38 protein-coding genes and 1 tRNA gene are annotated in these 45,513 nt (G+C 57.0%); 9 read left to right on the top strand and 30 right to left on the bottom strand.

Translation table 11 applies throughout. The features are described 5' to 3' along the window. Positions 1-550 precede the first annotated feature (550 nt). From Q0K10_RS10430 to Q0K10_RS10395, 8 genes are all read right to left on the bottom strand, one after another. The gene (locus Q0K10_RS10430; protein WP_294506686.1) at positions 551-931 is read right to left on the bottom strand and encodes a hypothetical protein; all 381 of its coding nucleotides are present in this window, start codon (positions 929-931) and stop codon (positions 551-553) included. Then, positions 928-1,998: a hypothetical protein gene (locus Q0K10_RS10425; RefSeq protein ID WP_294506684.1), complete on the bottom strand. Its 1,071-nt coding sequence runs from the start codon at positions 1,996-1,998 to the stop codon at positions 928-930. The genes Q0K10_RS10430 and Q0K10_RS10425 overlap by 4 nt, the downstream gene beginning before the upstream one ends. Beyond that, positions 1,995-5,459, bottom strand: a complete 3,465-nt coding sequence (locus Q0K10_RS10420) for a serine/threonine-protein kinase (protein ID WP_294506682.1) — start codon at positions 5,457-5,459, stop codon at positions 1,995-1,997. The genes Q0K10_RS10425 and Q0K10_RS10420 overlap by 4 nt, the downstream gene beginning before the upstream one ends. A gap of 1 nt (position 5,460) precedes the next feature. Further along, complete coding sequence (locus Q0K10_RS10415; protein ID WP_294506688.1) at positions 5,461-7,830, bottom strand: ATP-binding cassette domain-containing protein; 2,370 nt, start codon at positions 7,828-7,830, stop codon at positions 5,461-5,463. Positions 7,831-7,962: 132 nt separating this feature from the next. After that, the gene (locus tag Q0K10_RS10410) at positions 7,963-9,204 is read right to left on the bottom strand and encodes a hypothetical protein (protein WP_294506680.1); all 1,242 of its coding nucleotides are present in this window, start codon (positions 9,202-9,204) and stop codon (positions 7,963-7,965) included. Between the two features lie 42 nt (positions 9,205-9,246). Then, entirely contained in the window at positions 9,247-10,203 is a 957-nt protein-coding gene (locus Q0K10_RS10405) for a M48 family metallopeptidase (protein WP_294506678.1), read from the bottom strand. 179 nt (positions 10,204-10,382) lie between these two features. After that, entirely contained in the window at positions 10,383-12,350 is a 1,968-nt protein-coding gene (locus Q0K10_RS10400; protein WP_294506676.1) for a S16 family serine protease, read from the bottom strand. Between the two features lie 482 nt (positions 12,351-12,832). Then, positions 12,833-13,612 (bottom strand): DeoR/GlpR family DNA-binding transcription regulator, encoded by a 780-nt coding sequence (locus tag Q0K10_RS10395; protein WP_294506674.1) that lies wholly within the window; start codon positions 13,610-13,612, stop codon positions 12,833-12,835. A 184-nt stretch (positions 13,613-13,796) separates the two neighbouring features. Here Q0K10_RS10395 and Q0K10_RS10390 point away from each other — a divergent pair, with 184 nt between their 5' ends. Then, complete coding sequence (locus tag Q0K10_RS10390) at positions 13,797-16,190, top strand: glycerophosphodiester phosphodiesterase family protein (RefSeq protein ID WP_294506672.1); 2,394 nt, start codon at positions 13,797-13,799, stop codon at positions 16,188-16,190. Beyond that, the gene (locus tag Q0K10_RS10385; RefSeq protein ID WP_294506670.1) at positions 16,187-17,125 is read left to right on the top strand and encodes a PfkB family carbohydrate kinase; all 939 of its coding nucleotides are present in this window, start codon (positions 16,187-16,189) and stop codon (positions 17,123-17,125) included. The genes Q0K10_RS10390 and Q0K10_RS10385 overlap by 4 nt, the downstream gene beginning before the upstream one ends. Positions 17,126-17,205: 80 nt before the next feature. On the opposite strand, the gene Q0K10_RS10380 is transcribed toward Q0K10_RS10385, so the two are convergent. Next, positions 17,206-18,186, bottom strand: coding sequence for a class II fructose-bisphosphate aldolase (locus tag Q0K10_RS10380; protein WP_294478816.1), 981 nt, complete (start codon positions 18,184-18,186; stop codon positions 17,206-17,208). 225 nt (positions 18,187-18,411) lie between these two features. Between Q0K10_RS10380 and Q0K10_RS10375 the strand changes: the two genes are divergently transcribed. From Q0K10_RS10375 to xseB, 3 genes are all read left to right on the top strand, one after another. Further along, positions 18,412-20,613 carry a sialate O-acetylesterase gene (locus Q0K10_RS10375; RefSeq protein ID WP_294506668.1) on the top strand — a complete coding sequence of 734 codons (2,202 nt, stop codon included), beginning with the start codon at positions 18,412-18,414 and terminating at the stop codon, positions 20,611-20,613. A 66-nt stretch (positions 20,614-20,679) separates the two neighbouring features. After that, positions 20,680-21,648, top strand: coding sequence for an acetylxylan esterase (locus Q0K10_RS10370; RefSeq protein WP_366942995.1), 969 nt, complete (start codon positions 20,680-20,682; stop codon positions 21,646-21,648). Between the two features lie 19 nt (positions 21,649-21,667). Continuing rightward, the gene (gene xseB / locus Q0K10_RS10365; RefSeq protein ID WP_294506663.1) at positions 21,668-21,997 is read left to right on the top strand and encodes an exodeoxyribonuclease VII small subunit; all 330 of its coding nucleotides are present in this window, start codon (positions 21,668-21,670) and stop codon (positions 21,995-21,997) included. On the opposite strand, the gene trpA is transcribed toward xseB, so the two are convergent. From trpA to Q0K10_RS10325, 8 genes are all read right to left on the bottom strand, one after another. Next, on the bottom strand, positions 21,994-22,779 hold the full coding sequence (trpA, locus tag Q0K10_RS10360) for a tryptophan synthase subunit alpha (RefSeq protein ID WP_294506661.1): 786 nt from the start codon (positions 22,777-22,779) through the stop codon (positions 21,994-21,996). The two genes, xseB and trpA, sit on opposite strands and share 4 nt — an antisense overlap. Before the next feature lie 3 nt (positions 22,780-22,782). Beyond that, the gene (gene trpB / locus Q0K10_RS10355) at positions 22,783-23,961 is read right to left on the bottom strand and encodes a tryptophan synthase subunit beta (RefSeq protein ID WP_294506659.1); all 1,179 of its coding nucleotides are present in this window, start codon (positions 23,959-23,961) and stop codon (positions 22,783-22,785) included. Further along, positions 23,958-24,545 carry a phosphoribosylanthranilate isomerase gene (locus Q0K10_RS10350; RefSeq protein ID WP_294506657.1) on the bottom strand — a complete coding sequence of 196 codons (588 nt, stop codon included), beginning with the start codon at positions 24,543-24,545 and terminating at the stop codon, positions 23,958-23,960. The genes trpB and Q0K10_RS10350 overlap by 4 nt, the downstream gene beginning before the upstream one ends. Continuing rightward, entirely contained in the window at positions 24,524-25,303 is a 780-nt protein-coding gene (gene trpC, locus Q0K10_RS10345) for an indole-3-glycerol phosphate synthase TrpC (protein ID WP_294506655.1), read from the bottom strand. Before trpC ends, Q0K10_RS10350 begins: the two co-directional genes overlap by 22 nt. Next, positions 25,287-26,309, bottom strand: a complete 1,023-nt coding sequence (gene trpD, locus Q0K10_RS10340) for an anthranilate phosphoribosyltransferase (RefSeq protein WP_294506653.1) — start codon at positions 26,307-26,309, stop codon at positions 25,287-25,289. Before trpD ends, trpC begins: the two co-directional genes overlap by 17 nt. 3 nt (positions 26,310-26,312) lie before the next feature. Further along, positions 26,313-26,906, bottom strand: a complete 594-nt coding sequence (locus tag Q0K10_RS10335) for an aminodeoxychorismate/anthranilate synthase component II (RefSeq protein WP_294506651.1) — start codon at positions 26,904-26,906, stop codon at positions 26,313-26,315. 17 nt (positions 26,907-26,923) lie between these two features. After that, positions 26,924-28,393 (bottom strand): anthranilate synthase component I, encoded by a 1,470-nt coding sequence (gene trpE / locus Q0K10_RS10330; protein ID WP_294506649.1) that lies wholly within the window; start codon positions 28,391-28,393, stop codon positions 26,924-26,926. 159 nt (positions 28,394-28,552) lie between these two features. Beyond that, on the bottom strand, positions 28,553-28,798 hold the full coding sequence (locus Q0K10_RS10325) for a hypothetical protein (protein WP_294506647.1): 246 nt from the start codon (positions 28,796-28,798) through the stop codon (positions 28,553-28,555). Between the two features lie 65 nt (positions 28,799-28,863). Here Q0K10_RS10325 and Q0K10_RS10320 point away from each other — a divergent pair, with 65 nt between their 5' ends. Further along, positions 28,864-29,985: a sialidase family protein gene (locus Q0K10_RS10320; RefSeq protein ID WP_294506645.1), complete on the top strand. Its 1,122-nt coding sequence runs from the start codon at positions 28,864-28,866 to the stop codon at positions 29,983-29,985. Positions 29,986-30,093: 108 nt separating this feature from the next. Next, complete coding sequence (locus tag Q0K10_RS10315) at positions 30,094-31,476, top strand: MATE family efflux transporter (RefSeq protein ID WP_294506643.1); 1,383 nt, start codon at positions 30,094-30,096, stop codon at positions 31,474-31,476. 67 nt (positions 31,477-31,543) lie between these two features. On the opposite strand, the gene Q0K10_RS10310 is transcribed toward Q0K10_RS10315, so the two are convergent. The 12 genes from Q0K10_RS10310 to Q0K10_RS10255 all read right to left on the bottom strand — a co-directional run bounded on the left by Q0K10_RS10310 (position 31,544) and on the right by Q0K10_RS10255 (position 43,578). After that, the gene (locus tag Q0K10_RS10310) at positions 31,544-32,395 is read right to left on the bottom strand and encodes a class I SAM-dependent methyltransferase (RefSeq protein ID WP_294506641.1); all 852 of its coding nucleotides are present in this window, start codon (positions 32,393-32,395) and stop codon (positions 31,544-31,546) included. Continuing rightward, a complete protein-coding gene (nagA, locus tag Q0K10_RS10305; protein WP_294506639.1) occupies positions 32,392-33,579 on the bottom strand; it encodes an N-acetylglucosamine-6-phosphate deacetylase in 1,188 nt (395 codons plus the stop codon). The genes Q0K10_RS10310 and nagA overlap by 4 nt, the downstream gene beginning before the upstream one ends. A gap of 34 nt (positions 33,580-33,613) precedes the next feature. Then, positions 33,614-34,945, bottom strand: a complete 1,332-nt coding sequence (locus tag Q0K10_RS10300) for an HlyD family type I secretion periplasmic adaptor subunit (protein ID WP_294506637.1) — start codon at positions 34,943-34,945, stop codon at positions 33,614-33,616. After that, positions 34,942-37,509 carry a peptidase domain-containing ABC transporter gene (locus tag Q0K10_RS10295; protein ID WP_294506635.1) on the bottom strand — a complete coding sequence of 856 codons (2,568 nt, stop codon included), beginning with the start codon at positions 37,507-37,509 and terminating at the stop codon, positions 34,942-34,944. Before Q0K10_RS10295 ends, Q0K10_RS10300 begins: the two co-directional genes overlap by 4 nt. Before the next feature lie 65 nt (positions 37,510-37,574). After that, positions 37,575-37,931, bottom strand: coding sequence for an STAS domain-containing protein (locus tag Q0K10_RS10290; protein ID WP_294506632.1), 357 nt, complete (start codon positions 37,929-37,931; stop codon positions 37,575-37,577). Positions 37,932-37,936: 5 nt separating this feature from the next. Next, positions 37,937-38,353: an ATP-binding protein gene (locus Q0K10_RS10285; protein WP_294506630.1), complete on the bottom strand. Its 417-nt coding sequence runs from the start codon at positions 38,351-38,353 to the stop codon at positions 37,937-37,939. Between the two features lie 60 nt (positions 38,354-38,413). Continuing rightward, complete coding sequence (locus Q0K10_RS10280; RefSeq protein WP_294506628.1) at positions 38,414-39,022, bottom strand: MarC family protein; 609 nt, start codon at positions 39,020-39,022, stop codon at positions 38,414-38,416. Positions 39,023-39,041: 19 nt separating this feature from the next. Beyond that, the gene (purE, locus tag Q0K10_RS10275; protein ID WP_294506626.1) at positions 39,042-39,551 is read right to left on the bottom strand and encodes a 5-(carboxyamino)imidazole ribonucleotide mutase; all 510 of its coding nucleotides are present in this window, start codon (positions 39,549-39,551) and stop codon (positions 39,042-39,044) included. 11 nt (positions 39,552-39,562) lie between these two features. Continuing rightward, entirely contained in the window at positions 39,563-39,829 is a 267-nt protein-coding gene (locus tag Q0K10_RS10270) for a DNA-directed RNA polymerase subunit omega (protein ID WP_294506624.1), read from the bottom strand. Between the two features lie 88 nt (positions 39,830-39,917). Continuing rightward, complete coding sequence (locus Q0K10_RS10265; RefSeq protein WP_294506622.1) at positions 39,918-41,633, bottom strand: acyl-CoA dehydrogenase family protein; 1,716 nt, start codon at positions 41,631-41,633, stop codon at positions 39,918-39,920. Positions 41,634-41,651: 18 nt separating this feature from the next. Further along, positions 41,652-42,662: an electron transfer flavoprotein subunit alpha/FixB family protein gene (locus Q0K10_RS10260; protein ID WP_366942994.1), complete on the bottom strand. Its 1,011-nt coding sequence runs from the start codon at positions 42,660-42,662 to the stop codon at positions 41,652-41,654. Between the two features lie 19 nt (positions 42,663-42,681). Further along, a complete protein-coding gene (locus Q0K10_RS10255; protein ID WP_294506618.1) occupies positions 42,682-43,578 on the bottom strand; it encodes an electron transfer flavoprotein subunit beta/FixA family protein in 897 nt (298 codons plus the stop codon). A 171-nt stretch (positions 43,579-43,749) separates the two neighbouring features. Here Q0K10_RS10255 and Q0K10_RS10250 point away from each other — a divergent pair, with 171 nt between their 5' ends. After that, complete coding sequence (locus Q0K10_RS10250; protein WP_294506616.1) at positions 43,750-44,697, top strand: hypothetical protein; 948 nt, start codon at positions 43,750-43,752, stop codon at positions 44,695-44,697. A gap of 131 nt (positions 44,698-44,828) precedes the next feature. Further along, positions 44,829-44,903 (top strand) — tRNA-Met (locus Q0K10_RS10245). Between the two features lie 284 nt (positions 44,904-45,187). Here the strand turns inward: Q0K10_RS10245 and Q0K10_RS10240 are convergent. Further along, positions 45,188-45,513, bottom strand: a 326-nt coding sequence (locus tag Q0K10_RS10240; RefSeq protein WP_294506614.1) for a hypothetical protein, incomplete at its 5' end; no start/stop codon positions are given.

The raw sequence follows: 45,513 nt of genomic DNA, 5'->3' as shown, positions 1-45,513 counted from the left end.
CAATTGGCGAATTTTTTCAGAGCCCGTGTCGGGCTGCCGGCAATATCGCCTTGAAGGCGTGGTGCATACCACCGGCTAAGCCGGTGGTTTTGATTTTGCTCTGTTTTCGCGTTTGAGCTCAAGTTTCCTCATGATTCTCAAAATAACCGGATAAAAACCGGATATAAATTTTGGGTCTGCTGCAAGTCTGCTTCACCTCAAAATACAAGGAAAACCGTTTCTCTCATCGTTACAAAAACCGGAATAACCGGATAAAAAACATAAAAGAACGGTTTTCCCACCTCTGTTTTTTATGTTGAAATATGTATGATTTCTGATGGGTCTGGTTGTAAAAAAGGGCGAAGATATATTAACACCGGTTGTTTGAGAATTGGAAACCGTGTTTGGTAACGAATGGTACCATGTCCAGAGATAGGAGTCAGACAATTTCCTCGTTGCCGTTTCTAACCATAATTTGGATCGGGATTCCTGTTTTTTTTACCATTTAAAGGAGGTTGGATTGCGGTTGGGCAAGGGCAGTGTCCGATATTTTTCCTGTTTCATGGCAACCTCACGGAAGTAGGATGACCCTGTGACCTTTGAGTTTTTTGATATAGTCATCATACGTGCGAATCCTCTGCATGAGCTCCGGTTCATCGGAAACGAGGTTTGACAGCAACTCCAGTTCCTGACTGGAAAAGGTTGACCCGTAATAGTCTTCGGAATTATCGAGTTTAATCCGGATTGCGGAAATCAGCCCCAGAGCGCTCAAGGTGTTACACTGCGACTCCGGAATGCCGCAGCGCCTGGCGAGCGAACGCAGTTCCGCCTTTTCCTGTTCAAAATCCGGCGGCGTCGGAGAGTTTTGCCGCTGCTCCAGACAGCAGCCGAGAAACAATCCGGAAAATCCAATACACACAATCACGGCAAACAACAGAAAACAGGTTTTCATTTTTCCTTCTCCACATTTTCTTCAAAAATAAATTCATGAACAAAACGGATGTAATTTTCCGCTTGCAGGATAATCTCTTTTCCTTTCCATTTCCCTTTCTCCTTCTCTGTCGCATATTCGTATTGCTCTTTTAAAGCATTATTATTCATCATCTTCTTCTCAAATTCTTCACTGGATTTCAGCCTTTCATATCCCTGCCGCTCAAACTCATCGCGCAACTCGCGAAGCACTTCGGCGCGGGTGGTTCCGGCCGGGGTGTTCGACTCCTTCACCTCTTCCGAATGGGATGACAATGCCTTGTCTGATTTCTGAAAAAGCAGTACGCACAAAAGCAGGCAGTTGAGCAGCAGCGACCCGGCAAGAAGGATCGGCAGAACAGTTTTCCATTTCGGGGAACGGACTGCGTGGGGGGCGCCTTCCGAAAGGGAAACGGGTTCCTGCGTCCGTGGAGTCATTTCCCGGATGAGTTCGCCGGAAGTGGAGACACAGTTGCGGTCGCGCGGCAACGGAACGAATTCGGAGATCACATAGAGCTGCAGCTCATCGATCGGACGAAACGAAAACGAGGCCCACGAAGTCGAATCTATCGCGTTTTTCAATAACCCGGTCAGAAGCGGAAGCTCCGGTTTGCGGCTGCGGACAGCGAGTTTTTCGTGATTCCAGTTCCAGGAGGTCTCTCCCCAGGGCAGCGTGTAGCAGCTTTCCTCGAACGTCGCGGAAAACACCGGGCCGGGTTCGTATTTCGTCCGGAACGCCTTCTCTTGAATCAGAACGCCGATTCCGAATCCCGCACGTTCCAGCTCGAACTGACCGCCGATGAATGCGTGGAAGAACAGCGTCATCCTCCCCTCCCCGTCCGGAGTACCCGCACAGCCGGAAATCATATACCGGAAGCCGTTTTCAATATGATGGATGTAAAACGGTTCCACAACGGGACTTCCGTCCGGAGTACCCGCCGCATCGCAGAGCCGAGTCACCACCGCGTCGTGTCGAGGATCACTTGATCCGAGCAGCTGATATCCTTTTTCGGGATCCCGCCCGTAAAATGCCTGTTCCAGTGTAATCATTTGCCGAACACCTCACTTTCCATCTCCGGCAACGACTTTCCGGAAATGGTGTAGTAAATTCGAAGCGTGATCAGGTCAAACGTTATCTGAGCACAACCATTGCTCTTCTCAACCCATTTCTGGCCAAAATATATACGATTCCCTTTGGCTGGGTGAATTTCTAAAGTCCGGTATTCCAATTTCCAATCTTTTCCCAATCGTTTCCATGATTCATTATTCGCATATGGCCGAAATCCCCAATTAAACCATTCCCAGGGGCAACACGTTATTGAGAAATCACGGTAAATTGTTTTCCAGTCTCCATAAAAAATATCCGTATTGTCTTTCCAAATATTGCGATCCCAAGATGTTTTCAACTTTTTTCCAAATTTTTCAATTGCATAATCGCTGTTATAGATATACGCACCGTCCTTGTATGCACTCCAACCTTCTACTCTCTCGATCTGGATCGTGTACTTCGGATCATTCTGCATCCACTTGGAATACCTGGATGCGAACTTATAAAGTTTGCTCTCCTGAATCAACTTACTTGGGGTTGCCTTAACTTTGTTGCAAAATTCATTGAGACGAATGAACGCCAACTCCGTATAATCGAATTGATTCCACTTCTCCCAGAATTCCTTCTCCGCCATTTCCGCAACCTTTTTTTCCACCTGGTCGAGATAGGGGTTGCTGCGGTTTTCCAAATAAAATCCTTTCAATTCATCAAGAGCATCAGCCCCGGAACAATGTTGGATTCGAGTGATGAATGCGGTGATCTTTGCAAGTTGCATCTGCTCCCATTCCCGTTTTCCGGAGCTGACCAGCTGATCGATTTGAACTTCAAACCGTTTCCGGAGTTCCGGAGGAAAAAGAACCACGAGCTGCTCTTTCACCGGCCGCACCCAGTCAGGAGCCGTATATACTTCTTGCGTCATCAACTTTTTCTGAGCCTTAGCAGCTTCACTCGCGATGAAATTCGTGACGGTTTGAACGAGAGCGGTCCACAGCTCCGCTTTTTTCGTTTTCACGTCCTGTTCATCAACACCGGGAACGTCAATGTCCTGAAATTGTTTGACTTCATTCACGAGATTCACCAGAGCATCGATATCGTCTCTGAAACCGGTGACCTTTTTCTGCAAAGAATCAAAACGACGCAGGAAAACCATGTTCCGGGCCGATTTCTCCAATTTCCGCAACCGTTCCTCCATTTCCCGACGCTCCTCCACGGGCAGAACACTTTTCCGTTCCGACCACTCACGGTACAACTCGGCTACGTCAGAAGGATACGAAACGATCGTCGTCGATTCAATCAGTCCCCGGAACCTTCGCTCAAGTTCGTTCGCATCAAAACGCTCCACAGCCGGCGGCACCTCCCGGTCATATTTCCCTTTGAGCTCTCCCCGGACCGTTTCCGCCTCCGGCTGCAACGGCTTCCACACAGTGAGACCTGCGGCGATTTTCCGATTGTCCTGATCGGGTCTGCGCAGGGCCCGCTCCAGTACACGCCGGAAGTAATCACCGTTGACGGAATCGATTTCGCGCTCCAGCGCACGTATCTCATTCCGGAACTTCTTCTGGAAGAAATTCATCAGGAACCACGGCTCGCAGGCCGCCGAACACACCTCCCGCCGAAACAGCGGATCGATGTGATTCTGCCGACAGGCGGAGTTCCGCAACTCGAGAAGAGCGTTGCGGTAATCGAGCAAATCGTCCAGAGATCTGGTTCCTTTCCGGTTGAACTCCTCCTGCAAGGCGAGGAAGGAATTCCGGAAGCCGTTCACTTTGAAATATTCCCGTGCACAGTTTCCGCTCCATGCCAGCCCCAGAATCACCGCGACGACGGCGGCGGCAATCGCGATTTTCCTCGCCGCGGTTCTGTGCGACCGGGAGGAAAATCTCTGAAGCAGCCAGATGAAAGGATCTTTGATCCCCTGCGGATTGAGATGCGGATGCTCCTGATTTTCCAGTACGCCGGAAACCGAAACATAGAAAATCTTATAGACGCATTTTTTCTGGATCAGATAGTTCTCCAATTCGCTGACATAACTCTGAAACCGGAGAGCAAACTCCCGCAGGTCGCTCTGAAGCCGGTCAGATGCGGTGACCACCAGGGCGATCGGCGGATTGTTCATCTTTTGGCTGAGCAGTTCGATGTAATGCTTCATGTCCGACATCAAGCTGTTTTTTCTGCGGACGTCATGCCACTGCCTGCCGCCGGGATTCAGCAGAATCAACGCGCCGTCCGGATTCTTGAGAATGGCCTGGTCGAAATTTTCCATCTCCAGGCGTTCTCCGGCGTACTCGTCAAATGCAATGGACTCCTCCCGGCCTTTGTAGTTGAGCTTGAACCTCAGCCGGGTGATGTCGCCCACACTCGTCGCCGCGGGCCAGTGCCCCTCCTCCAGAATCGTCTTCGTGTTGATCGCATGGATTCCGGTCTGCGTTTTGCTGCCGGGATCCTCCACCGAAAAATCTTTGTCCTGCGTGGCGTACAACCCGGCCGCCAGAACCGTTTTCCCCGAACCCGTGTGGCCGATGAGAACGAGTTTATACTCCCTGCCCCTGCCCTTCGCCGCGGCGGAAGCGGCCGGAGCGGACGACTGTTCCACGGGAACGGCGGCGGTTGTCGCCGAGGAGATTTTCCCGACCGCCTCCAGGCGCTGGATGAGAATCGCCACGGACAATATCCGCTGGTTCAGGTCGTTTTTCAACGACTCTTCGATGATTTTCCCAAGATCGGCCGGAATTCCGAGCGACGGAAATTTAACGAGAATACTTTCGGGTTCGTGGTTCTGCTTGTAAATCGCCATCTGGGTCGGCGTTTTTCCACAGTCGCGATCGAACGGCGTCTCCCCCGTGAGAATCTGATAGAGGATGACTCCGAGCGCGTAAACGTCATTCTGAGCGGTGATCTTCCGCCCCTGAAACTGTTCGACCGGCATGTACTGCGGCGTACCGTGCACCTGATCGATGGTGACGTCCTGCCCGATAAGTTCGGTCCGGACGCCGTCGCTGATGCTCATGGTATCCCAGTCGATGATGGCGATCCCGCCGGTCTTTCCGACGATGATGTTGGCGGGTTTCAAATCGCCGTGAAACACATTGTGCTCATGCGCGACCAGAACGGCACGCGCGATTTTCAGAATCAAATCCACCGCATCCTGTACCGATCCACGCCGGGCCGCGAGCCATTTATCCAGAGGATAACCGTCGCGGTATTTCCGCAGAAAAGCCACGTAATCAGGTGTTTCCACCATCTCCTCAAAGAGGGCGATCCGCTTCTGCTCCTCCTCGTTGAGAATTGCGCTGAAACGCACCTGCCGCCTCAGCCGTTTCACCAGGGCTTGCAGTTTTTCCGCATTGCCGGTTTCAATTCGCTTGGCGATATAATCGACGCCGTCGACCTCCACGTGCCAGGTGGATTGATACTGCTGGTTCTCCGCGATCCGGGTCTTCCAGACGATTGACTTCTCATTCAACTTACCGGCCCTCCCACTCCTTCTCATTCCTTATCTGAAACAAAATCATCAAAGCCAGCGAAAGCGCCAGATATGCCCCCAGAATCAGAATCGTTTCACACCAGGCTTCCCTGAGTTTCTCCGGTGTAACCTTCCGATTTCCGAGCCGCAGGCCGTTCAGCCGATCCATCAGAACCTCCGGCGCGTGGCACGGCATGATTCTCTGAACCGCCACGGCAACCGGGGCATAATTGCCGGAGTCATCCCCGCTTTTTCCGGAACCGGGCGCAAGAAGTCCGTCGGAATAGTTGTCGTTCCGGATGATCGGCTGGCTGAAGAACAGCACCGGAATCAGGATGACCGGAAGCAGTCCGACAGCCGCGTTCTCCTTCTTGAAGATCGCCGAGATGGCCAGTCCGATCCAGGCTCCCGTGACACTGACCAGAAACAAGACCCCAAAGAGCTCACCGGTCAGCAGCAATTCACTCCCCGGATCCGTGTTCGGATTGGCGAGCGGAAACTGCGGCAGAATCCCGAAGAAAAACAGCGCGAAAATCGAACTCTGCAACAGACACATCAGCGTCGCCCACGAGAGTTTCCCCACCAGATACGAGGAAACGAAAATCCGTTCCAGCCGTTCCAGACATCTCCACGGAATGCGTTCCCGAACCAGTTCCCGCACGGAGTTGTTGATCCCGAGCCAGAACACCGCCACCGAAGCGAAAAACAGAACCTCCTTTGCGCCGTCCGATGAGACCAGATCGTAGGCGCAGGCCATCTTCAGCACCAGCGCCACCAGAAACGGCTGCAGAATCATCTGAATGAAACAGCCTGAAGTCCAGAATGTTTTCCACCACACCCCGCCGTTTTTGAAACTCAGCAGCTCAAAGAACATCCGCTTCCAGTAACCGTAAATCTGCTTGAACGCATCCGGCCGGCCGTTCGCAGTCAACGGCCGGCTCGATGCCGCCTGCCGGTATTTGGACGCCAGAGAAGAGTCGGCATACTGACCGGCAAATTTCCGTGCGGTTTCCCGCTGTTCCTCACAGCTGCCCGAAGCGAAAATCCGGTAGAGTTCCGTGGGCCGGTCGATCCGGAAGAAGTTCAGCAGTTCGCCCGGCGTCCCGCAGAACACCAGCATCCCCCGCGAAAGAACGATGATCTTGTCGAACAAATCGATGTTTTCAATGATATGTGTCGAACAGATCACGCTCTTATTCTGGTTTGAAATCCGCTTCAGATATGCCATCACCTCGGTTTCGGTCGCCGGATCGAGTCCGGAGGTGGGCTCGTCGAGCACGAGCAGCTGCGGTTTACGCAGCAGCGCCAGCGCGATTCCGGCGCGTCGCTGCTGGCCGCCGCTGAGCTGGGAAGTGCGTTTGCGCAACTCGCTTTCGAGTCCGAGCAGCCGCAGGGCGTCAAACGCATCTTTCCGGCTGATTCTGCGACCGCGCAGCGCATGCAGCGAACGATAGGCGGCGAACTCCTCGCGCAGCGTCAAGTCCGGATGAAGCGTGTTTTGCTGGGGTTGGTAAGCGACCGCGTCAAGGTAGGCTGCCGGAAACGGCTGACTGCATCTTTCCCCGTTGACCTCCATCGTTCCGCCGGTAAACTTCGCAAGGCCGACGATGCGTTGAATCAGACTGCTTTTGCCGCAGCCGCTCGGGCCGAGAACCCCGACGAACTCCCCTGGCTCAATGCTGAAATTCAGATCCCGGAGGATCGAAAATCCATTTGCCGCCTCTGCTGCGGCATTGCGGAACGTCAAAGCGATTCCCGCGGAGTCGTCGTGTCCGAAGGTGAGACTGTCCCCCTGAAACACAAAATCGAGCCCGGCAATCGAGATCTCATCGCCGGGATAGAGTTTTTTGTTTCTCACACGTTCGTTGTTGATTTTAACTCCACTGGTCGAAGCACAGTCCACCAGCCACCACGCCTGATCTTCGTCCCGGCGATATAAAAGCGCATGACAGGAATCCGCACCGGAAATCAGAATTCGGCATCGGGTCGGATCGTCGCCGATGTAAATCCGCGTTCCCTCCAGTCCGATTTCATTTGGAGAGCAGAGCGTCCCCTCAGGAAGCGCAGTCACCCGGTTCTGTTCATAGGTGATCATGACCTTCAGCAGAAACACACCGATCGTAATGATCGAACCGTTCTCCAGTGGAGCGCTTTCGACGGAACGGCCGTCGACCAGAAGCTCATGCGCACCGAGTTTCTCAATCCGCCAGCTGTCGCCGGTACGGGACACCCGCGCATGGTTCTTCGATACGCCGACGCCGTTCCCCAACGCCAGTCCCGCCCCGTCCGGCATGCGGCCGATCGAAAAATCATCGGAGTTCGGCTCAAAGATCTCGCCGTTCCCCCAGACGATTTTCAACCGGGGGCGCATTCCTTTCAAGGAGTATGCCTCCTCGGGCCACTGCGCCGGATCGAACAGGAGACCGCATCCGGAACAAGTCTCGGACACCCTGTGCAATCCCCGACTGCAGACGGGACAGACGTAAACCATGACGCCGCGACCTCACTTCTCGACCGTGACCACTCGCCCCTGGAAATCACACTCTCCGCTGATCCGCGCCGTGAACAGCCAGTGATGGCGGGAGAGCTTCTGCAGATTGGCCTTGCCCTCCACAAATAGGTCTTTGACGATCAGCAGCTTCGGGTTGACCAGCGCATGGCCGTTTTCCAGATTCAGATGGCCGGTCGTATTGCCGTTGTCGTTGACGACGTCGATGGTGCTCGGAGAAAGTGCGATCCGCCAGTCACCGTTCTCCTCATTGGATTTCCGGGTGGCACGCACAACGCCGGAGTAACTGCCTTCCACATAAGGATCGAATGCCTCCTGTATATCCCTTGCCTGAATGTTCCAACTGTGTCCGGGTTCACAATCCTCGTTCGGAACCATGTTGTAATCGATGAAGGCGTTCACGCGTTTGAGAACCATGATTTCCTCTTCGTCGGTCACTTCCGAACCATTTGCGTAGGTGGCTTTGACGAGCATCGGTTCCCCGGAGGCTTTCTGATAGTAGACGATCTTATAACTCTTTCCGGAAATTCCCCGAATGCCGCCAAGCGCTCGCCGAAGTCCCGTATTGGCGAACTCATTGAGGAAAGCCTCCGCCTCCCGGGTGGGCTGCAGTCCGATGGTACCAAGCAGAGAACGTGCATCCGTGCCGTCGATGCTTTTCAACTTTTCCACCACATAATTTTTTGTGGTGAGAACCGGTTGCCCGGAAGCAACGTCTCCGGTCAACAACGCCCATGCGCCGACAGCTTTATCGATCGCGCTGGAAAAGAAATCGATCGGCAATGTATCAAGGGCCAGTCTCATATTCACATCGGAAACGACCAGGGAATCCTGAACGGTTTCAAACGTCCGGATTTCGGTCACTTTGATCTCGCCGCCCTCAAGCGCCTTTTTTTCCTGAATCTCGGAATCGGCCTTCACGATGACAGTGTATTTAAAATTAGCCTCGCCCTGGACTCCCCACTTCGCATCCTCACCGCGTCCGGTGAGACCGAATTCCGCTTTCATGACCCGCGGGACAACCCGGTCGATCGCGGGAACCGGAACCGGATCTTTTACGATTACCGGCATCGGTTCCGGTGGAGCAGGAGGTTCCGGTGGGCTCGGAGGTTCCGGGTTCTCTATTATTACCTCGTTTTCGCCTCCTTTGATCCATGAATAGCCCGCGATGGCCAGAATCACGACGGCGACTCCGATGACACAGCCGATGAGACCCGATTTCAGAGAACTTGACATATTGAATTCCTTTCCGTTTTACTTTGGAGAAGTCTGCTGTTCTTACCGGCCCTTGCCGGTCGTTTCGCCCGCCGCGCCGGAGAGTTCGGCGAGAACCGCCTCGGCCGCCGCGATCCGTTTTTTGTTGAGCGGATGAGTGGAGAAGTAATTCCAGAACGGATCCTCTGGATCCGGGGTGAGTTGTTCGAATGTCCGGAAAAGCGTCACCATCGCCCCGGGATCGTATCCCGCTTTCGCGAGAAAGATCATTCCGAGTCTGTCGGCCTCCTCTTCCATCGTGCGGCTGTACGGCAGCAGAAATCCGAGGTTGCTGCCGATGCCGTATCCGACTTTCAGCAGAAATCCCTGGATCTTTTTGCCGTTGCGTTTGTTCTGTTCTGCGATTTCGGCGACATAGACCTCACCGGCCGACCTCATCATGAGCTTGGTCAGATTTTCCGCGCCGTGGCGCGCAGCCGCGTGTCCGTATTCGTGCGCGAGAACAGCGGCGATCTGATTGTCATCCTTCACGGTATTCAGGAGTCCGGTGTTGACCAGAAGCGTCCCGCCGATCAGGCAGAACGCATTGACGGAATCATCCTTGAGCAGAAAGAGTTTTACTTCGGTCTTTTCCGGAAGAACCGCGGCGATTTTTTCCGCGATCGCGCGGACGCGGGCCTCGGCCGCCGCATCCTGACAGATCAATCCCTGCTGTCTGATCTCTTCCAGGCAGGAGTCCGCAATGGTCTGTTCCTGTTCCGGAGTAAAGATAATCAGGCGTTTCCGGGTGTGTTCGGGTACGACGACGCGGAATTGTGCGGGATTCTTTTTTACTTCGGCAAGAATATCTCTGCTGTTGATTCCAAGTGCTTTGAGTTCCGAATTCAACTGCATTGCGATCTTTGCAGCCACAACGGCCCCGCCTTTGAACCGGTCGCCCCAGGAACGTTTTTCCGTTTCTGCGCCTGCGGTCGTCAGCACCAGAAATCCCGTCAGAAGAAAAAGAAGAAATCGTTTCATAATCCACTCAATATATTTCGTGATAAATTGTGTTTGTTTTCCTGCCTGAATGGCGAATTGTCCCGGCAAGCCGGTCTTACAATTTTCTGTCCGTCACACGTTCCTTCTCCTTCTCCGAGTTTTCATTTGCGCTCCTCCGGTGCTCCTTGCCGGGAATCAGATGTCTTCTCCCTCGTGGATCACTCCTTCCGGAAGCTCATCAGCAGCGCTTTGGAATAGAGCGAAGCGCGCCAGTAGGGAATCAGAACGTCGGTCGGGGGGCCGTCGGTTGCTTCGGCGATTTCAAAGTCACAGATGGCAGGCAAACACGGGATACCGGCGTTGACGCATTCGTTGATGTTGCGGATCGCCGCCTCGCGCGCGTTCCGCCGGAGGTGGGGAATGAAGTCATTGCTCTCATCCGCTCCGTAAGTCATCAACACCGCTGAGGCCATCGCCAGTGTTTCGACCTGCGACTTCAATGACGCCTGCAGATGGTAATCCGGAAAAGACGGCTTTTCATCGGCGGCAGGAGAGAGCATGCCGTGAAAATCATCAGAATGTTGCAGTTGTATCTGAAACGGCAGCAGCAACGGATCCTCCTTGAGCACATCCAACTCGGAAACCTCTTCCCCCTGTGCACTCAACATGGCCAACAAGGCCTGCAGATTTCCCCAGGCCGCGGCCCCCACCGCATGCGCGCCCGAATAAAAAAGACGTTCCACCTCGGACGCACGCCGGTTCGGCCGCAGCCGCGGCAGCGTATCGCCCAGCTCTCCCAGAAAATCATCGTAAAGGCTGGTATCCATCAGCGAAAGATGCAGGAACATCAACATGTCTATCTCATGGTTCATGTAACCGCTTAACTCCTCCTCATCAGCCTGAGACAACACCGATTCATCGACTCGACGCAAATCCAGGTACAGCCAGCATCCCTGCAGATGGACTTGCGTACCAACCGGTTCCAGCTGGGCGGCGATCTCCGTCTGCCCTTTTCGAAACGGGAAATAACCAATGAGAGGATACTCTTCCGGATATTGTTTCCTTATGGATTCCGCATTGAGATGACACTGCTCCTCGCTGCAGACCTGAGCATATCCGGGGAGCGCTTTGCGAAAAGCCGGAATCCATTTCCGAATCCTGGCTTTATCAGAAGATACAAGCTGCCCCCAAAACGACTCATTGTCTTTCTGGAACTGTTGAAGATACGCGGCAGTTTTCCCCCACGCGATCCAGGTCTGCCAGGTACGGAACATCTGTTCGGTCGCGGGAAGCAGTTTCCCCTCCTGATAATACGTTTCCGCCATCGCCGGAGAAAGCCGATAGGAGTGCGCCCAGCTGAAATCCGCACAATCCGGATTCTCCGCAAGTTGCTTCTCGACCACGTCCCGCAGCGCCTTGTAATACTCAATCAAAACATCCTCGGTCGCGGCGGAAAGTTTTGTCATCTCCCGCACGTTCACGTATTCGCTTCCGGAGTAAGGCAGATTGTGGAGAATGGCATACGCCTCGGAGATATTCGTCACCCGGTACAGTTCAACCTTGAGCTCTTCCGCAAGCCGGCTCAAGTCAACATCTTCTCCCTGTGGATCTTTCACGATGCGCAGAAAGGCGGGGATGAAGATTCTCCGGACGCCGGAACGGGCCGCCGCGCGCATTTTTTCAGGGATTCCGCCGACGACGCCGATCGTCCCGTCCGGCAGGATCGTGCCGGTCATTGCAAAGTCGTCCGGCAGGGTGCGACCGTCCAGTGCCGAAAGAATCGCGAGGCAGGTTACGCCTCCGGCGCTCGGCCCGTCGATGTTACCGGAAAATTCCAGCGTGATGGTCACGCCGTGCATCGTATCGTTGCGCAGCATCGCGGCCGTGATCGCCGCCAGCCAGACACTGTTGCGGATCGTCTCGCCGCTGCCGCCGGGGGTGTCGTCGCCGATCAGAATCCGCAGCGGCTTGTCGTCGCCGGTTCGGGAAAATTTCAACGGCAGCCGGGAAATTTGCCCATGGCTTTCATCGCCATAAACGGTCAGACAGGGAAGCCGGTATTCGATCAATTGCGATGACGGGGAAGCGGACGCCGATGACTCCCGTGCCGCGGCACCATACGAAACAAGCATACAGCAGACAACCATCGCCGTAAACAAAAACAACCTGCTCAATCTGCCGCCCATACCGATCTCCTCTGTTTTCGTTTGTTCTGAAGCCGACAAACGTCCCCGCTGACACCAACGCGCACGATTTTATTCTATCATGAGGAGAGGCGGCCGGACAGGTTGTTTCCGCCGAGTGAGTGGTACTTGCAAGTTTCTTCGTGCGGACGGAAATCTGCTCCCGGCCGGAACGCCTCTCTATGGACTCTTACTGACTTGTCGACAGGCCGATCTTACACGGAAAACCAAAATTCACCGCAAAATTCCATGCAATCCTCCTCCGGCACGAACGATTTTCAGATTCAGAAAAGCTGACAAAGGTTGCAGATTTTATCGTACAAGTCGATCATTTTCATCAGCACAACCGGAAAATCCGGCATCTCAGGAATATATCCCTCCCGGCCGGTTTTGTCAAAGCAAAATCTGATATTTTTTCCATGATTCACGACCTGACATCGAAAAACAAGGTACTTTTACAGGAAAGGAAATCAGGATGTTTTTTTTCAGTTCGTCGGCATGGAGAGAACGAGCACTCGAACCCCGCGTTTTCTCAACGCCGCGACCACGGGGTGTTTTTCCGGATCGAAGTCGGTAATGAGAAGCGAAATTCGGTCTGCCTCCAGGCTCCGGCACAACGCCTTGCCGCCCAGTTTTCCCGAATCGGCGATCACAATCAGTTGCTCGGAGTTCTCCATCATTTTCCGCTGGAGTTCCGCCGCATCTTCGCGGTTGTCATAGAGAAAATCCCCGTCGAGCGCGGTCCCGGAAATGACTGCGGCATCAGCATGAAAATGCTCCACCGTACGAACCGCTTCCGGGCCGACCAGAATCTCCGACTTCCGGTTGTAAACGCCACCGGTAAGCTGCAGCAGCGGCATCGGCTCCCCAGCCTCCGCACAACTCCGCAGCAGAGCCAGGGAATTCGTGATGACCCGCAAGTCAGGACGGGCGAGAAAATGACCGAGTTGTGCGGTAGTGGTTCCTCCGTCGACAAATATGCATCCCTGCAACGGCAGCTCCGCCGCGGCCGCCCCGGCAAGCCTGCGCTTGACTTCACGCCGCCACTCCCGACGGAGACCGATCGGGAGAGCCGGGTCTCCACGGAAGTCAGCGGCCCGGATTCCTCCATGAAACCGGCACGCTTCGCCGTTCGCCGTCAGAAATTCAAAATCCCGGCGGATCGTCACTTCACTGACCCCGAATCGATCGGCGGCTCCGGCGCTGGTCAGAATCTCCCCCCGGCGCAGCAGCCGGATCAATTGTTGAATCCGTTCTCGTTTCATGGAAATACTGTACTCAAAAAAAAGACATTTTGCAAGCGGAAGAATGATCGAACATTCATTTTTTTTGAATGTTTGAAAGTTTTCTGACGGATTCCGGCCAATTCCGATTGTTTTCCGCGCCAATACGATTACACTAAATGGCAAAAGGTCGAAACAATCCATCCTTCAACCGAAAGGGAAAACGATGCCGAGATTCTTCAAAGTGGTAGGTCACCGCGGGATGCCTTCCCGTTATCCGGAAAACACGTTGCCTTCGTTCCGTGCCGCCATCGAAGCGGGAGTGGATGCCATCGAGTTCGATGTGCACCCGACCCGCGACGGGCGGCTGGTCGTGACGCATGATGACACACTCGAACGATGCAGCAACGGCACCGGTCCGGTTCGCGACCGGACGTTCGAGGAACTGCGGATTCTGGATTTCGGCTCGTGGAAAGAGAGCAAATTTGCAGGCACGCAGATTCCATCCCTGGAAGAAGTGATCGATCTTGCCTGTGGAATGAGCGGCACCGTCGAACTGCTGATTGAACTCAAGGAGGACGATCCGGCCTGTGCATTGGCCGTGCTTGAGGAGATTACGAAACGCGAACTGCTTCACCGGGTCGTCGTCCTTTCGTTTTACGCGAATCTGCTGAAACTGCTGCATGAGCGCGAACCCCGGCTGCGGGTGCAGGGATTCCCGATCGAAACGTTCGCGAGGTCCGAACCGGATGCCTACGAGTGGCTTTTCCGGCTCTGCCTCTGGCGCGACGGAATCACCCGGGAAAAGATCGACTTCTTTCATGCGCGCGGAATCGAAGTGGACGTCTGTCCTGTGGACTCCCGGGAAGAACTCGAAGCCATCCGGAATCTGGAAGTCGACACCGTGACCACCAACGCCGCCGATGTGCTGATGCCGCTGCTGCAGGATCTTGAACTGCGTCCGGCTCCGCTGCCGCGGACATTCGCAGCCTGGCGACTCCATGGGAAAGGGATGGAGCAACTGATCTGCGAGGAACTGCTTCTCCCGGAGCCGGGACCGGAGGAGATGCTTGTCCGCATCGACGCGGTCGGGCTCTGCTTTTCCGACATCAAGATCATCCGGGCGGGCGGCGATCATCCGAAGCTCTATGGAAGAGACCTGGCCGCCAGCCCGCTCACGCCGGGCCATGAAGCGGTGATGACCATCGTCAAAACCGGCGATGCCGTTCCGCTGCATTATGCCCCCGGGCAACGATTTCTGATTCAGTGCGACATCTACGTCAACTCCCGCAGCTGCGCCTACGGTTATGCGATGGATGGAGCATACGCGCAGTACGGTCTCATTGATGCGCGGGTCTGGAGAGGCGAAGGACGCAGTTATCTGCTCGATTTTCCGGAGAGGCTCTCCTGTGTGGCCACCGCCCTCATCGAACCCTGGAGCTGTGTGCGCGGATCGTATGGCATCCGGCATCGGGACACCCCAATGCCGGGCGGCCGTACGCTCATCGGATCGGGAAAGGGAGAAAGCGGGAGTCTCCGGGCGGGGGAACTTTTCCGCACCTTCGCTCCCGGCGAAATCGCCGCATTTCAACTTTCGGAGACAGCCGTCCGAAATCTGGAAGAGGAACTCGGTCGGCCGGTTGTGCGGTTGACCGACCTTCCCGCCGGGGAACGGTTCGACGATATCGTCTGCTGGAATGTGACCGATCGCGGACAGGCCGAGGCGCTCGCGGAGCTCGCCGGGCAGCATGGCATCGTCAGTTTTCTGGGGAAAACACCTGACGTTCCCAGTCGGATCGACGTCGGCGCCCTGCACTATCAGAACCGTTATTATCAGGGGGCGACCGGCGGGGATATCTCCGCTCTTTACCGCAGGGAACGGCGAACCGGACTGCGTCCCGGCGGCAACGCCTGGTTCGTCGGTGGCGCGGGAGCGATGGGACAGATGCACGTGGAACTGGCCATTTCCGCCCCGGACAGCCCTTCCCGAATCCTCGTCACGGACCTCGATACGCAGCGGCTGGAACACCTGAAACGGCAACTCTCCCAGCGGGCCGCGGCAAAAGGAATCGAATTGAAATTCCTGAATCCCGGCGCCGTCGACCGGGAACGGTTTTCTGAGGAGCTCCGCCACTTTGCGCCGGAAGGATTCGACGATGCGGTCATTCTCGTTCCGAGCGCGGCACTTGTGGAGGAAGCGGCTCGGTTCCTCCGCGATGGAGCGCTGGTCAATGTTTTTGCCGGAATCCCTGCGGGGGAGAGCGCAGCTCTCGATCTCGGGGCGATCACCCGCCGGGCAGTCCGCTACACCGGTTCCAGCGGCAGCAGTTTCGACGATATGGCCGAAACCCTGCGTCTCGCCGCGACGGGGATACTCCACCCGGAGCGCGCCCTCGCCGCCATCGGCGGCATGAACGCACTGAAAAAAGGTTTGGAAGCCGTAGCGGCAGGAAGTTTCCCCGGAAAAACCGCGATTCTGCCACACTGTCCCGACCTTCCCTTAACCGCGATTTCCGATCTCGGCAAACTGGATCCGGAACTCGCCGCCACCCTCGATGAAAACGGCTGCTACACGCTCGCGACCGAAAAAGCATTGATCCGGAAGTGGGGGAAAGCATGAATCGCCCCTCCCCAGAAATCCTCGTATTCGGCGCGAATCCGGCCTGGCAGAAGACCCTCACATTCCCCCGGCTCACGCTGGGCGAAGTCAATCGTGCGACCGCGCGGGACGCCTATGCCGCCGGAAAAGGCGTCAACTTCTGCCGAGCAGCGGCCTGCCACGGACGCTGCCGGACCCGGCTCTTCCAATTCAGTGGCGGCGGGAACGGCGAGCGCCATGAGGCGGAACTCCGAACCGGGGGAATCCTTTTTCACCGGATTCTCACCACAGCGGAAACCCGTTGCTGCCTGACCTGTCTGGATCAGGCGACAGGAGAAATGACCGAACTGATCGAACCCTCCTCCCCCGTGACCCCGGAAGAAGCCTCGGCGATGGCCGCTCTTTTCGCGGAACATCTTCCCGCCGCCGCAGGCGCCGCCATCGTCGGGAGCCTGCCGGACGGGACGGATCCGGAACTCTATTGCCGCATCACGCAACTTGCGAAGGAACAGGGAGTTCCCATCCTCTTCGATACGGTTTCCGGAATCGCTCCGGCGCTCGATCTAGCGGAAAGGTTCGTTTTGAAAATCAATCGTCGAGAACTTCAGAAGCTGACCGGAGAAGAGGTTGCGGAAACGGCGCTGACAGTCGCGCGCAGACGCTGGCCGGAAGCGGTTTTCGTCATCACCGGCGGACCGGAAGCCGCATGGCTCGCCGTCGAAAACGAGACGTATCGCTGCAAACAGCCGCCGCTGTCGATTCTCTCCCCGCTCGGAGCTGGCGACACCTGTTCCGCGGTTCTGTTCTCGGAACTGCTCTGCGGAACCCCGGTGAAAGAAGCGTTCCGACTCGCACTTGCAGCGGCCAATGCCAACTGTCTGATTCCGCGAGCCGGGAACTTCGAACCGGAAACACGCGACGCAATCGCTTCACGTCTCTTCGTCGAACCTTTCTGAAATACAAAACAGAAAAAAGAAAAACGGTCCTCCCCGCATGAGGAAGACCGAATTTTTCTGATCGTCAAGCGATCAAGCGCTTATTTGTCGTAAGCGTGGCCGGCAGAACCGAGCACTTCGATGTTCTTGCGCTTGTAGAGCTCTTTCAGCGCGGTACGGGCCGGGCCGAGATACTTGCGCGGATCGAATTCCTCCGGCTTCTCGTTGAAGACCTTGCGGATCGCGGCGGTCATCGCGAGACGGCCGTCGGAGTCGATGTTGATCTTGCAGACCGCGGATTTCGCAGCGGCGCGGAGCTGATCTTCGCCGATGCCGATCGCATCCTTGAGTTTTCCGCCGTTCTCGTTGATGATCTTGACCAGATCCTGCGGAACGCTCGAGGAGCCGTGAAGCACGATCGGGAATCCCGGAATGCGCTTTTCAATCTCGGCGAGGATGTCGAGACGGATCTTCGGATCGTCGCCCGGCTTGAACTTGTAGGCGCCGTGGCTGGTGCCGATCGCGATCGCGAGGGAGTCGACGCCGGTGCGCTTGACGAAGTCTTCGACCTCTTCCGGACGGGTGTAGGTGTGCTTTTCTGCCTTGACATCATCCTCGATGCCGGCCAGAACGCCGAGCTCACCCTCGACGGTGACGTCGAACTTGTGCGCGTATTCGACGACCTTGCGGGTCTCGATGATGTTCTGTTCATACGGCAGATGGGATCCGTCGATCATGACCGAGGAGAATCCCATGTCGATGCAGCTCTTGCAGGTCTCGAAGTCCGGACCGTGATCGAGGTGCAGGCAGATCGGAATGCCCTTGCCGCCGGAAATCTCCTTGGCATATTCGACCGCGCCCTGCGCGAGGTAGCGCAGCAGCGTCTGGTTCGCGTACTCGCGGGCGCCCTTGGAAACCTGCAGAATCACCGGGGACTCGGTTTCGACACAGGCCTGGATGATCGCCTGGAGCTGTTCCATGTTGTTGAAGTTGTACGCCGGAATCGCGTAGTGGCCCTTCATCGCCTTGGCGAACATTTCCTTCGTGTTCACCAGGCCGAGATCTTTGTAGCTGACCGCCATAAAAAGACTCCTTAACTGGTTGTGAATTTCACCGAACAATTTCGGTATTCAATGAGATATAACTTAACTTGGTTTGCTCGAAAATGCAAGCCGGATACGCCGAAAAAACGATGTAAAATCAAAATCCGGCCCGAATTTTCTCATGAACGATTGAAAAAAAACCAATCGGGTATTATAATATGGGAAAATCGGTCGATTCCAATTCAACAAACAAGGAGTGGGAAGATGGGGAGAAAAGTTCCTCTGACGATGGCGTTCGCCGCGGCGATCCTTCTTGCCGGCTGCACAACCCGAACATATGATTGCGGGACGGAAGAAGTTCCGGTCGTTCCGGAACCGGAGGTCGTGATTCCGGCCAGGGCGGAAACGCAGAACTCTTTCCAGTCCATCCCGATGGCGCAGAAATTTTCGGTCCGCAAGGTATACGGAGATCACATGGTGCTTCAGCGCAACTGCCCGATCCGGATCTGCGGAACCGCCGATCCCGGCAAAGTGGTTCTTGTCGGTGTCGGCTCGAACAGCGTGCTCGCGACAGCCGGTGAAAACGGTCTCTGGGAAGCGGTTCTTCCCGCGATGGAGGCGGGCGGCCCCTATATGGTCAGCGTCACCGGCGCTCCCGGCAGCGAACCGATCGTGTTCAAGGACGTTCTGATCGGAGACGTGTGGCTCGCGACCGGCCAGTCCAACATGGAGATGCCCGTTTACAGCAAGGGTCGCTTCTGGTCCTCCAGAAACGGCAAGGAAGAGGCCGCGCAGGCCAACTATCCGAAGATCCGCCTTTACAACGCCACGTCGAAAAAATATGTCTCTCCCGGCATCGTTCAGAGCGAAGTCGTGGGACCGGGCTGGAAACTCTGCACTCCGGAAACCGTCGCGCCGTTCAGCGCCGTTGCGTTCTATTTCGGACGCCAGCTTCAGAAAGACCTCGACGTTCCGATCGGCCTCATCAGCGCAAGCTGGGGCGGAACCGCGATCCAGCCGTGGATCAGTTACGACGCGTATGCACGTGCCGGACGAACGAAGGAGATGTATCAGATCGACCGGATCAGCCGGAACTCGAAGGAGCTTCAGGAAAAATACGAAGCCGCCGTCGCCGAGGCGAAGAAGAAGTTCCTCGACTGGCAGAAGCGGTTCTATGAAACGTACAGCAGGGAGACCGCGGCGGCAGCCTCCTGGAAAAATTCTGATTTCAACGATTCCGACTGGGAAACGGTCTCATGCCAGGAGGCGTTCTTCCCGGGAGATGTAGACGGAGTTGCCTGGTTTCGCAAAACAATCGATCTGCCCGCAAACTGGGCGGGGAAACCGCTCAAACTCTCCCTCGGCGCGATCGACGACTGCGACGAGACATACTTCAACGGCGTCAAAGTCGGAGCGACGGGAACCGACGTCGACAATTACTGGTCGGTCGACCGGAACTATCAGATCCCCGGCAATCTCGTAAAAGCCGGCCGCAACGTCATCGCCATCCGCGTGAGCGATCAGTATGGGACCGGCGGCCTCATGGGCAACACCGACGAAATGTTCCTGCAAAACGGGAATCAGAAGATTTCCATCGCCGGAGACTGGCGCTTCAAACTCGAATTCGCCGCCGACCTGAAACGCATCGGGCTCCGTCCTGATCCGCAGGGATACATGACCTCGGATGAACGTCATCCGAGTTTTCCGGCGACACTCTACAACTCCATGCTCGCTCCGTGGACCGTCTATCCGATCTGCGGCGTGCTCTGGTACCAGGGGGAAAGCAACGCCGGAGATCCGGCGGATTACATCAATCTTCAGAAGTTGCTGATCTCCGATCTCCGGACGAACTGGCACAATCCGAAACTGCCGTTTCTCTTCGTGCAGCTCTCCGGATTTGAAAAGCATTCGCCGGATAAACGGCTTCCGGATGATTACTGGGTCGACCGTGCGCCAGGCAACCCGGCCTGGGCCGCATTCCGTGAAGCGCAGACCGCAACTCTGAGCGAACCCTACACCGGCATGGCCGTCTGCATCGACGCGGGCGACCACTCCGACATCCACCCGGCCAACAAGCAGGTTGTCGGCTACCGGCTCGCGAAGGAGGCTGAACGAATTCATTACGGAAAGAACATCATCTCGGCCGGTCCCAGTTTCCGTTCGATGAAGATTGAGGGGGACAAGGCGATTCTCTCGTTCGACAACGTCGGCGGCGGCCTCGTCGCCTCCGGCAGCAGGGAGGGGAAGCTGAACTGCTTCGCCATCGCCGGGAAGGACGGGAAATTTGTCTGGGCCGACGCCGTCATCGATGGTGACAAGGTCGTAGTCAGCTCTCCGTCGGTCAAGGAACCTGCCGCCGTCCGCTACGGCTGGGTCAGCTATGCGGGCAACTTGAACTTCTATAACAAAGACGGGTTCCCGGCGTGTCCGTTCCGGACAGATAAACCCGATTACATCACGAAATAAGCGGGAAACACATCATGAGGAACGGTCGGATTCCGTTCCCCTGTTTCAACAACGAAAAGGAATTGCATCATGTTGATCGATATGCCGTTGGCCGAAATGAAAACTTATCTCGGCAGCTCTCCCCTTCCAAAGGATTTCGACCGCTACTGGGCGGAATCGCTTGCGGAGCTTGATGCAACGCCGCCGGAACTGGAGCTGACTCCGGCGAAATTTCAGTCGCCGAACGCCGAATGTTTCGACCTCTGGTTCACCGGGACCGGCGGAGCACGGGTTTACGCCAAGCTGCTGCGGCCGGCGAAGGCATCCGGCAAACATCCGGCGGTCGTGCAGTTCCACGGCTACTCCGCCAACTCGGGCGACTGGAGTGACAAACTCAATTTTGTCAGCGCGGGCTTCACGGTTGCCGCTCTTGACGTGCGCGGCCAAGGCGGTCTTTCGCAGGACATGACCCCGATCAAAGGAACGACGCTGCGCGGGCACATCATCCGCGGTGTGGATGATCCCGATCCGAAGAAGCTGCTGTTCCGCAACATCTATCTCGACACGGTGCGGCTGACCCGTCTCGTCATGGCGATGGACGATGTCGATGAAACCCGGGTCGGCGCGATGGGCGGCTCGCAGGGCGGCGGCTTGACGCTCGCCTGTGCCGGGCTCGTTCCGGAACTGAACCGGGCGTGTGCGGTGTTTCCGTTTCTCTCGGACTACCGGCGGGTCTGGAACATGGATCTGGCCAAGGCCGCTTATGAGGAATTGCAATATTATTTCCGCCAGTTCGATCCGACCCATGCCCGCGAGGAGGAGTTTTTCGAGCGTCTCGGGTATATCGACGTGCAGAATCTCGCGCCGCGCATCCGCTGCCAAATTCTGATGGTGACCGGTCTCATGGACACGGTCTGCCCGCCGTCGACTCAGTTCGCGGCGTACAACAAGATCACTTCCAGGAAAGAACATGTGTTCTACCCGGACTTCGGCCATGAGTGGCTGCCCGGCAACGGCGATCTCATATTCCAGTACATGTTGGAGATGCTGCAGTAGAATGGCGGAATCAGACTGCATGGAAAAATTTTCGAGCGAAGAACTCGCGGCAATGCCGTTCGAGCAGGCGCTGGAGAAACTCGAAACCCTCGTTGCCAGAATGGAGACGGGACGCCTGCCGCTCGAGGAACTCATGAAGAACTTCGAAGCGGGAAGCGAACTTGCTCGCGCCTGCCGTGCGAAGCTCGATAAACTCGAACGTAAGATCGAACTTCTGACCCGCGACGACGGCGGACAGGGGCAGTGGACCGACTTCGAGTCGGACGTCCCCTCCCCCGTCCGCAATGCGCCGGAGCCGCCCCCCTCCTCCGCGCCGGACACTCCGGCGGGAGAAGAGCTGCCGTTCTAACGCATTCCGCCTGCGATGGAACCGATGAGCGAAACGGCTGCATCGGCGCCGTGGTCGAGCAATGTCCCGACCATGGCGCTCCCGACAACGACGGCATCTGCGTGCGCGGAAACCTCCCTTGCCATTTCGGGGGTTGAGATTCCGAATCCGGCCGCCACCGGGAGACGGCACGCCTGTTTCGCGGCTTCCAGTTCCAGGGCGAGTTCCGGCGGCAGTGAACTGCGCACTCCGGTGACGCCGCGGACCGTGATGCAGTAGACAAAACCGCTGCATCCTTCCGCGATTTTCGCGGCGCGTTCCGGTGAAGTTGCCGGTGAAACCAGAGGAATGAGTTCGATTCCGTATTTATCACACATCGGAATGATTTCGCCCCGCTCCTCCAGCGGAAGGTCGACAACGAGCACCCCATCGACGCCGGCGGCTTTCAGATCCGCGCCGAGACGATCCAGCCCGTGATTCAGCAACACATTGTAATAGGAGAAGAGCACGAGCGGCGTCTCCGGATGGGCCGCACGGATTCGCCCGGCGATTCTGAGAATTTCCGGAAGAGTGGTACCGGCCTTCAGCGCGACCTGTCCGGCTCGTTGAATCACCGGGCCGTCGGCCATCGGGTCGGAAAACGGAACGCCGAGCTCGATCATATCCGCACCTGCATCGATCAGGCGGTGGATGAGGATTTCGCTCTCCTCCGGCGTGGGACAGCCGACGGTGGCGTAAACGACAAGTGCGCTGCGTTGTTCAGCGCGGCAACGGTTCAAACAGCGGTTGATGCGTGATTCCATGATTTATTTCTCCCGGCTTTTCTTGTATTTTGCAATATTGTCCATATCCTTGTCGCCACGGCCCGAGAGACAGACGATGATCGACTCATCAGGCGAATAGTTTTTCGCGACCTTGATCGCCTGAGCGAGCGCGTGACTCGATTCGAGCGCGGGGATGATTCCTTCAAGACGTGAAAGTGTATCGAAAGCGGCGACGGCTTCGTCGTCGTTGATCGCGACATATTTTACGCGTCCGGAATCTGCAAGGTAGCTGTGTTCCGGGCCGACGCCGGGATAATCGAGCCCGGCAGACACCGAGTACGCTTCGACGATCTGACCATCGGGCGTCTGGAGCAGATAGGTTTTGCAGCCGTGCAGAACGCCGACGCGGCCACCGCCGATGCTGGCGGCATGCTTCCCGGTTTCGATCCCCTCCCCTCCGGCCTCGACGCCGGTGAGTTTGACCTCAGGATCGTTGAGAAAAGCGGAGAACATGCCGATCGCATTGCTGCCGCCGCCGACGCAGGCGAGGACTTCCGCCGGAAGTTTCCCGCGTTTTTCGAGGATCTGGCGACGGCTCTCCGTTCCGATCACGGACTGAAAATCACGAACGATCGCCGGATACGGGTGCGGTCCGGCCACCGTGCCGATCACGTAAAAGGTGTTTTCTGCGGTGGCGACCCAGTTGCGGATCGCCTCGTTCATCGCATCCTTCAGCGTGGCGGAACCGGATTCGACGGAGATGACCCGGGCTCCGAGCGTTTTCATCCGTTCGACATTCGGCGCCTGACGGGCGACGTCGACAGCGCCCATGAAGACGTCGCACTCCATTCCGAAGAGCGCCGCGACGGTCGCGGTTCCGACGCCGTGCATTCCGGCACCGGTCTCGGCGATGAGCCGTGTCTTGCCCATGCGCCGGGCGAGCAATGCCTGCCCGATCGTATTGTTGATCTTGTGCGCTCCGGTATGGTTCAAGTCTTCCCGTTTCAGATAGATACGGGCTCCTCCGAGCGACTCGGAGAGCCGTTTTGCGTAATAGAGCGGCGACTCGCGCCCGACGTAATCGGCGAGGAGTTCGCGATATTCGGCCTGAAACGCGGGATCGTCTTTCGCCTTCAGGTACTCTTTCTCAAGCTCGATCAGGGTCGGCATGAGGGTTTCGGCGATGTACTGGCCGCCGTAAATTCCGTAATGTGAGTTCATGATTTTGCTTCCTCGATAAAATGTTGTATTTTTTCTCTTGATTTGATTCCCGGGGAGAGTTCGACGCCACCGGAGACATCGACCCCCCAGGGTTTTACCTGCCTGATTGCGTCGGCGACGTTCTCCGGAGAAAGCCCTCCGGCGAGCAGGATCTCATATCGCTCCGCCGCGAGCGCCGCGCGATGCCAGTCGCAGCAGCGCCCCGAGCCGCCGCAGTCGGAGTCGACGACGAAATGCTCAACACGGTACTCGAAAAACCGCTCAGGCGCCGTCGACGCCGGAAGAGCTTTCCAACTGTGCGTCCCGTCCGCGACGGAGGGCGGCTCATGACCATGAAACTGAATGATGTCGAACAACTTCCGAATTTCTGAAACTTCCTGTTCCGTCGGATCGGCGACCACAGCAACGCTCCGAACACTTGCGGGAAGATCCGCAATGAGTTCGCGCCGCCGTTCCGGCGGGACAAATCGTTTCGAACTCGGAACGAGTACGAATCCGACATAGTCCGCGCCTGCGGCAACCGCACACTCGACATCACAACGCCGGGTCAAGCCGCAGATCTTCACTTTGACAGAAGTTCGCACAGTGTTTCTCCCGGATGTTCGGAACGCATCAGCGTCTCTCCAATCAGAAACGCTTTGGCTCCAAGTTGTTGAAGAGTCATCAAATCCTCACGGCTCCGAATCGCACTCTCGGCGACGGCGAGTTTTTCCGCCGGAATCCTCCGGATCAGCGAACCCGAAAGTTCAAGGCTCGTCTCGAAGGTCGAGAGGTTGCGGGCATTCACGCCAACGATGACAGCACCGTTTTCGAGCAGCATCGAAAGTTCTTCCGCCGTATGGGCTTCGCAGAGAACGTCGAGCCCGAGCGAACGCGCAAACGCGTACAGGCGCCGGAATTCCGCAACGGTCAGCATCGCCGCGATCAGCAGAATCGCATCCGCCCCGTATACACGCGCCTCGAGAATCTGGTACTCATCATAGATGAAGTCCTTGCGCAGCAATGGAATATGAACACATCTCCGCGCCCGTTCCAGATTTTCGAGCGATCCGGCGAAATAGTTGCGCTCCGTCAGCACGGAGAGGGCCGCCGCTCCGGCGTCTTCGAGTTCCGGCGCGAGCATCTCGATATCGAGATGCGGCCGGATCACTCCCTTCGATGGAGAGGCGCTTTTGAGTTCCGCAATCACCCGTGCACCGGGCCGCCTGAGGGCGGATTCAAATCCGAGCGGCTCAGGGAGCGTACCGAGCCGCGTTTCGAGCCGGGAGGCGGGAATGCGCTTCTTCTTCTCTTCGAGTTCGATTCGGCTCTTCGCCACGATCGTATCAAGCACCTTTTCCATGACTCGCCTCAATGAGTTGGTCCAGTTTACGCAATGCCGCGCCGGAGTCGAGAGAACGTTCAGCCAGTGCAATGCCTTCTTTCAGGGTCGGAGCCGCACCGGCGACGTAGATGGCCGCACCGGCGTTCAACAGCACGGAAGCGCGCGGTCCGCCATGGTTTGTACCGTCCAGCACCGAGCGGAGGATCCCGGCATTCTCCTCCGGAGTACCGCCGACAATCTCGGCGGGGTCGTAACTTTCGCCGATCAACAGTTCCGGAAGAAGTTCGCGCGTGCGGATCTCGCCATCCCGCAGCTCAGAGACTCTGGTCGGACCGCAACAGCTGATCTCGTCAATGCCCTCCATGCCGTGCACGACCAGCGCATGCCGGACACCGAGTTCGAGCAGCGCCGAAGCGAAAAGCTCGGTCAGCTCCGGTGCGTAAACGCCGAGCACCATCGCCTTCGCGCCGGCGGGGTTGCACAACGGCCCGAGCATATTGAACACGGTGCGGATTCGCAGTTCGCGCCGGATCACCGCCACATTCGCGAGCACCGGATGCAGTTTCGCCGCGTAAAGGAAACCGATTCCGTTTTCGACGATCTCCTGTTCAATGACCGGAACCGGCGCATCGAGATTGTATCCGAGCGCCGCAAGCACGTCGGCCGAACCGCAGCGGCTCGATGCGGCGCGATTGCCGTGTTTGGCGACCGTCACCCCCGCGCCGGCGGCCACAAATGCGCTTGTAGTCGAGATGTTGAAACTGTTGGAGCCGTCGCCGCCGGTTCCAACCACATCGACGACTTCACGCTGTCCACAGTCGATGAACGCCGCCGCGCGCCGCAGCATGCGGGCCGCCCCGACCAGTTCGGAGCAGGAAACGCCTTTCATCCGCAGTGCGGCCAGAAAAGCACCGATCTGCGAATGCGGCACTTCCCCGCCCGTCACGATCCGCAGCGCCTCCTCCATCTCCGCCGGAGCAAGGTCTCTCCTGCGAAATAGTTTATCAAGATAACGCGTCAGCATTTTTCACCTCCTGCCGCGCCGATATTCCGCGACCAGATCAAGAAAATTCGCGAGCTGCCGTTTCCCGGTCGTGGTCAGAATGGACTCGGGGTGATACTGAATCCCCTCAACGGGAAGCGTTTTGTGGCGGATTCCCATGACCTCCCCGTCCTCGCTGCGCGCGGTGATCTCCAGCTCCGGCGGCAGCGTATCTTCCGCAAGCGCCAGGGAATGGTAACGAACCACTTTGACTTTCTGTGGAAGTCCCCGGAACAAACCTTTGCCGTCATGCGTGATTTCGGAAACCTTTCCGTGCATAATGCGTCCGGCATTCACCAGCTTCATGCCGAATGCCTCGCCGATCGCCTGATGACCGAGGCAGACTCCGAGCAGCGGGATTCCGGCCTCGACCGCCCGGTGAATCAACTCCGGCATGATCCCGGCCTCGGCGGGACGACCGGGACCGGGTGAAAGAACAATCGATTCCGGGCGCATCGCGAGCGCCGCCTCCGGCGTGATCGCATTGTTGCGACGGACTTCGACTTCGGCACCAAGCTGCTGGAGATACTGCACAAGATTGTATGTGAACGAATCAAAATTATCAAGCATCAGAATCATGATCTCACCTCTCTCAATCAAAGTTCAAGATTCGCGGCGGCAAGCCGGATCGATTTCAACATGGCGGCGGCTTTGTTGCAGGTTTCCTGGTATTCCGCGGCGGGATCGGAATCGTAGACAATTCCGGCTCCGGCCTGGATCTCCATCTTCCTGCCGTCGAGGATGATTGTGCGGATCGTGATCGCCAGATCCATGTTCCCGGTGTAGCTGAAGTAACCAACCGCGCCACCGTACAATCCGCGCGGAGCCGGTTCAAGGTCGCGGATGATCTCCATCGCCCGGATCTTCGGCGCACCGGAGAGCGTCCCGGCGGGAAACGCCGACCGCACGAGATCGAACGCATCACACCCCTCCCGCAGCAACGCCTCAACCGTCGTAACCAGGTGCATCACATGGGAATAACGTTCCACCGTCATGAAGTCTTTGACCTGAACGCTGCCGGGAAGCGCGACCCTGCCGAGGTCGTTGCGGGCGAGATCGACCAGCATCAGGTGTTCAGCGCGTTCCTTCTCGTCACGCAGAAGTTCGTCTGAGAGCGCCATGTCCTCCTCCCGATTCTTCCCGCGCGGCCGGGTTCCGGCGATCGGGCGCAGAATCGCATTGCCGTTGTCGAGCTTGCAGAGCGTCTCCGGCGAGGAGCCGATCAGGATTCTGCCGCCGATCTTCAGATAAAACGTGTACGGTGACGGATTCACCATGCGCAGCGCCCGGTACAACTGGAGCGGAGGAATGGAATTCTCCGCCGTAAACTTCTGGGAAAGAACAACCTGAATGATATCTCCATCATAGATGTGCTTCCGCGCCTTCCGGACCATTTCCATGTATGTCTCACGACCGCAGTTCGAGATGAGTTCCGGAGCTTCCGGACGGTCGGAGAGCCGGATGACCGGCGGGCGGCGCAACCGTTCCGCGAGTGCGGCGATCCGGGTCACCGCATGGTCATACGCGGCCTTGAGCGTTTCGAACTCCGCCGGGCGCACGCAGACGCAGAGCATCATCGTATGTTTCACGTTGTCGAAGATGATCGTCTCGTCCGTGATGAGCATCGCGCTGGTCGGCCCTTCAAGGCCCGGTTTCGGTTCAGGCAGCGTCTCGAACTCCCGAACCGTCTCGTAATCGAGATACCCGACCGCGCCGCCGAAGAGCGGAGGAAGTCCCTCCACCGTCGCGGCCTGAATTCCCTGCAACACTCCGCGGAGCGCCATGAACGGTCCGTCCGGCATCGGCAGCTCCCGGCGCCCTGCGGCATCCGTCAGATACGCCCGGCCGTTCTCGACCGTGAATACCCCGTGCGGATTCACTCCGAGGAACGAATATCGACCGAACCGCTCCCCCGCCTCGACGCTTTCGAGCAGAAAGACGTTGTCATCATCCGCCAGGCGCGCAAGCACCGAAACCGGCGTCTCCAGATCAGCGATCAGCGTCTCCACCACCGGAATGAGGTTCGCGCCTTTCGCCAGCTCCCTGAATTCTTCAAAACTCTGCATTTCGATTTCTCCTTTTATCCGTGATTCTCTGAAATTTCGACACAAAAAAAGCGGGCCCGCAATCATACATGATCGGACCCGCCATAACCGGCACTGTTCGTCAAACCGCCGGAATCTATGTTATCTTTTATCCCTGATACAATCTCTCTTGCTCCGGCTTCAACGCACGCAAAAAACAGCCATGGCGGGCTTTCGCCACTGCCATCGCCAACCCTTGACAAGCTTGTATGCCGGACGTTTCAAAATAAAAACCTCAATCCATAATGAAAAACTATTTTTAAATATGGCACAAAAAAATGAAATTGCAAGTCTGATTTCAAAAAAAATCAATATTTCCGGTACATATCCAATTTCCGATGAAACCTGACAAACCGTAAAGAAATTCCACTTTTCGTTTCTTGACATCCTCTCTTTCTCCTGTATAATATGAGAGAACCCGACATATGCAACCCCACAGGAAAGGTCTGAAAATGAAGAAATATTCGCTGGCCGGATTCCGCCCCGCGCCGATCACGGAAAAAGAGGCCGTTGCGACCCGGCGCCATCAGGGAATCCCGGGGATCGAGCGTCTCGATTCGGGACGACTCTTCGCGACCTGGTACGGCGGCGAACTCAACGGAGAAGGACCCGGCAATTATCTGGTTCTCGCAACCAGCCGGGACAACGGACTCTCCTGGAGGGAGATCCAGATCGTCGCGCCGGACGGTGCGGAAGAACGGGCTTTCGATCCGACCCTGTGGCTCGATCCGGACGGCCGTCTCTGGTGGAGCTGGAGCCAGTGCGTCACCACCGGCATCTGGGATATCTTTGACGGGCGATCCGGCGTCTGGGTCGCCGTCTGCGACGATCCCGACACCGACTCCCCCGTCTGGAGCGCCCCCCGCCGCATCGCAGAAGGGGTCATGATGAACAAACCAACCGCCCTCTCCGACGGCTCCTGGGCGTTTCCGACCGCGCTCTGGGGAATTTATCCTGATAAACTCGATCCGCAATACACCGCCATCGCCCGTTCAAACATTTCCGTCACTCGCGACAAAGGGCAAACCTTTGAACTCATAGTCGGACCCGACATCCCCAACCGCGGTTTCGACGAACACATCCTTCTTGAACAACGCGACGGAGTCTGGCGCATTCTCGTGCGCACCCACTACGGAATCGGCCAGGCGTTCAGCGACGACTGCGGCAGAACCTGGCGCGATATCGGCGACTCCCGACTCGGCGGCCCGGACTCCCGCTTCGCCCTCCGCCGCCTCAAATCTGGAAAGCTCCTGCTCATAAACCATCAGACCCCGCTCCCGCTTCCCGGCGAGACTCCCGCCTTCCAGCGCGAAAAACTCACCGCCTGGCTCTCCTCCGATGACGGTGCAAGCTGGCACGGCCGGCTCCTGCTCGACGAACGTCCCGGCGTCTCCTACCCCGACTTCACCGAAGGCAACGACGGATTCCTCTACTGCGTCTACGATCGCAACCGCTGCGGACGGGGCGAAATTCTGCTCGCCAGATTCACGGAACAGGATGTTGAAGCAGGCGAATTCATCACTCCCGGCGGATTTCAACGCGGCCTCATCAGCGCTTTCCCCATAAAAAAATAGCAGAAAAAACGATCTCCCGCAGGAAATCCGAACAATTCGGGGTTATATTGTATACAATCACACGGGAGCGGTCTCCCGCGTGGTTGTATTTTTTTTCAGGAGATTTTCATGCGTTCACAAACAGAGAAACTCGGCACGGATCCAGTCATGCCGCTGCTGCTTCGCCTCGCGCTTCCCTCCATGGCGGGGCTCATCATCGGAAACTTGTACGTCATTGTCGACCGCATGTTCGTCGGGAACTACGTCGGCGCCACCGGACTGGCTGCGATGAACGCAGCCATGCCGATTTCGATGATCATCTTTGCGATTTCGATCCTGATCGGACGGGGGACCGCGGTTCTCTACTCGATCGAACTCGGCAAGAAAAACTATGAGGAGGCACAGAAGTTCTTCGGAATGTCGATGCTGATCTACCTCATCGCCGCCGCGGTCATCACATCCGCCGGCCTGATTTTTCTCGATCCTCTGCTGCATTTGTTCGGAATTCCGCCGGAAGCGCTGCCTTATGGGCGCAGCTATCTCTCGGTCTCGCTTTACGGCACGATCTTTGTGATGCTCGGATTCCAGAACAATCTGATCCGGGGAGAAGGTTACTCGGGGCTCGCGATGTGGACGCAGGTGATCGGCGCAGTGATGAACGTCGGACTCGACTGGCTCTTCGTCGCCTGCTTTGAATGGGGGATGGCCGGAGCGGCGTGGGCGACCGTCATCGCCCAGGGAGCGTCGGCACTCTGGGTCATGTGTTTTTTCCGGTCTCACCGAAGCATTTCGAAACTGGATGTACGCACCTTCCGCTTCTACGGGAAGGAGTATCTGTGGCGAATCCTCTACAACGGCTGCTCACCGTTCGCGATCAATGTCGCAGGAAGCGTGATCTGGACTGTCCAGAACCACATGCTGCTCAAGCACGGCAGCCTGCTGGCCATGTCTGCTTTCGGCGTGATCCTGACCGTCAACCAGCTGCTCATGGGTCTCGTCTTCGGCGTCTGTATGGGCATGCAGCCGCTGGTCGGGTACAACACGGGTGCGCGGAAATATCACCGCGTGCTGAAGAGCTTCTACTGTTCGATCGCACTGGCGGCCCTCTTCGCCCTGATACCATATTTCTGCGTGCAGGTGTTCGCACACCCGATCTTCACGCTCTTCGTCGGCGCGGACGAGACCGAACTGATCCGAATCGGCGTCTATTCCATGCGCCGGTTCCTGCTGCTGCTGCCGATCGGATGCGGCAGCATCCTCATCTCGCAGTATTTCCAGAGCATCGGCAAAGCGCCGGTCGCGCTTTTCATCGCGATGACCCGGCAGCTGGTTTTCCAGATTCCGCTGATCCTGCTGCTGCCGCTCATCTGGGGATATGACGGCGTGCTCTTCTCGGGGCCGCTCGGAGATGCGATCGCTTTCGTCCTCGCGTTTTTCATCATGAGACGGGAAATTGTGAAGCTGAGGAAACAGGAGCGCTCAGAAGACGCCGCGGAGAAAGCCGCCGCCTGAAAACCGGAGAGAGGGGCGTTTCAGCTCGAACGTTCCCCTCCGACTCCCGCCGGCAGCAGAACCGACGTCATCCACGATTGTGCGCGACCGTGTAGCGGACCGAGATTCCGGCAGGCAGTTCACGTCCGGTCGATTCGGGGATCGTCATCTCAAATGATTCGAACTCCCCTCCCCGGCCGCACGCCTCCACGAGCAGCCGCTCAAGCACACGACAGGAGAATCCCGGCGAGTGGCACGAAAGAATCACCGTGAACGGACGCCCCGGCTCGCGCAGCTGGTTGCAGACATTCAACAGTTTCGGAAGATCCTCCTCGATCTTCCAGAGCTGCCCGCTCGAACCGCGCCCGAAAGTAGGCGGATCAAGCGCAATGAGATTGTAACTGTTGCCGCGCCGCAGTTCGCGCTGAGTGAACTTGTTCACATCGTCCGCAATCCAGCGGATCGTCGAAGGGACTTGCGGATTGAGCGTCAGATTCTCCTTCCCCCATTCGATCATGCCGCGCGATGCGTCAAGATGGCAGACCGACGCTCCCGTCGCCGCCATCGCCATCGATCCAACGCCGGAGTAGCCGAAAAGATTCAACGCCCTGACCCCCTCTTTCAGTCCGGAATCCGCCGAACGGAAGAAATCCCAGTTGCGATACTGCTCGGCGAAAAAGCCGAGGTGACCGAACCCGGTCGGTTTGATCTTCAAAGTGAAACCGCCCCACTCCGCCATCCATGATTCCGGCAGTTTTCGCCGGAAGCTCCAGTGTCCGCCGCCGGAACTGTCGCGGGTGAACACCGCATCGGCGGCTTCCCACTCTACGCGCGGAAGCCCCGGCCGCCAGAACGCGTTCAACGCGGGACGAACCAGCCGGAACTCGCCGACCTGTTCGAGTTTCTGCAGATTCCCGCTGTCAAGAAGTTCGTATTTCATCTCTCCTCCGCACGGTAGACAATCTGCCCGTTGCACACCGTTAGCAGCGGCCGGTTGGTTCTGCGCTCGTAAATCGCCAGATCAGCGCGGTGTGTCGGCATCAGAGTCCCGCGATCATTCAGATGGAACGCATTCGCCGGATTGCAGGTGACCGCCGAAGCGGCCTGAAGTTCCGTCAGATGCCCTCCGTTCATGAGAGAGTGCCAGCCCGTATCGAGCATCGTGGTCGTCCCGGCCAGGATTCCCTGCTCCGTCTGGGAATATCCGTCCCGAACCCGGATCATGGAAGGACCGATCCGATATTCGCCGTTCGGCATCCCCGCCGCCATCGTGCAGTCGCTGATGCCGACGAGTTTCGACGACGTCTTGCAACGGCACGCCAGATCCACCATGCGTGGATTGATATGCCGCCCGTCGATGATCAGCTCAACCGTAACCCGGTCGTCCGTCAAAGCGATTCCCGGTAACCCCATCGCCCGCTGATGCAGCGGCGGCATGCCGTTGAAGAGGTGCGTACAATAGGACGCCCCCGCGTCGATCGCACGCAACGTCTGCTCCTCGTTCGCGATGCTGTGTCCCATCGACGGTTTGACGCCGTATTCGAGCAGCAGCTCCACAAGCTCGGTTGAATGCTCCAGCTCCGGAGCGAAGGTCATGACCTTTACCAGCCCGTTCCCCGCTTCAATAAGTTCGCGTGCAAAGCCGAGGTCGATCGGAACAATCGACTCCTCCTCCTGCGCACCGCGTTTGGCCGGATTGATGAAAGGCCCCTCCAGATTGATCCCGGCGGCATCGGCGCCCGGCAGCACGGGCTCCATCACTTCGGCCAGTCGCCGGAGGTTGGCGATCATCGTCTCACGCGGCGCGGCAACCACCGTCGGAAAAAACGACGTAACTCCACGCTCCGCAAGCAGCCGGCTCATCGATTCGATCGACTTCGGGGAGAGATCCACCGACGACGCGTCGAACCCGCCGGCTCCGTGAATGTGCGTATCGATGAATCCCGGCGTCAGATAGGCGTCCATGAACTCATGCACTTCAAGTCCCGGCTCCATCGAAAACGCGGAAATGCCGCCGACCGCCAGAATCCGGTCGTTTTCGCAGAGAACGGCGCCGTTGTCGATCCGCCGCTCCGGTGTGATCAGATAATCGGCGTGAAACAATCTGCGCACCCGATTTTTCATTTCATCCCTTCTCCCATATTCTGCCGGCGAACGATCACGGCTCGCGCATCGATTCGTCAAGCGATTTGATCAGCGGATGGATCAGATATTCGATGATCCGGCGTTCGCCGACCTTGATCTCCGCCTGACACTCCATTCCGGGAATCAGGCGGAAATCATCTTTTACATTCCGCAGATGTCCGGAAAGCGTGATGCGCGTCCGGTAATATGTCCGGGCACTGCCCGGTTCCCCCTGCTGTTTTTCGAAGGAATCTTCCGAGATTGTCCGAACCACCCCGTCAAGAGTCCCGTGTTTCTGGAACGGAAACGAATTGAGCTTCACCCGAACCTCGGAGCCGATGTGCACCCTGCCGATATCCTGCGGACGCACTTCAGCCTCCAGCTCGATTTCGCTGTCGAGCGGCACAAGCGTAATGAGCGCCTCCGCCTCCCGCACAGCCGAGCCGACCGGGAAACTCGCAATTTCATGCACCATCGCATTGCACGGTGCCCGCAGAACGTCATACGTCAGCTGTGCCTGGCTTTTGTCGTACTGCTTCTGGGTGCTGGTCAGTTCGCGCTGCACGCTCACAAGTTCCGTCGAAATGCTGTTGCGCCACTCCTCAATGTAGGAGTTCTTGCTTGCAATCGCGGTCTGCTCCTGGTGCTGCTGTTCAACAAGAGTATTGCGCAGATTGATCACCGACGCCTCCAGCTCCATGCGCTGAATCTGAATTTCAAGCGTCTCCTTCAGCGAAACGGTATTTTTCTCCTGCAGCTCCGTGAACATAAGTTCAATCCGCTTAATCGCCTCAAGCTGCTCTTCCTGTTTGGCAAGACTCTCGCTGGTCGTATGTTGCGACGCCTGAATCTGCTTGATGCTCTGATCGTAATAACGGATCTTCTCCTCGTAGAACTTCTGGCGCTGATCATAAATGGCCTTCTGCCAGACCTGATCCTCATTCTGCGGATCGGAGACTTCGTACTTCAGATGTTTGAACTCCGCGAGCAGCCGATCGACCTGCGCCCCGAGCGTGGAGAGCTCCGAGGCGAGCCGTTCCGCTTCCGCGACATTCATGACCGGATCGAAGGTAAAAAGAATCTGATCCTTCTTCACCACCTCGCCGACCTTCACATTGATGCTCTTGATGACGGTCCGCTCCAACGGTTTCATCACGATGTTCGGGCTGTCCGTCACAAGTTTACCCTCCGCGGTGACAACCATGTCGACCTTGCCGAACGTCGCCCAGACGACCGCCCCGGCCATGAAGAGAAACGCGCTCCAGATGCCGTAGCGCGCCCACCACGGAAGACGCTCGTGCTTGATCTCCAGAGCATCCGGCTGAAATTCAATCGCCTTGCGGCAGAGTTTTTCGTTTTCGCTCATTTGCTCAGGTTCCTTTCCATCTGCTGATGCCAGAAGTCACGATAGATGCCGTCATGCGTGAGAAGTTCGCGATGCGGCGCAAAATCGGTCTTGACTCCCTTGTCCATCACCAGGATCCGGTCGGCACCGCTGACGATGCTGAGCCGGTGTGAAATAATCAGGACCGTCCGTCCCTTCGCAATCGCCGAAAGATTTTCCTGAATCACGTTCTCGCTCTCCGGGTCGAGCGCGCTGGTCGCTTCATCGAAAATCAGAATCGACGGATTCGTCAGCAGCGCCCGCGCGATCGCCAGACGCTGTTTCTGTCCGCCGGAGAGATTCGACGCATTCTCCTCGAGCATGGTGTCATATCCCTTCGGCAGATTCGAAACGAATTCGTGCGCACCGGCGAGACGGGCGGCGAAAATAATCTCCTCGAGTGTCGCATTGCGCTTGGTCAGACAGATGTTGTCGCGAACCGTCCCGTTGAAGAAGTAGTTCTCCTGCAACACCACGCCGATGCTCGAACGCAGATGCGCCTTGTCGATCTCCCGCAGGTCGATTCCGTCGATCTTGATGAGGCCGGATTGAACCGGGTAGAGTCCCTGAAGCAGTTTCGTAAGCGTCGTTTTGCCCGATCCGGAACGTCCGACGATGCCGATCGTCGAGCCGCTCGGAACCTCCAGATCAAAATTTTTGATGACCTGCGGCGTATCCGGCCGGTATTGGAACGTCACGTTCTCAAACGAGATATTTCCCCGGAGCGGATTCCGAACCCCGCCGCCGGCCGGTTCGACCGGCGTATTCATGACCACGCCGAGCATCCGCACCGACAGAGCCACCTGCTGATATTCGTGAATCAACCCCACGAGCCGCACGAGCGGCCCGGTGACCCGGCCGGCAAGCATCTGGAACGCGATGAGTGCGCCGATGCTGATCTCATGCCGGAACACCAGCAGTGCCCCGAGCCAGATCACCGAAACCGTCATAAGCATCTCCAGCGCCTGGCTGATCGTCCGCGCCGTCATCGAAATTTTTCCGACCCGGAAATAGGATTTGATCGCATAGGCGGTCGAGTCATTCCACGCCTTCTCCTCAACCGGTTCGATCGCCAGCGACTTCACCGTGCGGATTCCGTGGATCGATTCGACCAGCATGCTCTGGCGCTTTCCCTCCGCCTGATAAAGCTCGTTCAAACGGCTCTGGAACGGTTTGATCAGAAGCGCAATAACCAGCGCCATCAGCACCGAATAGCCGATCACCACAAGCGTGAGCTCCACACTGTAAAGAAGCAGGAACGGGATGAACACCACGAGGCTGAAGAGTTCCAGCACGGTGAAGAAGAGATTTCCCGAAAGAAATCCGCGAATCTTCTCCGTCTGCTGCATGTGCTTGAGCAGCACGCCGGAAGGCACCCGCTCAAAGAATTCGATCGGCAGCCGCATGAGGTGTTTGAAGGTCTTCGTCGCAGTCGAAATATCGATCTTGTTCGTCGCGAACAAGAGCAGATAGTTGCGCAGATATTCGAGACACGCATTGAAGAGAATTGCCGCGACGATGCCCACCCCGAGCACGTTCAAAGTCTGATAGGTGTTGTTGACCAGCACCTTGTCGACGACGATCTGGAAGAACAGCGGCGTGATGAGCGCGATCGCGTTGATCATCAGAACCGCCATCGCAATCTGGCCGAAAAGCCCCTTGAGTTTCAGGAATTCCGGAATGAACCAGCGCAAGCCGAACGGCTGCTCCTCATCGGCGAGCCGGTAAACCCGCTTGACCAGCAGAGCTTTCCCCGCGGATATCTCCTCGAACTCCTCCCGCTTCAGAAACTGGAACTGCTGCCCCGGGTGATCGGCCTGAAACGCCGGGTCGACCAGCACAACCTGGTCGTACGCCCCGTCCTCCGCCTCCACATGCCGCAATCCGCAGATCACGTGATAGGAGCCGTCCTTTTTCATGCCGAGGAATGGAAACGCCTTCCCCATGCGGGCGAGATCTTTCCATTTCAACTTGATCCGCTTCGTCTTGAGGTTGTTTTCGGAAGCGATCTCCACAAGTTGCCGAACGGAAACCTCCCCTTCCCCGACCGCGTAATCGTGCAGCAGCCGCCGGATGTCCATCGGAATGTTGTGATGCCTTCCGATCGCCGTGAGTCCGAAAAGCGAACTGTGTTTGCGGTTGTCGACCGCCTGAAGCTGCCGGAAAATCAGAACCGGCCCCTTGAGCTTCTCCTTCAACTGTGAAACCGGGACGCTGATCAGCGGACTTTTCCCCTTGACCAGCGGATCGTAAAGAGTGACGGCTTCTCCTTTGATCTGCTTCAGATTCACCGCGCAGACCCAGTTTCCATTTTCCAGTTCAAGAAGCGCCGGCCCCTGATAGGTATCCACCAGTTCCGCAACGTCCTTGTGTATTTCCGGCTCGAGCTGAAGTCCCGCTGCAAGCGCCTGAAGCCCCCGGGCCGGACTCTCCTCAAATTGAGCCTTCAGCTCCGGAGTGAGCAGCGCATCGAAATTGATGTCGCGCTTCAGGTTTGCAGCCAGATTGCGCAGACACGCGATCCCGCTGGTAACAGATGCTTCCACGAAAGAAATCCCTTTCCTGCAAAGGTTTTAATAGATTCTGAATCAAAATTCCAGGAACAACCCGCCTACTCAGCCGACTCAGGCCCCGATTCAGAAAGCGCCTGAACTCCGGCTTCCGGCCCGGGAAAAAGAGCGAACAACGTTGAAAAACCGCTGATCTCAAACACGTCAGCCACCTCTTTGCGAAGCGAACAAAGCCCCAGAGCCCTGGAGGAGGCTCTCGCCTGCTTGGCCAGGACAAGAAACACCCGCAACCCGGCGCTGCTCACGTATTCCACCTCTTCGAGATCCATCAAGAATCCCCTGCTCCGGGCCAGTTCGGCCGCAAGTTCCCGTTCCGCCGCGGGTGAGGTTGCGGAATCGAGCCTCCCGGACAGCCGGGCAACCGTCACCCCGTTTTCGTTCTGAAACACGATTTTCATTCCGGTTACTCCCCTCTGCCGATCCGGAGCGTCAGAACATTCCGCCCCTGTTCCCGGCGATATTCCATCGATCGCACCATACTGCGAACCAGGTAAACTCCGACTCCGCCGATGTCACGCTCCTCAACGTCACCCGACGGTGGCGGCTCAGCCGCAAGCGGATTGAACGGTTTCCCGTCGTCACGCAGCGTAAGCACCACTTCCGAAGCGCCGAATTCGATTCCGATCTCAATCACCCGTTCGCCCGGAACGTCGTAGCCGTACAGGATGATGTTTCCCGCCATCTCCTCAAGCGCCAGATCGAGCGTGTAGCGGGACTTCTTATCGAGCTGCAGATACTCCGGCAGCCTGCGGATCTCCTCCGCAAGCAGCATCAGCTTATCAATCTCATTCGGCAGTTTGAACAGAAAATTCCGCCCCATGTCCTCCGCTCCCGCGATCGTTGATTCACCATCCGAAATGATGCCGCTCCTTGCGCGCCATCAACTTTCAAGAATATTCTTCACGCCCTCGAAAATAATCTGAGAAGCAAGCGCAGCCAGAAACAATCCGGTCAGTTTGCTCAGAATATTCAACCCCTTTCGTTTCAGAAGCCTTTCGAGTCTGTCCGAAAAAAACAAGAGCGCTCCCAATGCGAAAACCGCAAAGATGATTCCGAGAATTTCAGCAATGCGCACTTCCGTGGAGGGAACCCCTGCTCCCATCACGAGCAGTGTACCGACCGTGCCCGGCCCGACCGTGTACGGAATTGCCAGCGGAACCACGGAGATGTCACCATCGTCATCGGCCTGCCGCACTCCGGTCGGGACTCCGCCCCCCCGGACAACCTCGATTCCACTGAGCAGCAGCACAATTCCGGAGCCGATCCGGAAGGCATCGAGCGTAATGCCCAGATAGCGGAAAATCTGCTCCCCGAAGAGATACAGCACCATCGCAATCACCAGCACGGCAACCGTCGTCCGAACCGCCAGTCTGCGCCGCGAAATTTCAGGCTCGCCACGCGTCAACGTCACGTAGACGGACAAGACGAAAAACGGCGTCAAGAGAAAGAATATCTTGACGAAAACTCCGATGATCGCACTGACCGTCATTTCCGCCTCCCGTTTCCGCTTACCGGTTCTTCAATTCGTCCTGAAGTTCACGGTCCGCCTTCAGCACCTGTTCGGTCTGGCGCCGGCGGAATTCCTTGAGTTTCTCAGCCAGAGCCGCATCGGAAAGGGCAAGAATCGACACGGCATAGAGAGCCGCGTTCTTTCCTCCGGCCTTGCCGGCCGTCACGGCAGCGACCGGAATTCCCGGCGGCATCTGCACGATCGAGAAAAGCGCATCGAGCCCGTTGAACGGCTCCGATGCAATCGGAATCCCGATCACCGGAAGCGTCGTATGGGCAGCGACCACCCCGCCGAGATGAGCGGCCATTCCGGCGGCACAGATCACAACCTTGAATCCGTTCGCCTCCGCTCCGGCGGCAAATTCGGCCGCTTCCGTCGGCGTCCGGTGGGCGGACAGGGCATGCGCCTCATATCCGATCCCGAATTCGTCAAAAATCTTGAACGCTCCCTCCACCACGGGCAGGTCGCTCTTGCTGCCCATCAGGACAGCCACAACCGGCTTGCTCATTCCTCTCCCCCTTACGCTTCGTTTTCAGGAGCGTCATTTTCCGCTCCCAGCGTCGGCAGGGCGGAAGAAGACTCACCCGGCGTACCGAATTCGTAGGTCAGAAGTCCCTCGGCAATTTCCAGCAGCGCCCAGTCGAGATAATTCTCGGAGTCGCATTTGATCATCGGACGGGCTCCGAGAGCGAGCTGCTTCGCACGCTTCGCAGTGACGACCGACAGAATCTGCGGATCCGGAATCATCTTCTTCGCACGCGCCAGATAGGCATTATTCATACTCATAATTTGTGCTTCCTCTTTAAATATCGCAAGCGAAACGCCCGTTTTCCGGGGCGTTCCGCCGCGATGGTTACACTATTTTCCGCAACTCTCAGTAATCGATGATGTCGCGATTGTTGTCGATCAGCGTCACATCGCCGGACATGACGCGCATAAAGCGCTTCTCGAACTCCGGAACCGCGTCGAGGACCCAGCGCTCCGCGATCGCGGCACGCTCTTCGCACTTCATTGCGTCACGCAGCAGCAGCAGTCCGACGAAAATATAGGTCTCCATCTCCACAAGGCTGCGCGCCATGAGGTCGTGGTAAGCCTGATCCTTCTTCTCGGCGACAAACGCAACCGCCTTGAGCTGGCGCTCATGCAACTCCATGACCTTGTCGCGCAGACGAGCCAGTTTGCCCTGGAAGTCCAGCGAGGCGAGCTCTTTGATCCGCACGTCGTTGTCACGCTGGATCACTCCGCCGATCGCCGCGACAACCTGAAGCTGCGTCGTGCCTTCATAGATGTTCGTGATGCGCGCATCGCGGTAGAAGCGTTCGACATTGAAATCCTTCATGTAGCCGGTGCCGCCGTGGATCTGAATCGCATCGTAGGTCACCTGGTTCGCCATCTCGGTCGCGAGAGCCTTGCACATCGGCGTCAGAACGGCGGCGACCTTGTTGTAGTACTTCTGCTTCGCACGATCGTCCGCAGTGGCTTCTCCGCGCTCGACCAGATCATTGTAGCCGTTGCGCAGGTCGACCGTGCGGGTCGTCTCGTACAGCAGCGCACGAGCAGCAGTGAGCTTGACCTTCATGTTCGAAAGCATATCGTAGATCGCCGGGAACTGATCGATCGACTTCTTGAACTGCATACGTTCAGAGGCGTACTTGCGCGCCTCACGGTAAGCGGCTTCCGCGATGCCGACCGCCTGACCGCTGATCGCGACGCGAGCCCCGTTCATCAGGCTCATCACATACTTGATGAGGCCGAAACGGCGCTTGCCGCAGAGCTGCGCCGGAACGTCGTTGTACTGCAGTTCGCAGGTCGCGACGCCATGGATTCCGAGCTTGTGCTCAATGCGGCGGACGACGAGCTGCGGGCATTTTTCGGCGATGAACATCGACAAACCGCGGCCGTCGGTCGTCCCCTCCTCCGAACGGGCCAGCACGAGGTGAACCTGCGCGCAGCCGTTCGTGATGAACCGCTTCATGCCGTTCAGATACCACTGCCCGGTCTTTTCATCCTGCCAGGCGCGCAGCCGGACCGACTGAAGATCGGAACCGAAATCAGGCTCCGTCAGGTCCATCGAACCGTCGAATTCTCCGGAGGCGAATCCGGGCAGATACTTCTGCTTCTGCTCTTCCGAGCCGAAGAAGCTGATCGTCTCGGCGATGTCCTGCAGCCCGAAGATATTCTGAAGCGAACCGTCGGCGCGCGAAACCATCTCGGTCATCATCGTGTAGACCGAAACCGGGAAGTTCAGTCCGCCGAAGCGGTGTTCCAGCATCACACCCATCACGCCGGCCTGCTCCAGATCCTTCAGGTTCTGAACCGTCAGCGGATGATAAGTGACTTTGCCGTTCTCGAAGTGCGGGCCTTCCTCATCGACCGTGCGGCTGCGCGGCTCGATGCGGTCGCCGCAGATTTCGCCGACGATTTCGAGCACGCGGTTGTAGTTGTCGAGCGCATCCTCGAACGAGGTCGGCGCATTGTCAAACTCCTGCGCAAACTTGTAGTTCTGCTCGCGCAGGGAAGCCACTTCGGTCAGGTCGAGATTATTCAGCGTGAAGACCAGATCGCTGTTGTCTTTGAAAAAGTTAGCCATGATTGGAATCCACCCCTCTTACGCTTTGGCCTTGAAGGCTTTGATCATTTGCGGAATCACGGTATTCAGGTCGCCCACAATCGCGTAATGGGCGGTGCTGAAGATCGGCGCGCCGGGATCGGTGTTGATCGCGATGATCTTCTTCGACTCCTTCATACCGGCAACGTGCTGAATCGAACCGGAGATGCCGCAGGCGATGTAAAGACGCGGACGCACGGTCACGCCGGTCTGCCCGACCTGGTGATCGTGGTCGATCCACCCTGCGTCGACAGCGGCGCGCGAAGCCCCGACTTCCCCGCCGAGCGCTTCCGCCAGCTTGTAGATCAGCGAGAAGTTCTCCTTGCTGCCGACCCCGTAACCGCCGGCGACGATGATCTGAGCTCCTTTGAGATCGACTTCCTTGTCGGCACGGACGCGCTCAAGCACCTTCACGACGGTTTCGACGTCGGAGAGAGCGGGCTTGACCTTCACAACCTTCCCCTTGCGGGTCGGATCCGGATTGTCCATCTTCATGACGCCCTCGCGCACGGTCACCATCTGCGGATCGTCCCAGGTGTTCACGATCGTCGCGATGATGTTGCCGCCGAAGGCGGGACGGATCTGCATGAGCTTGTTTGTGTAGCTCTTGTTGTTCTTCTTGTCCTCGAAGTCGTCGATCTTGAGATCCGTGCAGTCGGCGGTGAGGCCGCCGAGCTTTTCGGAGGCGACGCGCGGCGCAAGTTCGCGCCCCTTCAGCGTCGCGCCGAAGAGCAGAATATTCGGTTTATGCTCCTTCACAAGGTCGACGATCGCCCGGGCATACGGCAGAACGGTGAACGGCTCAAGCCGCTCATCCTCAACGAGGTAGACCGTATCGCAGCCGTAGCTGTACAGCGTATCGACGCAATGTTCAACTTTGTCGCCGAGCAGCAGTGCTTCGGTTTTGACGCCGAGCTTCGAGGCGAGTTCGCGACCCTTGCAGACGAGTTCAAGGCTCACATCGGCGATTTTCCCGGCTTCCTGCTCGATGAAAATCCAGACATTTCCCATTTTTTCAGACATGATGTGCTTACCCCAGAGTGTGATCGCTGATGAGTTCGTGAATCAGAAGGCTGATGCCTTCGTCGGTCGCGGGAACGCTCTTGGCTTCGCTCGCTGTGAGCACCACGCTCATGACGTTCTTCACCTTGGTCGGAGATCCCGGGAAACCGATCCGGCCAGGATCCGCATCGATGTCCTTCGCGGAGAACTCGCGAATGAGCAGCCCGTTCTTTTCGAGCTTCTTAAGTTCCTCGTCCAGCGCCGCACCTTCGGTGTAGTTCGCATTTGCATACGATTTCGCCACTTCGGACGCGGTCTTTGCGCGCTTGAATTTCATAAGTTTCTTGGCATTCATCGGACGCGGCTCGTTTGCGTCAATGACGGTCAGGAGCGCCGGAGTCGGGCTTTCGAGCACCTCATAGCCGCCTTCGATCGCGCGGCGGACAACGACCTTGCCCTTCTCGAGACTCCGAACCTCTTCGACATAGCAGAGCTGAGGAATCTTCAGCTTTTCCGCGATCTGCGGACCGACCTGGGCGGTATCTCCGTCGATGGCCTGCCGACCGCAGAGGATCAGATCAAACTTGCCGAGCTTCTTCGCGCAGCAGGAAAGCGTGTAACTCGTCGCGAGCGTATCGGCTCCGGCGAGAGCGCGGTCGGTCACCAGGACCGCCTCATCGGCTCCGCGATAGAGCGCCTGGCGCAGCACCTCCGCCGCGGCCGGCATTCCCATCGTTGCGACCACGACGCGCGCGCCGTAACGATCTTTGAGCTGCAGAGCCAGTTCCAGCGCATTCAAATCCTCCGGATTGAAAATCGCCGGGAGCGCGGCCCGGTTCACGGTCCCCTCCGGCGTCATTGCATCGCCGGAGATGTTCTGGGTATCCGGAACCTGTTTGACGAACACGAGTACGGTATAACTCACAGTTTCGACTCCCACATTGTTGTTGTTTATGGTTCGTGTGCAAATACAGCAAATCGTAGTAATATACCGCCGTACGTTCAAATAGCAACCCCTGTGGAACAGCTTTTTTTAAAAAAAACGCACTTCAGACGCTTGCCGGAATCCGTAAAGAATGGTATACTATAAGCCATCATGGTAAAAGTTGCAGACAAAATCATCTACATTCAGGACCCAGACGGCAGCCGGACCCCGTTCGATCCGCTGACTCTTCAGACGCGGCTCATCAACTGTTTTCTGACCGCGGGACTGCGGGAAAACAGCTATATGGCCGAAGATATCGCGCTCGCGGTCGAATACACGCTGTTGAACAGCAACCGACCCGAGCTTGTTTTCGGTCAGGGGGAGCTTGCCGCCGCCGTCGTCCGGATGCTGGAAGAGACAGGTTTTCCCGAAGTTGCCGCTCTTTACCGCCGCACAAGCGGCGAGCGGCGCGTTGCAATCGACTCGGATCCGGCGTCGGTCGCGGGGCTGTTGCGGAAATTTCTCGCATGTTCCGACGAGGCGTTTTTTGACCGGATTGCGGGGGAAGTCACGCACGCGGCCCGGACGCTCGGGATCACCGAGGCGGATCCGCACCTCTATCTGGAGCTCGCGCGTCACTATGAACGCAGATTCGCGCTTGAAGGAATCGCGGGAGATCCGGTCGCCCGTCTCCGCGGGCGCACGGCTGCGACCAGGGAAGAACTCTCGGCCGTGCTTCCGGCCGAAGCGCGTGCACTTGTCACGCAAGGAATCTTGCGGGTCAACGAGATCAATGAAATCTTCTCGCGCATCCGTTTTTTCTTCATGATGCGGCCATTCGCACAGAAATTCAATCTGAGCGCGCCTGTAACTGAAATGGAAATCGAGCCGCTGCTCTTTCAGATGAGCCGGACGCTTGAACAGGCTCGTGCCGCCATCGAAAATGCGATCCAGCTTCCGGAACCGCTGCCGGTTCAATTGTCGATTCCGGACATGTCGCAATTCATCACCGAGTTTTTCGGAGTGGAACAGGAAAAATCGCGCCGGCTTGCAGACGAACTGGCGGAAACGCTCTGCTTTGAATTTAAAAACGGCATTTACAAGCTCACCGTCAACTGAAGGCCGGGAATCCTGCTGACTCTTTTCATGCAGAGATTCCGATTTGAACGCCGGAAGCTCTGAAAAAGCGAAATTTTTCGTTGCCGGGCCTTGAAAAAATCAGGCTTTCATGTTATATTTAGGATAAACAGCGCGGGGTAGAGCAGTGGCAGCTCGTCAGGCTCATAACCTGAAGGTCGTTGGTTCGATTCCATCCCCCGCTACCACTTTTGTCTTCGTCTCTTCTCCGTTTTGAGCCATAAATCAGAGCTCCTTCTGAAGTTGAATAGAGGGCAGCTGAAAGATCTTCAATTTGAGATAAAATAGGTCTCGAAAGCCATATGCCTGGCGGATGAGTGCGCAAAATATCGGACACTACCGATGGACAGAATCTGGCGATCCTATATTCATTTGCTGCAATTTGCAAAGCAAATGGAATTCCATTCCGAAAATGGCTGGAAGATGTTCTTCCACGTTTGAGTTGTATATTGTTTGCAATATCGCATCTGCATTACTGCCTCACTTGTTTGTTTAAAATCCCGCATATTCCATCCCTGATTTGAACGGCATCCTCATATGTATAAGTTATAATAATTTCTTTACAAGTGATAGTGATTCTTGGATACGGTCCGTATGTATTATTGCATGAGATTTCAATATTTTTAGATGAATCTATAATAGATCGCAAAGAAACAACCCCTTGAGGTGCTATTTCAACGATAGGAATTCCATATTGTGTTTCATACTCAGAAGGTGTTAATTTCTTGAACTGAGCCGCTAGCGCGGCAGGGAAAGCGAAACGAGAATATCCAAATGAAGAAAAATCGCTGGTGATTT

This window comes from uncultured Victivallis sp. (assembly GCF_944391105.1).
GTDB lineage: Bacteria > Verrucomicrobiota > Lentisphaeria > Victivallales > Victivallaceae > Victivallis.
This window is presented reverse-complemented; position numbering and strand designations above follow the sequence as displayed.

Excerpts from the sequence above, each read along its gene's own strand:
- Q0K10_RS10430 (WP_294506686.1), bottom strand. The coding sequence starts at position 931 with ATGAAAACCTGTTTTCTGTTGTTTGCCGTGATTGTGTGTATTGGATTT.
- Q0K10_RS10425 (WP_294506684.1), bottom strand. The coding sequence starts at position 1,998 with ATGATTACACTGGAACAGGCATTTTACGGGCGGGATCCCGAAAAAGGA.
- Q0K10_RS10415 (WP_294506688.1), bottom strand. The coding sequence starts at position 7,830 with ATGCGCCCCCGGTTGAAAATCGTCTGGGGGAACGGCGAGATCTTTGAG.
- Q0K10_RS10410 (WP_294506680.1), bottom strand. The coding sequence starts at position 9,204 with ATGTCAAGTTCTCTGAAATCGGGTCTCATCGGCTGTGTCATCGGAGTC.
- Q0K10_RS10405 (WP_294506678.1), bottom strand. The coding sequence starts at position 10,203 with ATGAAACGATTTCTTCTTTTTCTTCTGACGGGATTTCTGGTGCTGACG.
- Q0K10_RS10400 (WP_294506676.1), bottom strand. The coding sequence starts at position 12,350 with ATGGGCGGCAGATTGAGCAGGTTGTTTTTGTTTACGGCGATGGTTGTC.
- Q0K10_RS10395 (WP_294506674.1), bottom strand. The coding sequence starts at position 13,612 with ATGAAACGAGAACGGATTCAACAATTGATCCGGCTGCTGCGCCGGGGG.
- Q0K10_RS10390 (WP_294506672.1), top strand. The coding sequence starts at position 13,797 with ATGCCGAGATTCTTCAAAGTGGTAGGTCACCGCGGGATGCCTTCCCGT.
- Q0K10_RS10385 (WP_294506670.1), top strand. The coding sequence starts at position 16,187 with ATGAATCGCCCCTCCCCAGAAATCCTCGTATTCGGCGCGAATCCGGCC.
- Q0K10_RS10380 (WP_294478816.1), bottom strand. The coding sequence starts at position 18,186 with ATGGCGGTCAGCTACAAAGATCTCGGCCTGGTGAACACGAAGGAAATG.
- Q0K10_RS10375 (WP_294506668.1), top strand. The coding sequence starts at position 18,412 with ATGGGGAGAAAAGTTCCTCTGACGATGGCGTTCGCCGCGGCGATCCTT.
- xseB (WP_294506663.1), top strand. The coding sequence starts at position 21,668 with ATGGAAAAATTTTCGAGCGAAGAACTCGCGGCAATGCCGTTCGAGCAG.
- trpA (WP_294506661.1), bottom strand. The coding sequence starts at position 22,779 with ATGGAATCACGCATCAACCGCTGTTTGAACCGTTGCCGCGCTGAACAA.
- trpB (WP_294506659.1), bottom strand. The coding sequence starts at position 23,961 with ATGAACTCACATTACGGAATTTACGGCGGCCAGTACATCGCCGAAACC.
- trpC (WP_294506655.1), bottom strand. The coding sequence starts at position 25,303 with ATGGAAAAGGTGCTTGATACGATCGTGGCGAAGAGCCGAATCGAACTC.
- trpD (WP_294506653.1), bottom strand. The coding sequence starts at position 26,309 with ATGCTGACGCGTTATCTTGATAAACTATTTCGCAGGAGAGACCTTGCT.
- Q0K10_RS10335 (WP_294506651.1), bottom strand. The coding sequence starts at position 26,906 with ATGATTCTGATGCTTGATAATTTTGATTCGTTCACATACAATCTTGTG.
- trpE (WP_294506649.1), bottom strand. The coding sequence starts at position 28,393 with ATGCAGAGTTTTGAAGAATTCAGGGAGCTGGCGAAAGGCGCGAACCTC.
- Q0K10_RS10325 (WP_294506647.1), bottom strand. The coding sequence starts at position 28,798 with ATGTCAAGAAACGAAAAGTGGAATTTCTTTACGGTTTGTCAGGTTTCA.
- Q0K10_RS10320 (WP_294506645.1), top strand. The coding sequence starts at position 28,864 with ATGAAGAAATATTCGCTGGCCGGATTCCGCCCCGCGCCGATCACGGAA.
- Q0K10_RS10315 (WP_294506643.1), top strand. The coding sequence starts at position 30,094 with ATGCGTTCACAAACAGAGAAACTCGGCACGGATCCAGTCATGCCGCTG.
- Q0K10_RS10310 (WP_294506641.1), bottom strand. The coding sequence starts at position 32,395 with ATGAAATACGAACTTCTTGACAGCGGGAATCTGCAGAAACTCGAACAG.
- nagA (WP_294506639.1), bottom strand. The coding sequence starts at position 33,579 with ATGAAAAATCGGGTGCGCAGATTGTTTCACGCCGATTATCTGATCACA.
- Q0K10_RS10300 (WP_294506637.1), bottom strand. The coding sequence starts at position 34,945 with ATGAGCGAAAACGAAAAACTCTGCCGCAAGGCGATTGAATTTCAGCCG.
- Q0K10_RS10290 (WP_294506632.1), bottom strand. The coding sequence starts at position 37,931 with ATGAAAATCGTGTTTCAGAACGAAAACGGGGTGACGGTTGCCCGGCTG.
- Q0K10_RS10285 (WP_294506630.1), bottom strand. The coding sequence starts at position 38,353 with ATGGGGCGGAATTTTCTGTTCAAACTGCCGAATGAGATTGATAAGCTG.
- Q0K10_RS10280 (WP_294506628.1), bottom strand. The coding sequence starts at position 39,022 with ATGACGGTCAGTGCGATCATCGGAGTTTTCGTCAAGATATTCTTTCTC.
- purE (WP_294506626.1), bottom strand. The coding sequence starts at position 39,551 with ATGAGCAAGCCGGTTGTGGCTGTCCTGATGGGCAGCAAGAGCGACCTG.
- Q0K10_RS10270 (WP_294506624.1), bottom strand. The coding sequence starts at position 39,829 with ATGAGTATGAATAATGCCTATCTGGCGCGTGCGAAGAAGATGATTCCG.
- Q0K10_RS10265 (WP_294506622.1), bottom strand. The coding sequence starts at position 41,633 with ATGGCTAACTTTTTCAAAGACAACAGCGATCTGGTCTTCACGCTGAAT.
- Q0K10_RS10260 (WP_366942994.1), bottom strand. The coding sequence starts at position 42,662 with ATGGGAAATGTCTGGATTTTCATCGAGCAGGAAGCCGGGAAAATCGCC.
- Q0K10_RS10250 (WP_294506616.1), top strand. The coding sequence starts at position 43,750 with ATGGTAAAAGTTGCAGACAAAATCATCTACATTCAGGACCCAGACGGC.